The 41,556-nt window shown below is 42.7% G+C and carries 40 protein-coding genes and 2 pseudogenes; 15 read left to right on the top strand and 27 right to left on the bottom strand.

Annotation, left to right across the window (positions count from 1 at the left end; translation table 11 throughout):
* Positions 1–482: 482 nt before the first annotated feature.
* A complete protein-coding gene (locus HWQ58_RS09140; RefSeq protein WP_292860656.1) occupies positions 483–1,109 on the bottom strand; it encodes a pentapeptide repeat-containing protein in 627 nt (208 codons plus the stop codon).
* Between the two features lie 224 nt (positions 1,110–1,333).
* Positions 1,334–2,008 (bottom strand): cadmium resistance transporter, encoded by a 675-nt coding sequence (locus tag HWQ58_RS09135; RefSeq protein WP_292860651.1) that lies wholly within the window; start codon positions 2,006–2,008, stop codon positions 1,334–1,336.
* An 80-nt stretch (positions 2,009–2,088) separates the two neighbouring features.
* Here HWQ58_RS09135 and HWQ58_RS09130 point away from each other — a divergent pair, with 80 nt between their 5' ends.
* The 3 genes from HWQ58_RS09130 (at position 2,089) to HWQ58_RS09120 (ending at position 3,942) form a co-directional block, all read left to right on the top strand.
* On the top strand, positions 2,089–2,289 hold the full coding sequence (locus tag HWQ58_RS09130; RefSeq protein ID WP_292860648.1) for a hypothetical protein: 201 nt from the start codon (positions 2,089–2,091) through the stop codon (positions 2,287–2,289).
* Positions 2,290–2,914: 625 nt separating this feature from the next.
* Positions 2,915–3,355 carry a cyclic nucleotide-binding domain-containing protein gene (locus tag HWQ58_RS09125; RefSeq protein WP_104909222.1) on the top strand — a complete coding sequence of 147 codons (441 nt, stop codon included), beginning with the start codon at positions 2,915–2,917 and terminating at the stop codon, positions 3,353–3,355.
* A gap of 68 nt (positions 3,356–3,423) precedes the next feature.
* On the top strand, positions 3,424–3,942 hold the full coding sequence (locus HWQ58_RS09120) for a GNAT family protein (protein ID WP_292860644.1): 519 nt from the start codon (positions 3,424–3,426) through the stop codon (positions 3,940–3,942).
* Positions 3,943–4,150: 208 nt separating this feature from the next.
* Here HWQ58_RS09120 and HWQ58_RS09115 read toward each other — a convergent pair whose 3' ends face one another.
* The 6 genes from HWQ58_RS09115 to HWQ58_RS09090 form a co-directional block, all read right to left on the bottom strand.
* A complete protein-coding gene (locus HWQ58_RS09115) occupies positions 4,151–4,378 on the bottom strand; it encodes a hypothetical protein (protein WP_099102136.1) in 228 nt (75 codons plus the stop codon).
* 194 nt (positions 4,379–4,572) lie between these two features.
* Positions 4,573–5,562, bottom strand: a complete 990-nt coding sequence (locus HWQ58_RS09110; protein ID WP_292860641.1) for a D-alanine--D-alanine ligase — start codon at positions 5,560–5,562, stop codon at positions 4,573–4,575.
* 90 nt (positions 5,563–5,652) lie between these two features.
* Positions 5,653–6,039 carry an SET domain-containing protein gene (locus HWQ58_RS09105; RefSeq protein ID WP_292860639.1) on the bottom strand — a complete coding sequence of 129 codons (387 nt, stop codon included), beginning with the start codon at positions 6,037–6,039 and terminating at the stop codon, positions 5,653–5,655.
* A gap of 112 nt (positions 6,040–6,151) precedes the next feature.
* Positions 6,152–7,306: a KamA family radical SAM protein gene (locus tag HWQ58_RS09100; protein ID WP_292860637.1), complete on the bottom strand. Its 1,155-nt coding sequence runs from the start codon at positions 7,304–7,306 to the stop codon at positions 6,152–6,154.
* 476 nt (positions 7,307–7,782) lie between these two features.
* Entirely contained in the window at positions 7,783–8,406 is a 624-nt protein-coding gene (locus HWQ58_RS09095; protein ID WP_292860635.1) for a Uma2 family endonuclease, read from the bottom strand.
* A 186-nt stretch (positions 8,407–8,592) separates the two neighbouring features.
* Positions 8,593–10,638: a Piwi domain-containing protein gene (locus tag HWQ58_RS09090; RefSeq protein WP_292860633.1), complete on the bottom strand. Its 2,046-nt coding sequence runs from the start codon at positions 10,636–10,638 to the stop codon at positions 8,593–8,595.
* Positions 10,639–10,867: 229 nt separating this feature from the next.
* Here HWQ58_RS09090 and HWQ58_RS09085 point away from each other — a divergent pair, with 229 nt between their 5' ends.
* Positions 10,868–11,101 carry an AbrB/MazE/SpoVT family DNA-binding domain-containing protein gene (locus tag HWQ58_RS09085; protein ID WP_292860631.1) on the top strand — a complete coding sequence of 78 codons (234 nt, stop codon included), beginning with the start codon at positions 10,868–10,870 and terminating at the stop codon, positions 11,099–11,101.
* 168 nt (positions 11,102–11,269) lie between these two features.
* On the opposite strand, the gene HWQ58_RS09080 is transcribed toward HWQ58_RS09085, so the two are convergent.
* Positions 11,270–12,016 carry a Uma2 family endonuclease gene (locus HWQ58_RS09080; RefSeq protein WP_292860629.1) on the bottom strand — a complete coding sequence of 249 codons (747 nt, stop codon included), beginning with the start codon at positions 12,014–12,016 and terminating at the stop codon, positions 11,270–11,272.
* Between the two features lie 203 nt (positions 12,017–12,219).
* Here HWQ58_RS09080 and HWQ58_RS09075 point away from each other — a divergent pair, with 203 nt between their 5' ends.
* Entirely contained in the window at positions 12,220–12,468 is a 249-nt protein-coding gene (locus HWQ58_RS09075) for a UPF0175 family protein (RefSeq protein ID WP_292860627.1), read from the top strand.
* Entirely contained in the window at positions 12,465–12,959 is a 495-nt protein-coding gene (locus HWQ58_RS09070) for a DUF3368 domain-containing protein (RefSeq protein ID WP_292860624.1), read from the top strand. Before HWQ58_RS09075 ends, HWQ58_RS09070 begins: the two co-directional genes overlap by 4 nt.
* Here HWQ58_RS09070 and HWQ58_RS09065 read toward each other — a convergent pair.
* The 5 genes from HWQ58_RS09065 to HWQ58_RS09045 form a co-directional block, all read right to left on the bottom strand.
* Positions 12,929–13,207, bottom strand: coding sequence for a DUF433 domain-containing protein (locus HWQ58_RS09065; protein ID WP_292860621.1), 279 nt, complete (start codon positions 13,205–13,207; stop codon positions 12,929–12,931). The genes HWQ58_RS09070 and HWQ58_RS09065 overlap by 31 nt on opposite strands.
* Positions 13,208–13,270: 63 nt before the next feature.
* Complete coding sequence (locus tag HWQ58_RS09060; RefSeq protein WP_292860618.1) at positions 13,271–18,409, bottom strand: hypothetical protein; 5,139 nt, start codon at positions 18,407–18,409, stop codon at positions 13,271–13,273.
* Entirely contained in the window at positions 18,385–19,716 is a 1,332-nt protein-coding gene (locus HWQ58_RS09055) for a P-loop NTPase fold protein (RefSeq protein WP_292860615.1), read from the bottom strand. The genes HWQ58_RS09060 and HWQ58_RS09055 overlap by 25 nt, the downstream gene beginning before the upstream one ends.
* A 633-nt stretch (positions 19,717–20,349) precedes the next feature.
* Entirely contained in the window at positions 20,350–21,207 is an 858-nt protein-coding gene (locus HWQ58_RS09050) for an SDR family oxidoreductase (protein ID WP_292860612.1), read from the bottom strand.
* 56 nt (positions 21,208–21,263) lie between these two features.
* Positions 21,264–21,494 carry a hypothetical protein gene (locus HWQ58_RS09045; RefSeq protein ID WP_292860609.1) on the bottom strand — a complete coding sequence of 77 codons (231 nt, stop codon included), beginning with the start codon at positions 21,492–21,494 and terminating at the stop codon, positions 21,264–21,266.
* A gap of 407 nt (positions 21,495–21,901) precedes the next feature.
* On the opposite strand from HWQ58_RS09045, the gene tatC reads away from it, so the two are divergent.
* Complete coding sequence (tatC, locus tag HWQ58_RS09040; RefSeq protein WP_292860606.1) at positions 21,902–22,696, top strand: twin-arginine translocase subunit TatC; 795 nt, start codon at positions 21,902–21,904, stop codon at positions 22,694–22,696.
* A 98-nt stretch (positions 22,697–22,794) separates the two neighbouring features.
* Positions 22,795–22,971: pseudogene (locus HWQ58_RS09035) on the top strand (transposase); the annotation flags it as partial.
* Here the strand turns inward: HWQ58_RS09035 and HWQ58_RS09030 are convergent.
* From HWQ58_RS09030 to HWQ58_RS09020, 3 genes are all read right to left on the bottom strand, one after another.
* Complete coding sequence (locus tag HWQ58_RS09030) at positions 22,961–23,878, bottom strand: DUF1350 family protein (RefSeq protein WP_292860604.1); 918 nt, start codon at positions 23,876–23,878, stop codon at positions 22,961–22,963. The pseudogene HWQ58_RS09035 and the gene HWQ58_RS09030 overlap by 11 nt on opposite strands.
* Before the next feature lie 417 nt (positions 23,879–24,295).
* On the bottom strand, positions 24,296–24,862 hold the full coding sequence (locus HWQ58_RS09025; protein ID WP_292860601.1) for a hypothetical protein: 567 nt from the start codon (positions 24,860–24,862) through the stop codon (positions 24,296–24,298).
* Positions 24,863–24,995: 133 nt separating this feature from the next.
* Positions 24,996–25,304, bottom strand: a complete 309-nt coding sequence (locus tag HWQ58_RS09020) for a DUF3067 family protein (protein WP_179063611.1) — start codon at positions 25,302–25,304, stop codon at positions 24,996–24,998.
* A gap of 229 nt (positions 25,305–25,533) precedes the next feature.
* Here HWQ58_RS09020 and petC point away from each other — a divergent pair, with 229 nt between their 5' ends.
* From petC to HWQ58_RS08995, 5 genes are all read left to right on the top strand, one after another.
* A complete protein-coding gene (gene petC / locus HWQ58_RS09015) occupies positions 25,534–26,073 on the top strand; it encodes a cytochrome b6-f complex iron-sulfur subunit (RefSeq protein WP_292774200.1) in 540 nt (179 codons plus the stop codon).
* Between the two features lie 152 nt (positions 26,074–26,225).
* Positions 26,226–27,227: a cytochrome f gene (gene petA / locus HWQ58_RS09010; protein ID WP_292860654.1), complete on the top strand. Its 1,002-nt coding sequence runs from the start codon at positions 26,226–26,228 to the stop codon at positions 27,225–27,227.
* 164 nt (positions 27,228–27,391) lie between these two features.
* On the top strand, positions 27,392–27,742 hold the full coding sequence (locus HWQ58_RS09005; RefSeq protein WP_292860599.1) for a DUF6717 family protein: 351 nt from the start codon (positions 27,392–27,394) through the stop codon (positions 27,740–27,742).
* Positions 27,743–27,811: 69 nt separating this feature from the next.
* The gene (locus tag HWQ58_RS09000; RefSeq protein ID WP_292860596.1) at positions 27,812–28,186 is read left to right on the top strand and encodes a hypothetical protein; all 375 of its coding nucleotides are present in this window, start codon (positions 27,812–27,814) and stop codon (positions 28,184–28,186) included.
* A gap of 211 nt (positions 28,187–28,397) precedes the next feature.
* Positions 28,398–29,105: a Uma2 family endonuclease gene (locus tag HWQ58_RS08995; RefSeq protein ID WP_292860593.1), complete on the top strand. Its 708-nt coding sequence runs from the start codon at positions 28,398–28,400 to the stop codon at positions 29,103–29,105.
* Between the two features lie 82 nt (positions 29,106–29,187).
* On the opposite strand, the gene HWQ58_RS08990 is transcribed toward HWQ58_RS08995, so the two are convergent.
* The 8 genes from HWQ58_RS08990 to dnaJ form a co-directional block, all read right to left on the bottom strand.
* A complete protein-coding gene (locus HWQ58_RS08990) occupies positions 29,188–29,385 on the bottom strand; it encodes a hypothetical protein (protein WP_292860590.1) in 198 nt (65 codons plus the stop codon).
* Positions 29,369–29,512, bottom strand: a complete 144-nt coding sequence (locus HWQ58_RS08985; protein WP_292697847.1) for a hypothetical protein — start codon at positions 29,510–29,512, stop codon at positions 29,369–29,371. Before HWQ58_RS08985 ends, HWQ58_RS08990 begins: the two co-directional genes overlap by 17 nt.
* A gap of 117 nt (positions 29,513–29,629) precedes the next feature.
* Positions 29,630–31,219, bottom strand: a complete 1,590-nt coding sequence (locus HWQ58_RS08980) for a glycoside hydrolase family 57 protein (protein ID WP_292860587.1) — start codon at positions 31,217–31,219, stop codon at positions 29,630–29,632.
* A 292-nt stretch (positions 31,220–31,511) separates the two neighbouring features.
* On the bottom strand, positions 31,512–32,081 hold the full coding sequence (locus HWQ58_RS08975) for a Uma2 family endonuclease (protein WP_292860584.1): 570 nt from the start codon (positions 32,079–32,081) through the stop codon (positions 31,512–31,514).
* 44 nt (positions 32,082–32,125) lie between these two features.
* Positions 32,126–32,863 (bottom strand): Uma2 family endonuclease, encoded by a 738-nt coding sequence (locus tag HWQ58_RS08970; protein ID WP_292860581.1) that lies wholly within the window; start codon positions 32,861–32,863, stop codon positions 32,126–32,128.
* Between the two features lie 92 nt (positions 32,864–32,955).
* On the bottom strand, positions 32,956–34,077 hold the full coding sequence (rsgA, locus tag HWQ58_RS08965) for a small ribosomal subunit biogenesis GTPase RsgA (RefSeq protein WP_292860579.1): 1,122 nt from the start codon (positions 34,075–34,077) through the stop codon (positions 32,956–32,958).
* A complete protein-coding gene (locus HWQ58_RS08960; RefSeq protein ID WP_104909240.1) occupies positions 34,074–34,331 on the bottom strand; it encodes a sulfurtransferase TusA family protein in 258 nt (85 codons plus the stop codon). Before HWQ58_RS08960 ends, rsgA begins: the two co-directional genes overlap by 4 nt.
* Complete coding sequence (gene dnaJ, locus HWQ58_RS08955; RefSeq protein WP_292860576.1) at positions 34,331–35,458, bottom strand: molecular chaperone DnaJ; 1,128 nt, start codon at positions 35,456–35,458, stop codon at positions 34,331–34,333. Before dnaJ ends, HWQ58_RS08960 begins: the two co-directional genes overlap by 1 nt.
* A gap of 288 nt (positions 35,459–35,746) precedes the next feature.
* Between dnaJ and HWQ58_RS08950 the strand changes: the two genes are divergently transcribed.
* Positions 35,747–35,887 carry a hypothetical protein gene (locus HWQ58_RS08950; RefSeq protein WP_292860573.1) on the top strand — a complete coding sequence of 47 codons (141 nt, stop codon included), beginning with the start codon at positions 35,747–35,749 and terminating at the stop codon, positions 35,885–35,887.
* Between the two features lie 281 nt (positions 35,888–36,168).
* Here the strand turns inward: HWQ58_RS08950 and dnaK are convergent, their stop codons facing one another.
* Positions 36,169–38,127, bottom strand: coding sequence for a molecular chaperone DnaK (gene dnaK, locus HWQ58_RS08945; RefSeq protein WP_292860571.1), 1,959 nt, complete (start codon positions 38,125–38,127; stop codon positions 36,169–36,171).
* Between the two features lie 252 nt (positions 38,128–38,379).
* Positions 38,380–39,126, bottom strand: coding sequence for a nucleotide exchange factor GrpE (grpE, locus tag HWQ58_RS08940; RefSeq protein WP_292860569.1), 747 nt, complete (start codon positions 39,124–39,126; stop codon positions 38,380–38,382).
* A gap of 356 nt (positions 39,127–39,482) precedes the next feature.
* Between grpE and HWQ58_RS08935 the strand changes: the two are divergent.
* Positions 39,483–41,491: pseudogene (locus HWQ58_RS08935) on the top strand (ATPase, T2SS/T4P/T4SS family).
* The last annotated feature ends 65 nt before the right edge of the window (positions 41,492–41,556 follow it).

Below are 41,556 nucleotides of genomic sequence, written 5' to 3'. Positions count from 1 at the left end.
GTTTATTGAATTCGGGTGGTCGTTTATTGAATTCGGGTGGTCGTTTATTGAATTCAAGCAGTGGTTAGGGTGGGATAAAACCCAGATTCAAAGAACAACGTAGAGACTTGTGTGTACACCGTAGCCTTATAAAGGGGGGAAACAGGAAATTTAGTTCCCTCCCCTTTATAAGGGGAGCCACTGCGTTGGGCGGGCAAAGCCCGACTTGAAGCAAGTGGCGTGAGGGTTAGGGTGGGGTAAAACCTTGGTTAATCAGCTATTTCAGACTTGTGTGTACACCGTAGCCTTACAAGGGGAGGGGCTGGGGGTGGGGTTCTTCTACCTCACAAGAGACATGATATAAAACACGCTTTATATCATTAAAACCGTGGCAAAGGAAGCGATCGCAGCGAGCCTTTAAATATTAAAATAAAGCCTGTATTCATTGCTGAATCAGGCTTTTGATATTTTTTATGAAATTTGCACCGACAACTTTAGTTTAATTACTGAATACCAAATCCTTCTGGTCTGATTGCATCTTCCAAATCAACGCCCATCAGGTTAGCTCCCTGGATGTTTGCATTTGTCAGATTTGTCTTTTCCAAGTCTGCGTTTTGTAAGTTAGCAGTTTGCAAATTTGCTCCCAAGAGATTGGCTTTCTCTAAATCTGCATCAAAAAGGTTTGCTCCTACCAGGTTTGCTCCCCAAAGGTTTACCTTGCCTAAATCTGCTCCTTGAAAGTTAGCCCCTTGTAAGTTTGTTTGCTGCAAGTTAGCTCTTTCTAAGTCTGCATTTTGTAAGTTAGCACCCTCCAAGTTAGCTGCTTGCAGGTTTACGTCCTTTAGCATTGCCCCAGCCAGGTTACAGCCTACACATTCATTGGTTTGTAATAAATGTCTAATGTTTTCTGCTACAGACACTATTGGCGATACAACTGGAGATATTACTGGTGGTGTTACAGGCTCCATTGGCAATTCAACTGGAGCTAGTTCAGATTCTGTAGGTATGAATCGTGTTAGTGTTTGCGCTCTAGCGCTGGGCTGGATAAGCAGAGTAAATCCCGCGACAACTACCAGAAACACTGCTGTTACGAGCCACTGAGTTAATTTTTTAGAATTTGATTGATTCATTAGTTCCTTCATAATCTGATTCCTATTGGTGGGCTTGCTTTTATAAGAGCCATCGATAATGTGCTTTATTCTCACTTTAGATAACTTGATTGATAAGAGCAAATATTATTGTTATTCATATTGATAAATTCAAGTGATTAAAAATCTTTTTGGATGGGAAATGATCGCTGATTTGTTTACTTACATCAGGGACATAGCACCGATCAGGAATTGCGGCGTCATACCTAACTCCCAAGCATTGCCAGACTAGGTAAAAGTCGATATGTTTCACTTTTAATTAAGATAGAAAGTCCCAAGTAGATTAAGACAAAGGGGAAGATTTTTCGACCGTAGCGAGTTAAAACGGGAGTCATCAGAGGATTACGAGTCAGGTTGTAAGAGAGTAAGCACCATGCCCCAACAGTGCAATAGCAAACACAAACAATTACGCCCAAACTTGGAAGATTACTACTAGCAAACAAGGGTACATAAATTCCAATGTTGTTTCCTCCATTAGCAATGGTGACAGCGGAAACGCGGTAAGTTTGAGGATCGCGGATGGTTGCGAATAGTGATTTCTTCTGGCGTCCAGATTTTACAGGAGAGTTTAAGTCAAGTGACACCGCTTGCACTGTCTCTTCTTCCTCTTCTCGACTAATGAAATTACTGATACCAATGGCAATAGGAAGTAAACCCAGCAAACCAATCCAGGTGCTGGGAATAATCAGGCCGCCGAAGAAGCCAGGGAGACTAGCACATACTAAGGTAGTAAATCCCAGAAATTCACCGAGAACAATATGCTTAGGACGAAAGTTACGATTGACTTTCCCGAAGAAAGCCGTCAAATATAAGTTGTCGTCAAAGGTGGTTGCAAAAGCGACAGAGATTCCAATAATTAATGTACTAATTAACCAAGTCATATTTGTTGCTCACGATAATTCAATGCTGTTTGTCTTAGTCCTTCTCTGCTTCTCGATGTGAGGGCAGGTTAGAAGATTTTGTGACTGTTTTACCTAACGACAACCGATTAAGGTTTGCTAGTCATCAGCCAGTTCCCCAGTTCTTAGAGGCGATGCCTACGGCGGTAAACTACGCCTCCAATCAAATTGGTGATTTTTTATCTCAGCAAGGTACCTTGGGAGCTGATGAACTCAATATTATGGCTTTCAACCAAATAAGAGCAAATACTCTTGTTTCTTAAAAGGATAAATAAAAGTGATTGACAATTTTACTATATGTTTTGGGCTTTCTACACATTGACACTCATGATATCAAGCCCGGTTAATCACTTATGATTACCGCATCTGTGTAAAAATCCCAAAAGCCTCTTTCTCCCTACTCTCTGCCCCCAGCAAGAACTGCGGTCTAAATGATAAGTCTTTAGCCAGACACGATATGAGGGGAAAAGGGAAAGAAAAAACCTTTAACCTTTTCCCTAAACCCAATTCTGAGTTCAAAATGCACAAAGCGAGTAGTATTGAATACTGAGCTATTGTTTGAGAAACTTTTATGCGTAGTTTACCGCCGTAGGCATCGCTTTTATTGAAGAAAACCCTTGTCAGTTGATGAAGAGTGCTGAGTTGAAAGTGCCTCGGCTTAGAGTTAAAAGACCGCCCACAAAGGGCGGGGCAAAAACCCAAGTGCAAAAGTGGTGAATACTCTTTTTTTTACTCAGCACTCAGCACTCAGCACTCAGCACTCAGTACTGAGGATGGTAAAGCCTGGGATATCCTTGACGGCTAGCATTCAACATCGGTAATATGACTAATCGCCCTCTGACTTCAGTTTTGAGATATTCAGTAATGTTGAATTTTTAACTTGTAATTATGCTAACCAGTGTTGACCGTTTATTATTTGTCCGGCGAGTCCCGATTTTTAAGGAATTGCGGGATGATTTTATTGTGCGGCTCACTTCAGTGATGAACGAATTGTCATTCCCAGCTAATTACACGATTTTTCGACAGGGAGAAGAAGGGCGATCGCTCTATATTGTCGTCTCCGGTCGAGTTAAAGTTCACATTGGGAATAAACAGTTGGCAGAGGTGGAACAGGGAAAATACTTTGGGGAGATGGCAGTATTTGATACTCAACCTCGATCTGCTACTGCAACCACTTTGGAACCTTGTGAATTTTTAGAACTGACGCAAGAGCAACTATATGATGCGATCGAAGAAACTCCCGAAATTGCGGTGAATATCATTCGTGAGTTATCCCGTCTGATTCGCAGATTAAATGACGATATGAATGTTACCTCTTTGCAGAGTTAATAATCAAGTCAATCTTGAGCAGTCGAGAGTAAATCTAACGAAACTAATAAAAGAGAATCAGAAAAATTATGGCAACAGACGCGGTAATCTTGCGCCTAAAAAAGGTTACGGAACAGCACGCCGAGATTCTGTACTCCCATATAAGCAACCCACATCTGTACGAATACCTTGAGGAGCAAATCCCGACTCTCATGGAGGTTAAGCAAAAATTTCAGTCCGCCACCCTAGAAAAATCACCAGATAACGAGACTATGATCTGGCTGAAATGGGTTGCCGTAACTCCCCAAAACCAATATGTTGGTGTTGTCGAGATAGGTATTTTCGACGATCAATATGCGGAAATCGGCTTTATGACATTCGTTGGTTTCCAGAACCGAGGATACGCCCACGTTTACAGTTCTCTAGCCATTGCCGAAACCCGACAACGCTTTAACTTATCCACACTACACGCATCGGTGAATGAGTACAATCTTGCCTCCCGTAAAGTGGTCGAGAGGCTTGGGTTCCACTTGCACAAAATCAATCGCAATGCAGAATTTGTTAAAGGCAAACCTTCTGATGAACTCATTTACCGCTTGACCTTTTGAGGTTCTTCTTCTGAAGCGTAGGTTTCCATAATGAAAATTTTTCTAATACTTTTTACAGCACTTTTCATTAGAAATATGAGTGAAAAAGAATGTATAGACGTAGGACTACCACGTCTATACAAGGATTTTGGATAACGCAAGATGTGGTTCAAAATAAATGAATACTGCTGTAAGTTTGATTATTAAACTCAGCACTGATCACTGCTTATTACTTAGGTTCACCCAGACCAGGAGTTTCTTCTTTATCAACCTTAGGCACAAAATCAGGACGTTCTTTGCTTTCCCAACCTGCGGGGCGTTTCGAGTTGTACCAAGCTATTGAACCAATGGTGACAGCGGCAATAAAACCAACGACATACACCAAGGTAAAAGCAACAGGAAAATGAGGGGCAGCATCTATAGCTGGTGCTGCTGTTTGCATAAATAATAAATTCATGAGTATATTCTCCACAGTTAGGTAACAGTATTTAACACACTATAAGATGAGCCTATCACCTAACATCCCTCTGTAGTTTAGTTTGAGCAACTTCATATTGCATAAAATAAGGGCAGAGGGACGGGGGAAGTAGCTGATATGTGTAGATTTGTTGCACCTAGTTGTACCTGTCAGTTTGCCCCCCTGCTTCTTGTTCAGCATTTATATCTTTGCCATGCAGACTCGACTATTTCAGCAATGATTTCTGTGTATGTCACACCACCCAAACGTCCCATCATTGGCAAGTCTGAGCGGACATGATGTAATCCTGGCAATGGGTTAAGCTCCATAAACTGCAACACACCGTTAGGATCGCAGCGCAGATCCACGCGGGCGGCGTCACGGCAACCAAGAGTATGGTAAGCATCCAGCGCCAGTTGCTTTGCTTGTGCTGCCAGTGGTTCAGGATCTATGAGTAAACGATAAGATACCCGTTCCAAATACTCATCTTTGTTGAGAGTCGTGTAGGCGAAAGCTTCCACTTGCCCTGTAAAAATTACTTCCATCACACCTACTACCCGTGAGTTGCTACCGTTGCCAATAATGCCTACTGTTACTTCTCTACCAGGAAGAAAGGTTTCCACGAGTATTGGTTGCCCAAAAAGTTCGTGTAATACTTGATAAGCATTTACTAGCTCCTGATGTTCTTTGACAAGAGAACGCCCAGTTACCCCTTTAGAACTGCCCTCCGCCATCGGCTTAAGGAAAAGTGGCATTGGTAGCGACACGGCTGCTGCTTCTGCGGTAGTATTCACGACCTCAAAGGGGGCTGTCGGCAAACCGCGATCGCGCACTACTCTCTTAGCCAGCGCCTTGTCTAACGTCAGGGCGCAGGTAAGCGGATCGGAAAAGGTGTAAGGTTGAGCGAATAATTCGCAGATTGCCGGGACTTGAGCTTCACGAGAGCGACCCTTTAAACCCTCAGCAATATTGAAAACCAGATCCCAGCGATCGCCTTTTGCCAAGCGCCGAGCAAGTTCTTTACCATTGCCAACACGTTCAACCTGATGACCTAACTGCAATAGTGCAGTTTCTAGCGCGATGATAGTTTCTTCATCGTCGAACTCCATCACCTCAGAGGCACTGAAACCAGCCTTAAGGTAGTCTGCTTTCAGGTCATAACACAGACCAATAAATAACCCCATAGCCCGATAATTCCTAGTGAGAAAACTTTCTCTGTTAGCTTTAACGTACAAATCAGATATCTTAATTAAGGAATTCCGATTACTAAATCGTTAATTAAGTGAAAATATCTCATCAACAACATCAAACCATATAGGAGATTTATCATCAGGAGAACCGTTGTAGTTGGCAGTAATTTCTTCTCCTACTTCTATATCTCTATAGGCAATCAGATCCAATTCTCGGTCGGCGAATTTTTTCACATAATAAGTATTAGGATGGTAGGAATGGTTGATCAAGGAAGAGAAACCTAAAGCGATCGCCGCAGCTTTATCTTCCCAATCGTAGTAATAGTTGCCCAAAATCGTTTTATCTAGGAATTTAACCTGTTCTGCGGGTATAACAACAACTGACACTCTCTCAATGAGTTGTCCTTTCAAAAAGCGCTTCTGTGCGAAGACACCTCGACCTTTTAGGTTTGTATTACCAACAATCAACATTCCAACTAATCTCCTGCAATTACTTAGTTTTTCGGTTTGCCAAGAACTCAACAGAACTTATTCCAACTGACCCTTTTTGATGATGGCAAGCAACTTATATATAGGGTTAAACCTACTTTACTGGATCTACATAGGTGTACGTCTTACCTGCCCAATTTTGCACTGTAGCTGTACCATTCTCATAAGCAACTAGAGTCTCGGCTTGAATTGGGACTTTGCCACCACCACCAGGGGCATCAATTACATAGGTTGGTACAGCGTAGCCAGTAGTATGACCACGTAATTTAGAAATTAGATCAAGCCCAGTTTGCACACTCGTTCGCAGATGTGCAGTGCCAACAACTGGGTCGCATTGATAAAGATAATAAGGTCGCACACGCAGCTTGAGAAGACCGTGAAACAGATTCTTCAGGGCTTTTTCAGAATCATTCACACCTTTTAACAGCACGGTTTGACTGCCTAGAGGAATGCCGCCATCAGCAAGGCGATCGCAAGCTTGTGCCACTTCTGGGGTAAGTTCCCGCAGATGACAAAAGTGCAAAGATAGCCACACACGATGTTTACGAAGTAAGGCAACCAATTGCGGTGTAATTCGCTGCGGTAAAAAACTTGGCACACGAGAACCAATGCGGATAAATTCAATATGCTTAATGGCACGCAGTCGCCCAAGCAAATTGTCTAAAGGTTCATCAGCCATCAATAGAGGATCGCCACCGGAAATTAGCACGTCACGGATCTCGGTGTGTTCCTCCAGGTAAGCAGCGATCGCATCCAACCGCCGCGTTACTGGATACATCTCACCTTGGCTCACCAAACGAGAGCGGGTGCAGTAACGACAATAAGCGGCGCAACTGTCTAGGGCAAGCAGCAACACTCGGTCAGGGTAGCGGTGTACGAGTCCTGGTACTGGAGTGTCGTTATCTTCACCGCATGGATCTACCATGTCTGCTGGACTAACTATTAGTTCTTCTTGCCGTGGTATCACTTGTAACCGTAGTGGGCAAAGCGGATCTTCTGGATCGAGTAGCGATGCAAAGTATGGGGTTACAGCTACAGCAAACTTTTCTGGTGCAATTAAAAGTCCCTGTTCTTCGGTAGCACTAAGCCTTAATAACTTCTGAAAGTGTTCTAGCTTAGTCAATCGATGCCGCATTTGCCAGCGCCAATCGTTCCAGCGTTCCTGGTTGTAAGTCTCTCCCAAAATCTGACAAATTTCTTCACACCGAATATCAGTTACTAGAGGCTCTAGAATAGTGTTTTTGATCATGATTAGACCGAAATTAAGCTGAGAATAATAAACAAATCACAGCCTAATAGAGTGCGGCGCAAATCCAGCTACCATCTCAATTAAGCAAGCAGACAAGTAGGAGCAATTCATAAATTGTCCCTACTCAAGTCCCTTGTTAAAGGTAAGCAAATTTCTGTCACAGTGTATTAGTATGTTTACTTAGATTTTTAGGTAAAATAAAAAAATCTACTTCCAGGTTCACAACAAGTATCTTCCTATACAAAATATATTTATGCTGTCATAATAGCGATCGCTCTTAGAGTGTCTTTATTACCTTGAGCCGGTCGGTTTTTCATATTCTTATGCCGTATTAATACATAGACTAATGTCGCATATTTAATTATTTAAGGATTTTTTGGGGTGCGATCGCACGCTGCCTCTGCTCCCCTGCCGTCTTAATGATAAGTCTTTAAGCAGACATGATATTAGTGGTAGCTAAAAATCGTCGTTGCTAATCAGCGACTCATTGCAAAAATCTGTTCAGCCGTTAAGGGAATGTTCGGAAACAATCTAAAATCAATTCGATCCTGCCCTCGAAAAACTTTTGGGGGTAAATATTCTGCATCTTCAAGTTGGTAGATTGTAATGGTTGGCTGCTTGGGAGAGCCAATGAACCGAATGCCACCAAAAGCAGCATAGTCCACAATGATGTACTCGAAAACGCCCAAGTCCTCATATTCAGCAAGTTTTGTCAGATAGTCGTCCTTCCAGTTGTTGCTAACGACCTCAATGATTGCGGGTGGTGGAATATATGCAGCAGCAGAACTAGAGCTAGTTTTCATCCTCTGCCATTCAACTCTTGCAAATATGACAATATCTGCTTTCCGGCTTTTTTCCTTTTCGCCTAGTGCTGTTTTGAGCCGAACCTGCTTGGACTGGCGCAACACGTAAGGCAGGTCATTTTCTTGGCAGTGATTTTCTAAGTAAGCACACAGTCGCTCGATCAAATCCTCATGATTTGCATTGGGTTCTGATAATGGTACGGGAATCCCATCCGCTAGCTCAAACTCTCTGCCTGAACCATCGTCCCAGGCAAGAAACTCTTCAAAAGTCAGTGGTTGTGTGACGGTTGCGTACATCGCCCTCGCTCCCTTGCTGACGGGTACTTCACTCAATGCTACCAAGATGTACAGCTTTGTCTATAAGTCCTGGCTGGTTTTCCTGCCGTAGTTTTGAAACAACAGCTTGAGGTAGGGTAAGAGAAGGCGATGTCTACGACGGGCTACGCCTACGCACCTTTGGTTGGTGTCTGGAGCGATCGCATTTCACAACCAATTTAAACGACTTCTTGAATTAATTGGTTGTCCAAAATCTTTTTGTTCATTTTTTAATGACGCATGGCTAACTAGAGCATCTGCATAAACTATGGTAGCAGGAAGTTTTTCTGTACGACGATATGAACTGTAACATGCACGACTCAAAGCATGAACTTGCGCTGCAAGAATCTTAATTGATGTATTACCTATGACACGACATATTGTAATAGACTCTGGTGCTGGTAAAATGGATTTTCCAACTGATAAATATTCCCGAAAAACAAGAGTATTTACCAAATGAGCAGTAGCATTTTCTTCACTTCCTACAGTAATATCTCTAATCGGTGTACCTGCAATATTTCCTTTCTGCCTAATACGAGGAGAACCACTCTTTTTTATCTCAAGAATATCATAATTTATGTAATCTTCTTCAAAGCAATTAATTATTTTTGAAGTTTCATTTCCAATTAAGCCATCTCGGTGAATTATAATATGTTTTGGTCGTCGTCCAGTAGCAGCATGAAAATGTTCAATTAGTTTACGTATTAATAAATTGAAAGAATCACTGTCAATGCTGTCACCATTTGGAGATGAAAGTTTTACTATGTGTTGCCCTTTCAATATTCCATAGGCATCAAGTATAACACCCCCAACTATAGGAGCAGGTTTTTTGTAACTATTAACATCAACTCCTATGAAACAAATATCATCAATGCTCTCATTATTGTTATGAGCAATATTCAAAATTCGCCAAGGAGTTGCTCCTAATACCATAAGTCCTTTGATAAGGGCATTTTCTACAATGTACTGCTGTTGACTTTTGATAGCTAAACTATCCCAGCTCAAGGTTACTGTATATCCTTTAAGCTTTCGTAGACTTTTATCTAATTTACCAGTAAAATAACTTAATACCTGTAATTCACTATCAGTTGTATCTTTAGTAACTTTAGGTGGAGAAATTATTAAAGATAGAGGAGTAATGTTTCCAAATCTGCGAAGAAACTCTTCCGATTCCGCAACTATATCATTTTCCTGATTCTCTTTTGTTGGTAGAGGATATTCTTTTAATAATATTGGTACATCTACATTTGCACCTAGCAAACTTCTCAGGGTATTTTTTATCAGATTAATTATGTTAACCCAATTAGATAAAGACCCCAATCTGCTAACCTCTTTAGAAGGATAAAATAACATTAGCGCTATAGGAATTATCGGTGTCATATATAGTCCATAATTTTCTTTGGAGATATGACTTGCTAAAGGAACTATCTTCCCACTCCCTATCTCTAGTTCAATGGGAAAATGATGCTGCCAAATCCAAGTTTGCATTCCAAGTGAATGTGCGTTTGCAGGTTCTGGACTGAAAGAGCAGATATTGGTTAATTCATATATTTCATCAAGTTTTTTAATAAATCTTCTAGCCAATTTAAATAGTTCATCAGTATCACGAGTTACAAAGTTTTTTACACTGGCTATTACATCTGGTCGATTAGCAAAATTTCGCAGTAAATTTTTCTGAGTGATAAGCTGATCGTCAAGGTGAAATTTATATACTATATCTATCTGTAACAAAATGGAAAAGTTTTTGTCAATTTTAATTCGATAAGAAATTCCTTCAAATGCTTGTAGCCCAAAAGTTAGATTTTGATACTCTTTGCGATATACTTTATATCCAAAGTTAGCATATTCAATAAGATATCCTTGAGTTTCAAAATATTGTCGAATAATTTTGCTCAAAAAACGATTTAATCTTTCAGATGACCAATTTTCTTGAATCGGTCTATTACCTATAACACCTTTAAAACATAAAACTTCAATAAATGGTGGACAGAATGCTTGATGAAAATACTTCAAGATTTCATGTTCATATATTTCCCGATTTACACCCTTGATATAAATGAAATATCCACTTTCACCAAAAGGAATTTTTTCAGAATCTGATTCTTTAATCTGAAAGGGTAATAAGTTCCTTAAAGCCGTAAGATCCTCTGCTGTACCTTGGAAACTGACTAATGTATGTCGGGGATAGCGTATGCAGCGATAAAGATTAATCATGTAAAATACTCAGAAAATTAGGCAACTGAATAAAACGCTGGAAAGTCTATTCTTAAATTTATGGTTCCCATATTTGCTCAGTTGCTAACGGCCTAGAGTAATGCACCACCTGCTAAATTAAGGAGAGCTTTAATTTGAATCCGTCAAACTGATTCATAGTGAGCATTTCCGTTTTGCGGATAACTCTATTAATATAAGGACATAAGAACACTTGAACAACAAACACACTATGCAGATTACACCTGACGATCAGATTACCATCCCTCCTGAAATCCGAGAGGTGCTTAACATTTCTCCTGACGTAGAATTAGCGTTTGAAATCGAAGGCGATCGCCTCTACCTCAAGAAAATACAACCTACCGATAAAATCTCAACCTGGATTGACACCATGCGGGGTTGCGCTGCTGGAAACCTCACCACTGACCAAATTATGACCTTCACTCGTAGCCACGACAATCCATGACCGTCTTGGTAGACAGCAACGTTATCCTGTACAATTACTCAAGAGTGTAAATTCGATAATCAAATAAGTTATCACCTACCAGAACACAAGGCGCGATCGCCATTGGCGTTGTATCCATAAAGCTATAGTACTGTTTATAATACTCTTGAATCCATCCCCAATCAGATATTAAACTTCATCAGGATTTATCCCAAGCTGTCTCAAGCGTTCTGCTAAACGCTGGGCTTTTTGCTGTTCTTTTTCTAATTGGGGTGTTAATAACTGCGATTTTTCCTCACCAGTTAGTAATAAATTTCCCTGTGCATCCCACCAACGTAACCAAGGCGCTGTAGTGTTTCCATACTGTCCTTCCCAAATGCCCAATTCGACACCCATCAAGGAAATCTCATAGTGTCCACGTTCGTTAGCAGTGAGGTGCTGATACCTACCATCAACTAAGTGATAAACCTCAATCGCAGCTTTGCTAAATTCGTAAATGCCATAAAAAGGTACGCGGATTGCTTGCTCGTATACCCAGAATTTACCAGTAATTGGAGTATTATCTCTTTCTTCTGAACCATCCCCAGAAGCGAATTCCAGTACAATTAGGGGAGCGACATATTCTTGCCACAACACATAGGAACGTCGAAACTGACCATTTAACATAGGTGCAACATTCGGGACGTAAAACCAATCTGGTGCTTCGGCACCGCGTTCAGGTGGTTCGGTCAAACGCCAGTAAATGCCACAATCTTGACCAATACAATACTGCTTATCCGAGTGAATTTGCTGTAATATACCTTGAACGGAGTCAGTTAGGAGTATACTTTGTGGATGTTCTTGAAAGTTTTTCACAAAAGTTCCATCCGACTCTGGTAACTCAGTATGGTCAGGAAGATGAGTAATGCCTAGTTCGGATAGTTTGGCAATAGTCATTGAACTTTGGCGCGAGTTAATCGGCTTATTTATCTTAGCACTGCTCCGACCAAATGCTTGGCGGTGGGTAGTTTAGCGTAGGCGCAGCCCGCCGCAGGCATCGCCTAGTAAAAATGCAATATATTTCTCAGTTAATCAAGGATAGCTTGTGATAGGCGATCAATGAGCTACTCTAAAAATATGACTGGTGAGACAATCCTGCTATGAGTGTCATAATTTCAGACGAAATCCTGCAAGCATCTGGGCTTACTAAGAGTGAGTTTCGCCAAGAAATTGCACTATACTTGTTCCAAACAGGTCGTTTAACACTGGGCTATGCCAGCCAACTAGCACAGATGCAGCCAAATGACTTTCGCCAACTCCTGAAACAGCGAAATATCCCTCTCTATTCTTACGACGTTGAAGACTTTGAACTTGACTTGAAGAACCTACGGGAGTTGGGGCGGCTTTGATTGTCATCAGCGATACATCTGTCATCACAAATTTGGCAGCAATTCAGCACTTGCACCTTTTGCCCCAACTCTACAAACAAGTTATGCTTCCTGAAGCGGTTTATCGTGAACTTGCAGACATTGATCCTCCCGTTGCAGGAACGCTCGAAGTACAAGCTGCTTCTTGGCTTGAAGTCAGACAAGTTGTAAATCGTAATGCAGTTAAACGGCTTCAGCGCGAAGTCAGGCTAGATCCTGGAGAATCTGAAGCGATCGCCCTTGCCCTAGAACTCAATGCCGATTTACTGTTGATTGATGAGCGTCGCGGCAGAGCAGAAGCCAATCGCTTGGGGCTAAGGATTACTGGGTTGCTAGGTATTTTGGTTGAGGCTAAACACCAAAATCTAATTGTGGCTATCAAGCCGTTAGTTGATGCTCTAATTGCAACATCGGAGTTTAGAGTATCTTCAACTCTATACAATCAGATTTTAGAGATGGTGGATGAAACATGATGTCTAAGGGGGATAGGAGCAAAAGCTTTCTCAATCGTTGGATAAACCACATCATAACGCAAAGCTTGAGCCGCAAATGCCAAAGCTGCTTTAATTCCTTCATCGCTAAGTCGCGGATGCGCTTCTAGTATTTGCTGAGGTGTTTCACCAGCAGCAAGCTTTTCGAGAATTAATTCAACTGTAATACGAGTTCCTGAAATGACAGGTTTGCCCATCATTATTTTTGGCTCGGATACAATTTTTTGCATGAATTAGAATTATTTGGATAGATGATTAATTTAATATATAATGCCTTTCAACATTCTTCTCCATCACCTACCAGAACACAAGGTGCGATCGCTTTTCATTACTTTCTGATTAGTCTGCAAATAATCATGTAGCAAATCGCAACCCTGTGCTAGTAATTTATCCAGTTGGATATCTGCTAAATCTCGAAAAATTACTGTCCCATTACCACTACCCGCAGCCAGAGTCTTGCCATCATAGCTGAAACTGACGCTGGTTAACTCATCCTTATCACCTTTCAAAGCAATCAGCAATGTCCCTGTTCGGTTCCAAATCCTCACTTTGTCATCACTGCTAGCTGCCAGAGTTTTGCCATCGGGGCTAAAACTGACACTGATAAAACTATCGCCATCGCCCGTGAGATTATCTAGCAAATTACCGTCTCGATTCCAAATCTTCACTGTGCTATCAATGCTAACTGAGGCAATGCTTTGACTATCAGGTGACCAAGCAACCCCATTTACCCGGCGGCTATGACCAGTTAATGTGTATAGTAATTTACCCTCTACACTCCAGATTTTCACGGTTTTGTCATCACTGGCTGAGGCTAGCAACTTGCCATCTGGGCTAAAGCTTACCCAATTCACCGCTTCTTGATGTCCCTGCAAAGTGTTAAGTAGTTTACCGTTGCGACTCCAAAGTTTTACTGTTTTATCTTTACTAGCGGAGGCAATTACTTGACCATCAGGCGACCAAGCTACACTCAAAACGGTATCATTATGACCCTGTAAGGTGTTAAGTAGTTTACCGTCACGACTCCAAAGTTTTACTGTTTTATCTTTACTAGCCGAGGCAATCACTTGACCATCGGGCGACCAAGCCACACCCCAAACTTGACCCTGATGCCCCGTCAATATACGGAGTAGTTTACCGTCTCGACTAAAAAGTTTTACAGTTTTGTCTCGGCTTGCTGCTGCCAAGGTGCGATCGCCTGGGCTAAAACTGATGCTAGTTATCCAGTCATCATTATCGGCTTTCGGCTTTCGCAGTAACACATCATCCCAATGCCAAAGTTTAATAGTTTTGTCCCGACTAGCGGAAGCAAGGGTGCGACCATCTGGGCTGAAGCTGACACTGTTAACCCAATTATTATGTCCCTTCAGGGTTCCCAGCAACACACCTTCAGAACTCCAGAGTTTGATTGTCTCATCAGTACTTGCGGAAGCGATCGTGTTACCATCACGGCTAAAACTGACGCTGGTAACTCCAGCACTATGACCTGATAAGGTTCGCAGTAGCTTTCTCTCCAGATTCCACAGCTTGATTGTCTGGTCTAAACTAGCAGATGCGATCGCTTTCCCATCGGGCGACCAAGCTACACTTTTCACTGCATCCTCATGTCCCTGTAAGGTATTGAGCGGCTTACCATCCCGACTCCACAGTTTCACCGTCTTGTCAGCACTCCCGGAAGCTAAGGTTTGACCATCGATTGACCAAGCGACACTCAAGACTGCACCATTATGTCCCTGCAAAGTTTTGAGCAGCTTACCATCCCGACTCCACAGTTTCACTGTTTTGTCTGTACTCGCCGAAGCAATAATCTGGCCATCTGGGCTGAAACTAACACTATTCACTACACCCTGATGCCCTAATAAGGTAGCAAGCAGTTGACCTTCTCGACTCCACAGTTTTATCGTCTTGTCTTGACTGGCGGAAGCAATGATTTGACTATCTGGGCTGAAACTGACGCTATTAACCACATCTTCATGCCCCGACAAGGTTTTGACTAAGCTACCATCGAGATGCCAGAGTTTGATTGTAGTATCCGCACTAGCTGAGGCAATTAAAGAGCGGTCGGGGCTGAATGTAGCACTATTTACCCCAGATATATGCCCGTCCAAGCGATTATATTCTCTTACCCCGGAAACTGCTTGATAAAGCGCCGTCTGTACTTGCTCTCTTGTATTGGAATCTACCCAGACTGTTTGTTGTAATTTTCTCCCTGCTTTTAAAGCTTCTTTTAAAGCATCAATACCTTTTTGCGAGGCAAAGAGGGCTTCACTGGATGCACTGAGGGTTTTAATTTCACTATCTACTGCTGTTACTATGGAAACACTTAATCCCAAGATGGCGAGAACGGAAGCGGTTAGAGCAATTTTTAACGAACGATTTAATTGAGCTTCACTAAGTCTTTGTTTCTTTTGACTTTCTGCAAGTTTAGCTGTTAACTCTTTTTCTTTAAGTTCAGCTCGTAATTGCTCAATTTCTAACTGACTTAATTCTTCCCGCTTGTGTAATTCTCGCAATTCTGTTAATAAATCTAATCCCTGTTGGGGATGAGGAGCTACCAATTTAGAACGCTGCTTATTTTGACTAAGTTCACTCTTCAGTCGCTCAATCTCAGCTTTACTTTGTTCTACTTTGTAGCGCAACTGATTTAGTTGTACCTGTAAGCTCGATTCTTGTTGTTGTAGGTAGCGAATCAAGTTTACTAAATAATCGTGAATCAGTTGATAGCGTTCTGGTACATCAGGAAAGAGAACTACTAAACCAGAGCGCACTAAAATTTCTAATACTAAATCTAATTTGTCAGCATCTTCTAACTCTGCTAGCTGCGCCGCTAACTCAGCACGAGTTTTAAAAGGTCGGTTGTTGCTTTCATCTGTTAATAAATATAAGACGAGTAAAGCGGCTCGTTCATTTTCTGTGCCGCAGTCTTTAATCAGTTCCTTAATATATCGTTCGATGAGTTTGTTGGGTCTATATGGCTGATATTCTTCTAGTGTAGTGATTCGTTCATCTTGAATTTGCGCTCCCACAACTTGTAATTCAATCGGGCGGACTTCTCCAAATTCTGTTGATAAATCTTCGATTAAGGCATCAATTAAAGCAGGTTCTAAATTAAACTGCGATCGCTCCGTCAATTTTCGGATAATTGCTTTAGCATATTCCGGCGAAAAGTTATTTAACTGGTAGCGAATATGCTTATCGAGAATATTATTATTAATCGCTTCCAGTGCCGAGAGATGTTTAAAGTCTAATAAACGATGTAAATAATCTTCTCGCAAGGAAAGGATGACTTTAACAAAGGGTATATTGAGGCAGTCGCTAATAAATTTATCAAACTCTTGTTTTTGATTGCGATCGCTATAACCAAAGAAAAATTCTTCAAATTGGTCAAAAATTAAAACTGTGATCAAATGGCGATCGGCATTTTCTTGGAGTTGTTGTAAAATTCTACCAATGGTGAACGGTGTACCAGAGTAAGGTAAAGCCTCCGATTCAATGGCTGCTTCTGGCTTAATATCAGCGTAAATCGCCAGGGATGCATCACTAGACATCGCCTCACTTAAAGATTTCCCTAATTCCCGTGCCCAATCGGTATAAACTTGCAGTACCACAGGCACGGCTATTTGATCGCCAATGGCTCGATTTTGCAGCGCTGGAACTAAACCCGCCGTGACGGTAGAACTCTTACCCACCCCTGATTGACCGTGAATCACTGTCAATTTTTGATCGGCGCGGCTAATTCTGCCAATTAAGTTATTAATATCACGCTCTCGACCAGAAGCCGCAATTTCTAGAGCAACGCTACTACTTCCAGAAGGTGACATTAATGCTGGATTTGTCGCCTGTCTTTGAGGTTGCAACCGCCCTGCACCAATAAAAGCCCGAAAACCATACTGCTGCTCAACAGAACGCCGTTTTTGGCGAATGTAATAGGCTTCTAAATATCGCCCTTCTTCAAAGTAGAGCGATCGCAGTCGCCGCAATAAGCGAATATAACGATGGGCATCGTATTGATGGGCACTGCTTTCTAAGGCTGCTGGCAGTTCTTTTGTTGCCTTATCTAAGTATTCATGAGCGATTACTAGCTCACCTAAATTTCGCTGTGCTTTCGCCAACACTAAATAGTAAATTTGCGCCAATAATAATGGAAATAAGCAGTTATAAGGGTCATTCTGCTTTTGCGCCTCACCTAATTTCAGCAGTGATACGTGTGCTAAGATACTCGCCTGTACCCACCGCGACTGCTGTACAGCTACTTGCGCCAGAAAACCGTAGTCACAAGCTAGTTGGATTTGAGTACCATAAGTTTGATGTAACTCTAGAGACTTTTGAGCAACTGTTTGCAATTCTTCCCACTCTTGCAGATATTGCAAAACCTCAGCGAGTTGATTAATAAATCCAGCAACTATATCTAAACGCCCAGCCACCTGCAAAATATTCAAGCACTGCTGAAAATAAGATTTAGCAGTGTACCAATGGCGGCGGTTTTCTATTTGATTTTGTTCTGCAAAACGGCAATAACACAACCCAATATAAAACAGCAAAATTCCCTGTCGCAGCAGTAAGGTAGATGGGCGATTAGGAGGCGTAGACGAAGAAAATACCCCCTCATCTCCCCCTGCTCCCCTGCTCCCCTGCTCCCCTGCTTCCTCTGTCTCTGCCAACTTTTGCCAAACCTGCAAGCTTTGCTGAAAATGGCTTAAACCTGTATTGATGCGATCGCTAATATAATTATCTAGACCAAAAACAAATTCTAAACTAGCGTATAGTTCTGGCTCTAAGGTAATACCACGATTGTGCAACTCTTTAATCGCAAAGTGGAGTTCATAACTATGCTCCCAGACTTGCTCGACAGTGGAATAATGCTTGGCAACTTGAGGAGGTTGGTGTTGTGCAGCATCGTTTGCTAACACCGTAGCAAATAAAGAGTCAGTTTCCTGTTGCAGAAATTGCAGCAGTGATTGAGTTGTCATTTCAAACCGAATCGGTGTCGCCGCCCAACTAGCAAAATCTGGTGCTAAACGGACTATCTTTTGCAATATTTCCTCATTCACCCACAAAATCATCGGAAATGGGTGGCGTTTGCGAAATTCATCCCGAATATGATTGATAGACCTCAGTAAATCGTCGAGTCCATCAACTGACTCTAAACCCAAAATCATCAACGCCGATGGCGGATTAGCTTCGGTTAGGAGTTGTAAATGAATACTTGTGTAAAGACTTCTAGCATTATGCGGCAGAATTACCTTTTGAATGTGGTGTACTCCTGAGAGTTCTTCGAGTCGTTGCAGCATTTGCTCTTGCAAAACTCGATAATTGCAGCACACCAAAACCAGGGAAAATTGACCGTTAGAAAGGGTAATTGCTCTCCCCAAACTCCTTAAAGCCCGCTCGTTAGCTGCTCTAATATCTACTTGTGCGTGTCGTTCAACCATGATTTAAATTTTTCTGTCTCCGCTAAAACTGGGTTGACGGCAAACCAAGCTCCCTGATGATCGCGGTATTCAAATACAAATAGACTTCGCAAAAGGGTGTGGTATTCTATATCACCTCTAACTCGCTGCTGTTGCACTACCTGAAAGATTAGTTCCCACTCATGGGGGTCGATAGCGTTAGCTCGGTAATCCCGCTGTCTTCTAATTACCAATTCAACACATTCCCGGTCAAAGGGTGGATCTTGTTCTCGCAGACAGTCAAACAGTAAACCTAGTAAGTCGCGTACATGACCGCCACTCATTAGGCACAATCGATCTAAGGTTTCCAGATTATCAAACACCTCTGTAATTAAGCCTAACCGATCGCTAGGTAAAATGTCTGGAAAAGCTCTAGCTAGCACCATTTGCCGCATCATTGCTAGCCCTTGCAAAAAAATCTCGCCAGAGCGCAAACGCACAGGTATCATCGGTAAAACTTTTGGTGCAACTCCTCCCCCCAAACGATGCTGAAGTTCGGCGCTATCGTTGGAGAAAGTCAAGGCTAGAGGAATAGTGTAGACTACATGACAATTCAGTTTGCGTAACTGTTCGCCCCGCTGAATAAATAAATATTCTGGCAGCGATCGCCCCGATGGTAAAGGTCGAATTGCAACTCGATCCAAGTTATCAACAATCACCACCAGTCCTTTTTTACCCCTGGCTTTCAGTTCCTTGGTGGCACGTTCTAGTAATTCTTGATTAATTGACTGTAAAATATTTGCGGTTCGCGGTTCGAGATAATCTCTTAACCGCCGCCTTAATTGCGGACTTTCTTTAGTTTTCGCGGTAATTTTGGCAATCCCTACAGATAACTCTGCTTCTAAGCCAAGGTCAATTGGCGTTTGCAGAAAATCTACAACTTCACCAAACAACTTGGTAAAGTAGGTAGGTTTGAGCCTAATTTTCATCGCTTCTAGGCTTTCACTCACCTGTCCAGCGATCGCTAACAAAATATCAGTCACATCCACATCTGCCATTTCTAAGACATGGGTAGACTCAAAGTAAACTACATGAAATTGCTCCACTTCTAACTCAGCTTTCAGGCGCAACAACTCTGTTGATTTTCCACAACCGAGATGTCCTGTAAATAGTTGACAAGTTGGGATATCTGGCGATATTCTAGCGATCGTGCGCTGCAAAGCTTCGATAATTTTGCCACCCCGCACCGCAGCAAAATCGATATAGTACCTGCGATCGCTAGGGTTTCCTATAATTAGAGGTCTGCTGGGATTGCAAGCCTGATAAAATCTTTCTAAATCTAGGAGCATAACTAATCAAGTTCACTCAGGAATGGGGATGCAAAAATTTACTAGATAAATATATTGATTTTAGGTAATTTATGCCTTATTTTAATCAAACTACTAACTAAACTAGCAGCATTCAGGATGATTGTTTATATCTATGTTCGATATAGCACATATTAATGGTGATGTTTTAGTTAAAGTAAGCAGAAATACTACTATAAGTACAAATAGGAAATATATCGAATATTAAATAAGGTACTCTTATGAATATTAAAAATATCCAACACAAAAAAAGGTACTGTTAAGTACAGTTTTATAGCTCTCTTGAACTCATCATCAGCTTGATTTATTAACGAGCTTTCGTCAATTTTACAAAATTATAATCTACAATCTTTGTAGCATAAGGCTTTTAACAAAAACGTTGGTTGAGTAAACTTGAGTTCAGAGTCACTTTTTGACTAGATTTTGCTTCTCGTTCTGAAATCAGCACGATTTTATTGATGAAAATCATGATTTTGTTGATGAAAATATGATTTTGTTGATGAAAACCATAATTTTATTGATGAAAATCATGATTTTGTGATGAAAACCATGATTTTGTTAATGACAGCCTTTGCATTCAGAGTGACGACCTCTGAAGTATTGACAACCAGTAATCTACAGCCCCATTGAGTATAAAATTATCTTGTCATGTAGCCGATCGGGCAAAATATGCTTCAGCACAGCTCCAATTTTGGCATCTTGTCCAACAAGGTAGCGCGTCTTGGGTTGTTTTGCAGTCAGCGCATGGACAACAACTTGAGCGACAATATCCGCAGAAATTCCCTTAGATGCGAGAATCTGCATTTTCTCGCGGACAACATTCATCGCTTGACCGTAGAGATTTTGTGCCGATTGTGGTAAATCGTGCTGTGCTATTTCAGATTGACTAAGAGACTTTTCCCAGATTGGGGTAGCAATAGAACCAGGTTCAACAATTGAAACCGAGATTCCCCAAGGTCGTAACTCCATCCGCATCACATCAGTAAGTGCTTCCAAGGCAAATTTAGAAGCATTGTAAGCGCCCAGAAACGGCGTAGGACTCCTACCAGCAATAGAACCCATATTGACAATTCGACCCCGACTTTGGCGTAAAAGGCCAAGAAATGCTTGTGTCACAGCTAATTGTCCAGTGACATTAACCTGCATCTGGTGTTGAAAATCGGCGATCGCTAATAATTCTAACGGCCCAGGGACAGCAATTCCGGCATTATTCACTAAACCTAAAATTCCCCCACCACCAACTGCATTTGTTACCGTATCAACCGCAGCTGCGATCGATTCAGCGTCAGTAACATCTAAAAAAATCGGAATCAGCCTTTGTGACCCTTTCTGTTTAAGTGTTTGAGCATCAACATCTTGACGCACTCCAGCAAAAACAGAGAAGCCCAATTGGTCTAAAAGCAAAGCACACGCTTGACCAATTCCTGTTGAGGCTCCTGTAACCACTACTGTACTTTGATTTTCTACAACCATTAATTTTCTTTGATGATGGGCTGCCGTAATTACGAATTACGAATTACGAATTAGTCTCAATCTTTACAAGTGCCAGCACGAAGGCAATCTTCGGTTTGGTCATCTCTAGCCGATATTTGCCACGGCAAGATACGTAACTGAGCATTTGTACTGTAAGCAATTAGAGCAGCTATTGTGGGATACTGGTTTTTAACAATTGTCACGTCACTACTAGAAGTATTGCCTAGCTCAACATTGTATAAATAAACAGGCAATGCCATGAGGGCAATGCAAATTATCCGGTTCATACCCAACCTCAGTTAACAATTTCCGATTACCCTATGTATAGATGCCACCTTGATGAACCGGATTTTTAAAACTGAGTATTAAATGTTGATGTTGTGTGAATTTATGCAGCGCTACTAGCTACAAAGACGTGATTTCTAAATTATTGGTTCCAGCTTTTTTTAGGTTAGGCATTGCCTACAAGATGGCTTCCTACTAACTTATGCAGATGCAAACCCAAAAAACAGGACAAAAAACCCACATCACCCAAAAACATATCTTAGTAACTGCATTCCCCAGATAAAATAATGAAGAATGCTGAGTCACCGAAATGGTCGATGACCGACAAACACTCATGATACAAGCCCATAAATAAATTTTGGGTATTGTTAATTTTGAATTTTGAATTTTGAATTCGGAGCGAAGCGACGTGACGCCTTCACAAGACGTAGATACTGTAAACGTTCCTAACCTCGACCCAGAAGGATATGACAACTCAGACACCGATCCTCTTGATGAGTTGCCTGGTGAAGTTGAAATGTCCCTTTTCGACCACCTAGAAGAGTTGCGGCAACGGATTTTTTATTCGTTGATTGCCGTAGCAGTAGGCATTATTGGCTGTTTCTTTGCCGTTAAGCCGATTGTCCAGCTACTTGAGGTTCCAGCACAAGGAGTAAAATTTCTCCAACTTGCACCTGGAGAATATTTCTTTGTCTCCCTCAAAGTTGCGGCATACACTGGCTTTGTACTTACTAGTCCTTTCATTCTTTACCAGATTATCCAGTTTGTGCTTCCAGGACTGACTCGCCGCGAACGCCGTTTACTGGGGCCTGTGGTTTTGGGTTCGAGTGTGCTATTTGGGGCGGGTTTAGTATTTGCCTATTTACTCCTTATCCCCGCAGCGTTGAAATTTTTCATTAGCTACGGAGCAGATGTAGTCGAACAACTTTGGTCAATTGATAAATATTTTGAATTTGTGCTGCTATTGTTATTCAGCACTGGTTTAGCATTTCAAATTCCCATCATCCAACTGTTGCTCGGTAATTTGAATATTGTCTCCTCTGAGACGATGGTTTCTGGTTGGCGTTACGTAATTATGGGAGCAGTGGTTTTAGGAGCCGTCCTGACGCCTTCTACTGACCCCTTGACTCAAAGTCTCTTAGCTGGAGCAGTTTTAGGGCTTTATTTCGGTGGTGTTGGACTGGTTAAGCTTACAGGTAAATAACATCTAAAATCGGTAAAAAGATTTTCAATCTTAGTTTGTGACCAAATGTTTACTCAAACCCCGACCGCCTTTATCGAGTCTGCCGACTAGCCACTGTTACAAAGCATCCCAAATTAAAAGCTTTGGCAAATAAAATTTTGAGAGATTGGGATGCGGTGGTTGCGTTTTTCTATAATCCACAACTGTCACCTACCAATAATGAAGCTGAACCTGCTCTGCGACATCCAGTAATTGCGCAACGTATCAGCTATGGTACTCGTACCTCTAGCGATTAGATTGTCGATATTTAAGCTCATCAAAGAAATGTACGATGCTCTGACCTAAATGCTCAATGTAAATACTGAGAGGTTGAAAATGCCACCCTTCTAGCTCCTTATATAAATAGGGTTGGAAATATTTATCTTTAATCTGTTCTACCATGAACGCTACGTCATCTTCAGCTATACTATCCCAGTTAAAAGAAATGACGCCCGTTAAGTTAAAGAGTTCTTTACTAGATCGGATCAAACATTCAGTTTGTTTCTGATTTGGATTGGCTAGAGAGTTCGATATTCTCCAGCTCGATTTCAGAATTCTGACTGTGTTACTGATTTCAGGTGCAAGTAAGATAGAAGACTGATCCTTAATGAAAAATTGATTAACTGATTCTGTTGTAGGTAATAACTGGTCAATGACTCTTTTAGATATTTGCTGCACAGATTCTATTGAAGCTATCTGTTTAATGGCTTCCTCAGCATCTTTTTTGTCTAAGCATTCCTGAAGAATTTGCATTCGCCTCGTTGGTTCATTGCTCGCAATTTCCAAAAGAATAATGTACTTACATCCAAGGCTATGACCAAGCCATGAATAATTAGCAGGATTTGAATATGTATTTATAACATCATCAGGTTGATTCTCTTTTTTTAAGGTTTTGATAATCTCAGTTTTCAGAAGATATTGCTCTTTGAGTAGGCCAAAAGAAACCTCCCAATGATTAAATTGAATCGGATTTAAAGGAAATCGGTATAAAATCAGTGAATATTCTTGCTCAAAGAGATATTGATGTAGATATTTATATGCCCATGCAGGAAAAGAACCAAAAATAAAGCTACCAATAAATTGGATAATTCCTTTAGGGTTTGGATGTAGCGCCACCTGACTGTTGGATAGCTTTCTAAAGTTTGGTTCATAATTTTGTAACATATACTTAATATTTTTTAATTTTTAATAGACTACAATAAGATTAGGTGAGACACCTTCCACCTAATCTTATTAAGTATAAATTAAGTAATTAGCAGTCTGAACTCAAAATTAATTGAGACAGCTAGTTCGGATAGTTTTCGATTTCTAGTAACAGATAAAGTGTCAATAAACTAATCAAAGCGTTGTAGAAATGATTGGTTCTGCTGATAGAATCAACAATTAATTACTAATTCGTAATGACACTCGACGACTCGCTAACATAATTCGTAATTAAACTGATAGCGCAGCATTAGCGAGTCGTCGAGCGTCGAGTCAGAGTCCCTAACCTATACAGGTCGTACCGTTAACGTAATTACGAATTACAAATTGTCAATGTATGCCAAAGCTCAGAATTAGGTTAGTATTTATCAAATAGAGTTAACTATTTTTGCTTAACTCAAATAGACTGTTTCCATTAGCAAGGGGCAACACATAAGCAATCTCACCTAGCTCGGCTCTATCTGTCCCAAAAAACGTACCTCGATGTTCAGGAGTGATTAGTAACTGAGTTGTTTTAGGAGTTGATACTAAACTAATGGATATCTCAACATAACCCCGCAACTCAAAATTTGCTTCTTCTCGAAGTTTTTTATTAGTAGCATCCGGTTGCAGAATAAATAAGCCTGTATCATTAGCATTAAGGGGAAATGTAAAGCGTGACTTTTTTATCTCTCCTTTAGGGTCAATAGAGTCAAAATCACTGCTTACAGGGCCATCTATACCAGTGGTATCTAGACGAGTAAGAATTTTGTCAGGCTCTAGTCCGGGCGTTCTGGTTGTAACTACAAGGGCCAGAGATACGAGTTCATTAGTGACATTAGCAATCGTAAGGAAATAGCCTTGGAGAACTGTTCTCGCTAGTGGGCTAAGTTCAGGTATTGTACTTGTAATGCTCTTTGGAAGTTGAGGCTTAAGAAGAATTTCAAATGTTGAGATAAAAGCCATTAGTTTTTTCCTTGAGTATGTGTATTTTTATCACATTACTAGTGAGTAAAAGTATCATACACGAGCTATAGTATTTTGGAATAAAAAATACTGTGAATACTTAGAAATTTATAAATCTTAATGCAATAATCGGTCACAATATCCATTCCGAAGAACGTTCGCCCAAATCTAGAGGGATGCTAACAGCTTTGCCGAGCCGGGGGCGATCGCGGGTTTGGGCAATAAAAGTTTGTACCTGTGTTGACCCACCCAAGGCATGAAGATAATTGGCAATGCTATCGAGATGTTCTTGGTACTCTGCCTCGCTTAAGGGAAAAGAAGCTTGCTCCAGATATTTCCACATTACTTGCAAAAATATCTTTCCCTGTGCCCGCCGGAACTGGACATCATAAGAATATCCCCACTTATCAAGCAATATCTGACGTAATTCCTGTCCTGTCATAGCTTTTCTCAATCAGATTTTACATTTAGTTATGATGTTAAGTTCCGTGACTCCAGTATGATAAGGATATAAAGAAATGTAATGCTAACAGAAAAGATGCTTTTTATATCTTGGAACAAAGAAGTATGGCATCGTTGTGAGCGCTAGCATTTCGACTTAGACAAGAGTTGCTCAAGTACAAGTACTTTTGTCAAAATGCTTAACAAAATACACAAAGAGCGCGTAGATTATGGCTCAATTTTCTGAATCAGCAGACGTGCCTGATATGGGGCGTCGTCAGTTCATGAATCTGCTCACTTTTGGGACTGTCACTGGAGTAGCTCTGGGTGCATTGTATCCCGTTGTCAAGTACTTTATTCCACCAGCAGCAGGTGGGGCTGGTGGCGGTGTAACGGCAAAAGACGAGTTAGGTAACGATGTTAGTGTCACTAAATTTCTAGAAAACCGGAATGCAGGCGATCGCAACCTAGTCCAAGGACTAAAGGGAGATCCTACCTATATTGTGGTAGACAGCAAAGAGGCGATCAAAGATTATGGCATTAACGCCATCTGCACCCACTTAGGTTGTGTCGTCCCCTGGAACGTTGCTGAGAACAAATTCAAGTGTCCTTGTCATGGTTCCCAGTATGACGAAACTGGTAAAGTTGTTCGGGGGCCAGCACCTCTGTCTCTGGCTTTAGCCCATACCAACGTCAACGACGACAAAATCGTTTTAACCCCTTGGACTGAAACCGACTTCCGCACAGGTGATGCACCTTGGTGGGGTTAATCAGTGCTGAGTTATGAGTGCTGAGTGCTGAGTGCTGAGTAAGGGATGAGGGAGATGAGGGAGTGAGGGAGAAATAACCCATACCCAATGCCCAATCCCCCATGCCCAATGCCCAATAACTAATGACTAATTCAATTGTCGCCCTTATAGAGATGAGAAATGTTTTCATAACAGCGAGGTTAACTCGCAATGCTAGAGCGATTGTAAAAACATTGCTCATAGCGATCGCCACTGTGACATTTTACTTCACCAGCGATCTAGCCCTTCCCCAATCAGCTGCCGCCTATCCCTTTTGGGCACAACAAACCTATCCCGAAACCCCCCGCGAACCAACAGGGCGAATTGTTTGTGCCAACTGTCACCTAGCCGCCAAGGTTACAGAAGTGGAAGTTCCCCAATCGGTGCTACCTGACACTGTATTCAAAGCTGTGGTGAAAATCCCCTACGATTTGAGCGCCCAGCAAGTTGGTGCCGATGGTTCTAAGGTTGGGTTGAACGTCGGTGCTGTACTGATGCTACCCGAAGGCTTTAAGATTGCTCCTGAAGACCGTCTTTCCGAAGAACTTAAAGAAGAAGTTGGCGACACTTTCTACCAACCCTACAGCGAAGACAAAGATAACGTCGTCATCGTCGGCCCTTTACCCGGTGAACAGTATCAGGAAATCGTCTTCCCAGTTCTTTCTCCCAACCCCGCAACCGACAAAAACATCCACTTCGGTAAATATTCAGTTCACGTAGGTGGTAATCGGGGACGTGGACAAGTTTTTCCCACTGGCGAAAAGAGCAACAACAATGTTTACAACGCTTCCGCTACTGGCACAATTACCAAAATTGCTAAAGAGGAAGATGGAGATGGTAACGTTAAATATCTAGTCAACATCCAACCTGAATCGGGTAATGTTGTCGTTGATACGATTCCTTTAGGGCCAGACCTGCTTGTTTCCGAAGGGCAAGCAGTTAAGACTGGTGATGCTTTGACCAGCAACCCAAACGTTGGTGGATTCGGTCAAACAGATGGAGAAATCGTATTGCAAGACGCTTCTAGAGTCAAATGGATGATTGCATTCATCGCTCTTGTAATGTTGGCTCAAGTTATGCTGGTGCTGAAGAAGAAGCAGGTTGAAAAAGTTCAAGCTGCTGAGATGAATTTCTAAATTCTTTGCTAAATCATTATTTATAGGACAGGCATCTTGCCTGTCTTTTTTAATGTTAGTTACACGAAACCTAGAAATTTGGGACTTAATACCAATTGCTGTAACCCTACCAACGTATTTGTATCATTATTAAAATGAAACGGTATTAACTGCTAGTAAACTTTATGAACTCAATCATGGTTATTCATCCCTATAAATTCGGCGAGATGTGGGTGTTTGACGATGACAATGTAGATTTAGTTCGAGAGCCTTTCGTGGCAGGGGCGGACGAAATTATTGAAAGAATGGTGTCACACATTCCAGATGCAGAGTCAGGGTTCAGTTTGATATTTTCTGCATCTCCTTTTCCTGGCTATCAACTCAAGTTTGACTGGCGGCGTGAAGAATATGGAGGTAACTGGTATTACAGTGCAGATTTAGATCGGGAAGGATGGCTTTGCCCTGCTCTATTTAAGTATTTTGATGAGGCTCCCAAAGAATTTTACGCTCAGTTTAAAGCGAAAATAAAGTTGTAATATAAATAGAGATTAAATCAATATGAAAAGTCACATCCTACCTAATGCCTCAAAATATAGGAGGCGAATTTGAAAAAACACAAAAATGCATTATTCAAAAATACGTTATTCAAATTTGTTGGCTACGCTCTAGATTGTTTTCTTCGTGAGTCTGAACACGCTCTAGACAATTTTTCTTCACTACATAATGACGCAAATCTAAAACAGGGCTTTCATCTAGGTTTTGTTCAAGTTGTTCCTCCCTATGGGATGTGGCTAATCGATGCGGGTACTCCTAAAGCTGAAATATGGGTTCAACTTTATTCTTTTCGGGATGAAGTGCAGCCATCGTTTCAATTGCTACCACAGAGAGATGGTGAAATGTATAGTTTTTTTCAGAGGCAGTTTGAACTGTTGTGGCAATCAGGTAAACTTTGGACACCTGCAAAATCAACACAACCGTAGCTCGCAGACTAACAATCTGATCGCGCTGTGCCAGTTGCGTAAGTCCTGTAAATATTCCTTCTTCATCAGATGCTCAATCAAAGCGATGCCTACGACTGACTACGCCTACGCAATCTGGAATTTCTCGTGATTTCTTAGCCTCCCAGTCATGGCGATCGCATTTTGAGCGATAGTATTGAATCTAGCCCTAATTGAGTTGAGATATCTGCTCATGACAGCCTCAGTAGAGTATATCCCCGTTACCCCGATTGAGTACCCAGATGAGGACGGTAAGCCAATGGCTGAAGGAGATATTCAGTGCAGTTACTTAACTTATGCAAGAAATGCACTACGAATTTATTTCCAAAATCACCCAGATGTATACGTCGCTGGTAATCTATTTATTTACTACGAAAAAGGTTATCCAGAATCAGTTGTCGCACCAGATGTATTTGTGGTGTTTGGAGTGGAAAACCGTGACAGACGCTCTTACAAAACTTGGGAAGAAAATAATCAAACCCCAGATTTTGTCCTAGAGATTACCTCAAAAACCACTCGCAGCAAAGACCAAGGTGCAAAGAAAGGAATTTATGCCTTTCTGGGAGTGCGTGAATATTTCCAATATGACCCTACAGGCGATTATCTCAATCCCCAACTCCAGGGTTTACACTTAATCGATGGCAATTATTTCCTAGTAACAGCCAATACCCTGCCAGATGGTACAGTGTCTCTAGCTAGTGAAGTTTTGGGGCTAGAGTTACGTCTGGAAGCAGGAAAACTACGTTTTTACAATCCAGCTACGGGTGAAACACTCCTAACTCATGAAGAAGAAGCAGCTGCACGACAAGCCGCAGAAGAGGCTCGACAACAAACGGAGCAAAAGGCGCAAAAATTAGCTGCTAAACTCCGAGAATTAAATATTGATCCAGATAGCCTTTAGTTAAATCCGGCAGTGTTAATAAAATAAAAGGGTGAGTATGATTTTCCCACCCTAATTATGCTTACTGAATTAAACAATAATCTCAAAGTTCTCCATTAATCTTGCGCCTAATGATTTCCATCTGGGCTTGCATATCAGCTTCTGTCACCGGCATAGGATACTTTGGAGAATTAGGATCGCGTTTACTCATCAGAAAACGTATAGCTTCAATGTCTTCACGGTTTTCCACGACATAAGCTCTCAATTCTGAAAAACTCATTTGTTCATAATTCGGGTTCATTGACAAACTCCCATTCGCCATTGCGATAAACAATGATTTGCAGTTCATCCGCAGATAGGATGTAAACTTCTCCGATTTTGTCGTCAAATCGAAATAAGCGGATGTCTTTGTAAAGATTTGACAGCATTTGACAAACCCTTACACACGCTAAGGCTTGCTCTGTTGTTGGTAAAATAAACGCTCCTCACTACTAATATAGGGTGGGCAATGCCCACCCTACTGCTGTTGATTATTTTTTGTGAGACTATAACGGACGATAGACGCGATAGTTGATTTCCGGGAAGATATTATCCATTAACTCGACTTTTTCCAACCAACCACTGTCAACTTTGCCGATTTTAACGTCTTCGTACAGCTTATTGAAGCGCATTAGGTGCGATCGCGTCCGTCTAACTGCGTAGGGTACCATTGTTCCCGTCCGCATAATAAATGCCCAGTCGGAAGATTGTGCTAATAACAATTCTCGCGCTGCTTGGTTCAAGGCTTTCCACCCCAACTCATCTTCTGGTTCCAGGTGCGAGATTTCAATCATCCGTTCAGCAGCTTTGTGCAAATGCGGATAAACCCACGCATTCGTCTCATTCAACCAATACTCGTGGAAACCCTTGAAACCCCAACTCGACTGCGAAGGACGACAAACTTGCTGCGTCGGCTGCTCCCGCAAATAGTCTGCTAAATGGGTCATTTGATATGTTCCTTGGTCATACCACGACTTGCGAAATAGGTAATCGATGAACCAAGGGCCTTCATACCACCAATGTCCAAATAACTCTGCGTCATAAGGCGAAACGATAATTGGTGGGCGCTGCATAATTCCATAAAGATGCTCAGATTGTCGCTCTCGGTTATACATAAAGTTAGCAGCGTGTTCTGCGGCCTTTTCTCTAGCCCAATAAGGATCGTAAAGTGCCTTATCTGACAGTCCTAAACCACGTCCAGTAATTTTGTGATATTTAATGCCCGTATTTTTCCGTTGACCGTTGGGCATAATGTAGGGCTTGATGTACTCATATTCTGCTTCCCAGCCCAAATCTTTGTAAAATTCCCGATATTCCGCTGCCCCAGGATAGCCTACCTCAGAAGACCATACCTGTTGGGAAGATTCATGATCTCGACCAAAGACAGCAACACCAGTTTCTGTATAAATTGGAGCATAAGTGCCAAAGCGCGGTCGGGGACGGGCATAAAGGATGCCATGCCCATCAGTGAGGAAGTAGCGTAACCCAGCATCAGCTAGCATCCGCTCTAAACCTTCATAGTAGGCACATTCTGGCAACCAGATGCCTCTGGGTGCTTGTCCAAAGGTTTGTTCGTAATGTTCGCAGGCTACTTGAATTTGTGCCCATACCGCTTGGGGATACATTTTCATCAACGGCAAATAGCCGTGAGTAGCACCGCAAGTGATGATTTCCAAGTTGTTACTGTCTTGGAACTTCTTAAAAGCTGTCACCAAGTCACCCTTGTAGCGTTCCCATAGCTGACGCGCTTCCTTAAACTCAGTAATGTAATGTTCGGCTAAATAATGAAGATGCCCGTTATTGACATTATGTTCTGCTTCTAATGCTACAAGTTCTTCTAGTTGGGCTAAGTGTGCGTCATAGCGTTCTTGAAGCAGAGGATCGCGAAGCATCGACACTAGAGGTGGTGTCATACTCATCGTGATTTTAAAGTCGATACCGTCTCGCTTTAAGCCTTCAAATACTTTCAATAAGGGGATGTAGGTTTCTGTGATGGCTTCATAGAGCCATTCTTCCTCCAGCACGTAGTCACTTTCTGGGTGACGAACGAAGGGCAGATGTGCGTGGAGTACAAGCGCGACGTAGCCAATAGCCATAGTGATTTTGGGGTGATACTTGTAAGTTGAAGGTCGAGAGGTTGGGCAGAAATTAACAATATTTTAAGACTTTATGGGGATCGTAAGGTAGATTTATAGCAGTTTTCAATTAATTTAAAAGCCTTATGCCAATCTTTCAGCCCCTATCTTTAGATATGGGTTTTTCCTCTTGTCCCCTTCCGTGACCTTTGCGCCTTGGCAGTTTAATAATTATTTTTGAGCCACGTTCGCGTAGCCTCTTGTAGAAAAGTTTGAAGAGCGATGCCTACGGCGGGCTACGCCTACGCCAGAATTATACAAAAAAACGCTGAACTCGAACGCAGAAACCTGGTAACAGTGGTGATGTGATTTCGTCATCAGCCAGCAAGGTTGCGATCAGTTTTAATTGGGCAGTTTCTCTGCGATAAACTTCTAGCTGCTGTAATTGCCAATTTGCAATCCAATATTCTTGGACTCCTGTGGATGAGTATAGTTTCAGCTTGGCTTCTCGGTCTCGACGTTCGTTGGTTGTTCCAGGAGAAAGCACTTCCGCAATCAGTTCTGGCGCTCCTCTCAAATGCCCTTCCTCATCTAGCAATTGTACTAAACGCTCACGACTAATCCAAACTACATCGGGTATGACATTATCGGCATCTGTAAAAATTATGCCAGGAGTTTGACGGGTTTCCCCCAACCCACTAGAGCGAGACCAAATTTGTAACTCTAAGCATATATTACCCGCAGTCCCTTGATGTTTCCAGTGAGGCGCTCTAGTCACAAATAGCTCTCCGTCAATAATTTCATAGCGCTTCCATTCGTCAGTTGTGAGTAATTCTAAGTCTGAGGTTGTCCAACGGACTCGATCGGATATTGTTTGGTTCATAGCACGATTTTCCCATGTCTAGTTTAGAGATAAAATTCTATTTTTCAGAATATTTGTTCAGGGTCAATACCTGCGGCTCGTAAGCGTTCTGCCAATATTGCAGCCCGTTGACGTTCTTGTTCTAATTGTTGATTTGCTTGCTGTAACTGTTGGTTTGCTTGCTGTAACTGTTGGTTTGATTCTTCCTCTGGCAACATCACCAGTTGCCCATCGGGTGTAAAAAAGCGTAATTTACCAGACTCAACTCCTAAATACAGCCCTAATTGCTGACTCCACAACCAACCCGACTCAGTGGGTACAATTTCTTGATATTGCCCATCAAGTATGTGAAATCCCTGTAATTCTAGGTTATTTGGGTCAAACCAAAAGTAATCTGGAGTGCGAAATGTATTCTGGTAAATTTGCTTTTTTAAAGCTTTATCAACCGAGGCAGTGGAATTAGATAATAGCTCAATAATTACATTGGGGTATTTGCCGTCTTCTTGCCACACAACCCAGCTTTTGCGGTCTTTTTTCTCTGTATCTAAAACCACAAAGAAATCAGGGCCTCGAAATTCTTCTGACTTTTTCTGGTTAGGACTGAAATAGATCGTCAGGTTGCCGGTAGCATAAAAATCCTGACGATCGCGCCACCACCATTTAATCAGGCGGATAAGTAAATCAATTTGTTCGCGGTGTAAATCAGATTCCAAGGGGGGTTCATCACTATAGATATCACCTGGTGGGAAAATTATACTTTCAGTGACAGCTTGTATAGGGGTGTTGGCAATGGGCTGAGACATACAAGATACTTTTTCTGTTTGTATCTATGCTATCGTGACCAACCTTTGGATTATGAATGCGTAGGCGCAGCCCGTCGTAAACATCGCGCTCCTTATTCTTCATCCCGATATAACTCCTGCAAGTCTTGTAACTGAGTCTTCCGGGAAATCCGGCGATATTTTTTACTTTCTAACTTGGGTTCGTATTGACTCTGCCCTTTGCCTTTGCTTTTGCTTTTTAACTTCATGGTAGATTCTGGATCGGCTTGTTGGTGTAGCTGTGTTTGATGAGCGATCGCAGCGTCCAAAAATTCTAAATAATGTTCATATCGTTCCCAGTCTCCCCGCACCGCACACTCAGGCTCGTCTCGATGCAGACAATCACTAAACCGACAGCTAGCAACTGCTAACCGCTTTCTTGCTTCTGGGAAATAATGGATTAATTCTTCTGGTATACAATCCATATCCGGCTGATTAAAACCGGGAGTATCTGCCAGTAAACCACCGCTAGGTAACTCAAATAATTCTATATGGCGAGTGGTATGACGACCACGAGCTAGTTTACCAGAAACTTCTCCGACTCGCAGCTCAAGAGAGTCAATCAACGTATTAATCAGACTGGATTTACCGACACCAGAAGGCCCAGCGATTACAGTAATTTTATTACTCAAATATTTGGCCGCTTGGTCGGTATTTATACCATCTTTAACGCTGATAAATATTGGTTGATAGCCCCAACCGAGCAGGCGATCGCTAACTTGTTGTTGTTCCGGCGATGAAATTAAATCACTTTTATTCAAACATAAAAGCACATCTAAGCCAGTAGACTCAGCTTTAATGAGAAACCGACTCAGTTGATAAGGTTCCAAAGGTGGATCGGCAACGGCAAATACCAATAGAATTTGGTTGACATTGGCGATCGCCGGACGATCTAATTCGCTTTGGCGGGGTAAAACCTCAGCGATCGCACCCCGTCCCCCAGCCCAATCTGGTTCTACCACAACGCGATCGCCTACCATCACCTGTTGTCCGATTTTTTTCAGACGTGTTCTCCGGGTACAGAGGAGGAAAAGATCAGGGGGATAGGGAAGATGAGGAGGATCTTGCTCCCTCATCTCCCTCATCTCCCTTATCTCCCCATCCTCTCGATCTAGCTGTACTCGGTAAAAATTAGCCTGTACAGCCACCACCGTACCCAATAACTGTCCAGTTGCGGCAAAATTTTCCCCTGTCATTGGCCAGCAACTGGACGGCGCACTAACAGAGAAAAATAATTAGTGCAGTCTGTAATTTGTTCCACTTGATAACCTGCCATTGTCAGACTATCAGGAACCTGCTCAATCGGTTCACCAGGGTCTAACCAGACTTCTAGCAAACCTCCCAATGGCATTTTCTCTAGACGTAGTTTTGTCCGCACGAAATTAATCGGGCAAGGGGTGCCGCGTAAATCAAGTTGAGCATCGGGAGTTGAAACAGAAGAGGGCATCATCACTTAAATAAATTTCCCAAAAATCCTTCTAAACCACCTTTACCAGTCCGATCCCCCTTAATTTTAGCTAGCTTCTCCAGCAGTTCCCTCTCCTCTGGGGTGACTTTATTGGGAATATCAATTAATACGTTCAGCATGTGATCCCCACGACTTACGGGATTACCCAAGCGAGGTACACCACGATTTTCCAATTTCATTACTGTATTCGGCTGAGTTCCAGCTGGAATGATTAGTTCTACTGGCCCATCTACTGTATCTACCTCTAACCGACAACCTAAAATCGCTTGCAGGTAGCTAACTTTGATTTCCGAGAGAATATTAATCCCATCGCGTTGAAATTCCTCGTCCTCATTCACGAACAAGTAAACGTATAAATCCCCAGGAGGGCCACTACGTTGACCAGCATCTCCTTCACTAGAAATCCGCAAACGCGTACCATTATCCACCCCAGCTGGAATGGTAATTTTGAGTTTTTTTGTGACTTGATTTGCGCCCTTACCATCACACGCATCACACTTATCTTCAATTACCATCCCTGTGCCATTACAGGTGGGACAAGTCGAGACTTGGGTGAAACTGCCAAAGGGTGTTCTAGTTACACGGCGTACTTGAGCCGAACCGCCACAAGTCGAACAAGTCCGAGGGCGGGTTCCAGGTTTAGCACCAGAACCGCTACAAACTTCACAATTTTCTAGATGGGAAATGCGAATTTCTTTTTCGCCACCAAATATCGCTTCCCGAAAGTCTAACTTCAGGTCTAGCCGCAGGTCATCACCCCTAGCAGGCCCACTACGCCGTCTTTGTTGCGTGGGATTACCCATACCGCCAGCAAAGCCACTAAAAATGCTTTCAAAGATATCGGCAAAACCACCCATATCGCCGACATCTTGAAAGCCCGCACCAGCACCAGATACACCTTCTGGACCAAAGCGATCGTAACGAGCGCGGGTTTCGGGTTCTGAGAGCACCTCATAAGCGCGGTTAATTTCTTTAAAGCGATCCTCCGCCCCCGGTTCTTTGTTCACATCTGGGTGATACTTCCGGGCTAGACGGCGATAGGCTTGTTTGATTTCTTCTTTGTCAGTGTCACGAGAGACACCCAGGATTTCATAATAGTCGCGGGCCATATAGCAAAGGTAAAAGTTAGAAGGAAGAAAGCAGAAGTCAGTAGAACGTCATTCACGGTCACTTGCTACCCTATGGATTAAGTGTTTTGCCTACAGATATGCAAGAGCAAAACATTATCCTTTAGAGGGCGGCTTGCCGGAGGGCAGGCAGAAGATAAAATTAATTTTTGTTAATAACTGATTTTACCCTTTACCTTTTACAAAAATCACCGACAAATCTTGAGCAACAGGTGCTTTCCTCGTGGGAGACGACAAAAGCTATAGAAGTTAGGATCTGGTTGTAAGCCTTTGCTCAGACTTCTCACTGCCGAGTCGGCTGTCTCTTTTACAATTGTGCTACGTAGGAGAGGAAAACTCGCCCATCAACCAGAGGGGCTAGCCGCACCATTAGGTGTGGAAAACCACCCTTATGCTTTGGATTGGCTTTGAACTTGCACATTGCCTAGCCCAAAGTAATTTGCTTCTACAATCTAGCAAACCGCTGGGGTCTTGTGAAACTTCGCTAAATCTAAATATTTAGATATATTAAAATATCTTAATAAAAATTTGCAACTTAGGAGAGTGGGGAGCAGGGGAGATAAGGGGATGAGGGGGATGAGGAGGTTAAGAAACAAATTCCTATATCTCCCTTATTTCCTCCATCTCCCTTGTCTACCTTGTCTCTTCTCAATGCCCTGTTTGGCCAATGCTCCATGCCCAATGCCCAACCCCTAATCTATCGCCTCATAATCAGCCTGAGCAGTACTTTCTTCGTCAAAATCAAAGTTGAATTGCGGTATTAGCGTGCCATTCATTGGTGAGTCTACTTCTGGGGTAAAGTGACCAGATGAACCCTCCTCAATCTTATCAGTTTGGCTGTTAGCTCGATTGTAGACATCAGCACCAATTGCAAACAAGGTTTGTTGGAAGTCGTCTAAGCGCTGCTTAAATTCCACTGTGGAAATGCTGGAGTCAATCATTGCAGCTTGGAGTTGTGCAACTTTTTCACTGGCCAAAGTTTTCATCTGGTCGCCGATAAAGTTGCTATTATCCTTGATGGTGGATTCATAACTGAACAACAAATTATCTGCTTGGTTTTTGAGTTCAACCAGTTCTTTACGTCTTCTATCTTCTTCGGCAAAAAGTTCTGCCTCTTGGCGCATCCGTTCGACTTCGTTGTTACTCAAACCACCTGTATTGGTAATCCTGATACTCTGTTCTCTACCTGTACCTTTGTCTTGGGCAGAAACCTTCAGGATGCCGTTGACATCGATTTCAAAGGATACTTCAATTTGCGGTACACCACGGGGAGATGGGGGAATTCCTGCGAGTAGAAACTTGCCCAGACTCTTGTTATCTCGTGACATCGCCCGTTCACCTTGGAGGATGTGAATTTCCACCGAGGTTTGTCCATCAACGGCTGTGGAAAAAACTTGCGATCTACTCGTAGGAATTGTGGTGTTGCGTTCAATGATTTTGGTGAAAACTTCACCCAAAGTTTCAATTCCCAAGGACAGAGGGGTGACATCCAGTAGTAAGAGATTATCGACTTCACCACCCAATACACCTGCTTGAATAGCTGCTCCTAATGCTACGGCTTCGTCAGGGTTGATGGAGCGATCGGGAGCTTTGCCGTTGAAAAACTTAATCAGCGCGTTTTGGACTGCGGGAATACGGGTAGAACCACCTACCAAAATAATCCGATCTATGGCTTGTGGCTTGAGATCCGCATCTTTGAGCGCTTGAATCATTGGTTCAATGGTCGCTTCAATTAATTTGGCGGCAAGTTCTTCAAATTTCGAGCGACTGAGCTCCATCTCCAAATGCTTTGGCCCGGTGTCATCAGCTGTGATAAAGGGCAAGTTGATGGAGGTATTCACCATACTGGAGAGTTCAATTTTTGCCTTTTCGGCTGCTTCTCGCAGGCGTTGCAATGCCATCTTGTCTTGGGAAAGGTCGATTTTCTCTTCTTGCTGAAAGCGTTCCATCATCCAAAGGACGATCGCATTATCAAAGTCGTCTCCACCTAAGTGGTTGTTACCACAAGTCGCCTTAACTTCAAAAACGCCATCCCCAAGTTGCAGGATCGATACGTCAAAGGTACCGCCTCCCAAGTCAAATACTAAAATTAGCTGCTCTTGGTCTTGCTTTTCCAATCCGAAAGCTAAAGCCGCAGCTGTTGGTTCATTGATAATTCGCAGGACTTCTAGTCCAGCAATTGTGCCAGCATCTTTAGTTGCTTGTCTTTGGGCATCTGTGAAATATGCTGGTACGGTGATCACTGCTTGAGTGACCTCCTCACCCAAAAAGTTTTCCGCATCCTGCTTCAGCTTTTGCAGAATCATCGCGGATAATTCTTGGGGCGTATAGTTTTTTGAGCGAATTTGGACATCAACGGTTTCGTCTCGACCTTTGATGCAGTTGTAAGGGACACGATCGCGTTCTACTTCAGTGTCTTCCCAACGCCGCCCGATAAATCGTTTAATACTGTAAATTGTGTTTTCGGCATTAGTTACGGCTTGGCGCTTTGCCAATTGACCAACCAAGCGATCGCCACTCTTCCCAAATCCCACAATACTTGGAGTAGTTCGTCCCCCTTCAGAATTGGAGATCACAAGTGGTTGACCACCCTCCAAAACTGCGACGCAACTGTTAGTAGTGCCTAAGTCGATCCCAATAACTTTTCCCATATTTGCCAGTATTTTTACTGAATATTTCTGCTGTCATATGTCGCAGACTAGCTCAAAACTTCAGCATATAGAAATGGGAAAGGTAGGGGAGCAGGGGGAGATGAGGGAGATAAGGGAGTAAATTCCTCCTTATCCCCCTCATCCTGCTCATCCCCCTCATCTCCCTCATCCTCTCCATCCCATACCTCAATAATGATGCTCGCCTCTGCTATAACCCAGGCACTTGAGGTCAGCGAGGCGAGCGACTACAGCTTAACTGCTGGCTGAACTCGACTGATCTTCTGGTGCAAAAGGTGTATCTTCCTTGGGAGCAGCTACTTTGACCATTGCATGGCGTAGCACGCGATCGCCCAAGTAATATCCGCGCACTAACTCTTCTAACACTGTTCCTTCAGGATGTTCATCCGTAGGTTCCCGCATTACTGCTTCGTGCAGGTTAGGATCGAATTCTTGACCTTCGGGACGCATTGGTGATACACCCAAGCGCTTCAGGCTATCTACTAATTGTTTGTAAACGCCTTGGTAACTTTTGTGCATGGTCATTTCGGCATCAGATTGCGGTTTGAGGTGCGATCGCGCCCGCTCAAAATTATCGACTATTGGCAGCAATTCCAAAATCGTATTTCGCTTCACCTGCAACTCTAGGTCTTCTTTTTCTTTGCTAGTGCGTTTCCGGTAATTCTCAAAATCAGCGGCAATCCGCATATATTGAGTACTACGCTCTTCCAGTTGCGTTTTGACGGACTCGATTTGTTGAGTCAATTCTGCCAAAGCTGCTGTTTCCACTCCAGTTTTCTCAGTTGCAGCGACGCTATTTTCTGAATTGACAGCAGTATCGCCTGATATATTTGTTTGGGCTGCCACTTGCTCTGTCACCTCGCTACCAGGTTCATTGAAATTAATGTGGGCTGGGGAGTCACTCTTCATTGCTTGCTTTACCTCTGTTGGTTCACCCAATTGCTGGCTTGTATTGTTTATCTGTTTATTTTCATCGATCATTGTCTACTCATTCCAGATCCTATTTATGGCAGTGTATCTCTACAGCTTGCAACCGTCGTCATCCACGACTTGCAACTGAGGCTGATTTTATTGCCGACAAGTTCCTGGAAGTGATGTAACGTCCTCTTATTGTGACAAATGGTGAACGCGTTAGCCCAGACGCCACTAAGGCGGGAACCCGAACGAGTAATTTGCAAGGGCGTTTAGCCAGTGCGATTATTACTTTTTTGACTCAGCACTCGTTACTCAGTACTCAGCACTGTTTAGATGACTCAGGACTTTTTTAGTAAATGAGAATTCTATCTCACACTAGGGGAATACTTTAAGCAGAGGTTTCCCTACTCAATTGCTCATTTATGACTTACTCGTCAGCACAACGGCGCAGTACCGCTCTAACTACCAGAACAGAGTTTTCGCCCTTTGGCAACAAGCTAGTGCAATCTGGCTATGTCAATACCGAACAGATGAGGCAGGCACTAATTGAAAGCCGCAAATCTGGCAGACCCTTAACAGAAGTATTAGAGTCAATCACTGGTCAACAACTATCACCTGAGTTGCTCAGGCAATACAAAAAACAGCAGCTATTTGAACTGAAAATACTATACGGAGTTGAATTCCTCGATCCAGAAGTCAATTCCGTTGGCAACACGATGATGGGGAACCTGATTGAAACCCTCATCCCAGTGGATATCTGCCGTCGTCATCGCTTAGTACCACTGTCAAAACACGAAGACCAAACCCCGCCCTCAGTTTTAGTGGCGATGGTTGCTCCAGATAATCTAGAGGCTTCCGATGACCTGAACCGCATCTTGCGCCCCCAAGGTTTGGCCTTGCAGCGCATGGTGATTACACAGGAAGACTACCAGCAGCTAATCAACCAATATTTGGACGAAGTGGCTGTTCGGCAGAAGCACCTAGAACGAGAAAACTCTACAGATATTAGTCAAGATTTAGAAAATCTTGGAAATCTCGATCTTGCAGATGCTCCTGAAGAAATGGAGGCCGATCTGGGGGCAGCGATGAAGGGCGCAGAGGATGCCCCAGTTATCAATCTAGTTAATAGAATCCTAGCTAAAGCCTTACATGAGGGCGTTTCTGACATTCATATCGAACCACAAGAAGAAAACTTACGCATTCGCTTTCGGAAAGATGGCGTACTGCGTGAAGCTTTCCCCCTAATGCCGAAAAAAATCATCCCGGCGGTGACAGCCCGATTTAAAATCATCTCCAATCTAGACATTGCTGAACGCCGTCTACCCCAAGATGGACGTATCCGGCGGCTGTTTGAGGGACGTAAGGTGGACTTTCGGGTGAATACCTTACCCAGTCGCTACGGGGAAAAGGTAGTGCTGCGGATTTTGGATAACTCCTCCACCCAACTGGGATTAGATAAGTTAATTACCGATCCAGAGACTTTGGATATTGTCAAGGATATGGTTAGCCGTCCCTTTGGGCTAATTTTGGTGACTGGGCCAACTGGTTCTGGGAAAACAACCTCGCTGTATTCTGCCCTCTCAGAAAAGAACGATCCCGGAATTAATATCAGTACTGTGGAAGACCCAATTGAGTACAGTCTTCCAGGGATTACTCAAGTACAGGTGATTCGGGAAAAAGGGCTAGATTTTGCTACCGCTCTGCGGGCTTTCTTGCGGCAAGATCCAGATGTGCTACTGGTGGGTGAAACGCGGGATAAGGAAAACGGCAAAAACAGCAATTGAGGCTGCCTTGACCGGTCACTTAGTATTAACGACCTTACATACTAATGATGCCCCAGGAGCGATCACTCGTTTGGGAGAAATGGGGATTGAGCCTTTCATGGTTTCTAGTTCCCTAATTGGTGTTTTAGCTCAACGTTTGGTGCGGCGTGTATGTTCTGAATGTCGTGTTCCCTACACTCCCACAACTGAGGAACTGGCTCGTTATGGTCTATCAGCTTCCTCGGATGTGGGAGTCACCTTCTATAAAGCTAACACCTTGACATTAGATGCGATCGCAGATGCCAAAGCCAAAAATCACCTTTGCCCAAAATGTAATGGAATCGGCTACAAAGGGCGTTGTGGTGTTTATGAAGTTATGCGAGTCACCGAAAACCTGCAAACTCTGATCAACGAAGATGCACCCACGGAACGCATCAAGGAAGTTGCAATAGAAGAGGGGATGAAAACCTTGCTGGCTTACAGTTTGGATTTAGTGCGTGAAGGTTCCACCACTCTAGAAGAAGTAGAACGAGTGACCTTTACTGAATACTGGTTTGGAAGCAGAGTTAAAAGCCAAACGCAAGACCGGTCTTACCTGCCGGAGTTGCGATGCCACATTGAAACAAGAATGGCTGGATTGTCCTTACTGTATGACACCTCGGTTTTAAGACTAATAGTCATTGGGCATTGGGCATTGGGCATTGGGCATTGGGCATTGGGCATTGGGCATTGG

The organism is Nostoc sp. LPT (assembly GCF_017115165.1).
In the GTDB taxonomy this organism is placed as follows: domain Bacteria; phylum Cyanobacteriota; class Cyanobacteriia; order Cyanobacteriales; family Nostocaceae; genus Nostoc.
Note: the sequence above shows the minus strand (reverse complement) of the source record. Positions and strands in the feature narration are given on the sequence as shown.

Excerpts from the sequence above, each read along its gene's own strand:
- HWQ58_RS09140 (WP_292860656.1), bottom strand. The coding sequence starts at position 1,109 with ATGAATCAATCAAATTCTAAAAAATTAACTCAGTGGCTCGTAACAGCA.
- HWQ58_RS09135 (WP_292860651.1), bottom strand. The coding sequence starts at position 2,008 with ATGACTTGGTTAATTAGTACATTAATTATTGGAATCTCTGTCGCTTTT.
- HWQ58_RS09125 (WP_104909222.1), top strand. The coding sequence starts at position 2,915 with ATGCTAACCAGTGTTGACCGTTTATTATTTGTCCGGCGAGTCCCGATT.
- HWQ58_RS09120 (WP_292860644.1), top strand. The coding sequence starts at position 3,424 with ATGGCAACAGACGCGGTAATCTTGCGCCTAAAAAAGGTTACGGAACAG.
- HWQ58_RS09115 (WP_099102136.1), bottom strand. The coding sequence starts at position 4,378 with ATGAATTTATTATTTATGCAAACAGCAGCACCAGCTATAGATGCTGCC.
- HWQ58_RS09110 (WP_292860641.1), bottom strand. The coding sequence starts at position 5,562 with ATGGGGTTATTTATTGGTCTGTGTTATGACCTGAAAGCAGACTACCTT.
- HWQ58_RS09105 (WP_292860639.1), bottom strand. The coding sequence starts at position 6,039 with ATGTTGATTGTTGGTAATACAAACCTAAAAGGTCGAGGTGTCTTCGCA.
- HWQ58_RS09100 (WP_292860637.1), bottom strand. The coding sequence starts at position 7,306 with ATGATCAAAAACACTATTCTAGAGCCTCTAGTAACTGATATTCGGTGT.
- HWQ58_RS09095 (WP_292860635.1), bottom strand. The coding sequence starts at position 8,406 with ATGTACGCAACCGTCACACAACCACTGACTTTTGAAGAGTTTCTTGCC.
- HWQ58_RS09090 (WP_292860633.1), bottom strand. The coding sequence starts at position 10,638 with ATGATTAATCTTTATCGCTGCATACGCTATCCCCGACATACATTAGTC.
- HWQ58_RS09085 (WP_292860631.1), top strand. The coding sequence starts at position 10,868 with ATGCAGATTACACCTGACGATCAGATTACCATCCCTCCTGAAATCCGA.
- HWQ58_RS09080 (WP_292860629.1), bottom strand. The coding sequence starts at position 12,016 with ATGACTATTGCCAAACTATCCGAACTAGGCATTACTCATCTTCCTGAC.
- HWQ58_RS09075 (WP_292860627.1), top strand. The coding sequence starts at position 12,220 with ATGAGTGTCATAATTTCAGACGAAATCCTGCAAGCATCTGGGCTTACT.
- HWQ58_RS09065 (WP_292860621.1), bottom strand. The coding sequence starts at position 13,207 with ATGCAAAAAATTGTATCCGAGCCAAAAATAATGATGGGCAAACCTGTC.
- HWQ58_RS09060 (WP_292860618.1), bottom strand. The coding sequence starts at position 18,409 with ATGGTTGAACGACACGCACAAGTAGATATTAGAGCAGCTAACGAGCGG.
- HWQ58_RS09055 (WP_292860615.1), bottom strand. The coding sequence starts at position 19,716 with ATGCTCCTAGATTTAGAAAGATTTTATCAGGCTTGCAATCCCAGCAGA.
- HWQ58_RS09050 (WP_292860612.1), bottom strand. The coding sequence starts at position 21,207 with ATGGTTGTAGAAAATCAAAGTACAGTAGTGGTTACAGGAGCCTCAACA.
- HWQ58_RS09045 (WP_292860609.1), bottom strand. The coding sequence starts at position 21,494 with ATGAACCGGATAATTTGCATTGCCCTCATGGCATTGCCTGTTTATTTA.
- HWQ58_RS09030 (WP_292860604.1), bottom strand. The coding sequence starts at position 23,878 with ATGTTACAAAATTATGAACCAAACTTTAGAAAGCTATCCAACAGTCAG.
- HWQ58_RS09025 (WP_292860601.1), bottom strand. The coding sequence starts at position 24,862 with ATGGCTTTTATCTCAACATTTGAAATTCTTCTTAAGCCTCAACTTCCA.
- HWQ58_RS09020 (WP_179063611.1), bottom strand. The coding sequence starts at position 25,304 with ATGACAGGACAGGAATTACGTCAGATATTGCTTGATAAGTGGGGATAT.
- petC (WP_292774200.1), top strand. The coding sequence starts at position 25,534 with ATGGCTCAATTTTCTGAATCAGCAGACGTGCCTGATATGGGGCGTCGT.
- petA (WP_292860654.1), top strand. The coding sequence starts at position 26,226 with ATGAGAAATGTTTTCATAACAGCGAGGTTAACTCGCAATGCTAGAGCG.
- HWQ58_RS09005 (WP_292860599.1), top strand. The coding sequence starts at position 27,392 with ATGAACTCAATCATGGTTATTCATCCCTATAAATTCGGCGAGATGTGG.
- HWQ58_RS08995 (WP_292860593.1), top strand. The coding sequence starts at position 28,398 with ATGACAGCCTCAGTAGAGTATATCCCCGTTACCCCGATTGAGTACCCA.
- HWQ58_RS08990 (WP_292860590.1), bottom strand. The coding sequence starts at position 29,385 with ATGAACCCGAATTATGAACAAATGAGTTTTTCAGAATTGAGAGCTTAT.
- HWQ58_RS08985 (WP_292697847.1), bottom strand. The coding sequence starts at position 29,512 with ATGCTGTCAAATCTTTACAAAGACATCCGCTTATTTCGATTTGACGAC.
- HWQ58_RS08980 (WP_292860587.1), bottom strand. The coding sequence starts at position 31,219 with ATGGCTATTGGCTACGTCGCGCTTGTACTCCACGCACATCTGCCCTTC.
- HWQ58_RS08975 (WP_292860584.1), bottom strand. The coding sequence starts at position 32,081 with ATGAACCAAACAATATCCGATCGAGTCCGTTGGACAACCTCAGACTTA.
- HWQ58_RS08970 (WP_292860581.1), bottom strand. The coding sequence starts at position 32,863 with ATGTCTCAGCCCATTGCCAACACCCCTATACAAGCTGTCACTGAAAGT.
- rsgA (WP_292860579.1), bottom strand. The coding sequence starts at position 34,077 with ATGACAGGGGAAAATTTTGCCGCAACTGGACAGTTATTGGGTACGGTG.
- HWQ58_RS08960 (WP_104909240.1), bottom strand. The coding sequence starts at position 34,331 with ATGATGCCCTCTTCTGTTTCAACTCCCGATGCTCAACTTGATTTACGC.
- dnaJ (WP_292860576.1), bottom strand. The coding sequence starts at position 35,458 with ATGGCCCGCGACTATTATGAAATCCTGGGTGTCTCTCGTGACACTGAC.
- dnaK (WP_292860571.1), bottom strand. The coding sequence starts at position 38,127 with ATGGGAAAAGTTATTGGGATCGACTTAGGCACTACTAACAGTTGCGTC.
- grpE (WP_292860569.1), bottom strand. The coding sequence starts at position 39,126 with ATGATCGATGAAAATAAACAGATAAACAATACAAGCCAGCAATTGGGT.